Origin of the sequence: Pseudomonas brassicacearum, from assembly GCF_003732265.1 — a bacterium.
GTDB lineage: Bacteria > Pseudomonadota > Gammaproteobacteria > Pseudomonadales > Pseudomonadaceae > Aquipseudomonas > Aquipseudomonas brassicacearum_D.
In genome coordinates, this window is the sequence record NZ_MOBK01000001.1 from 1,143,662 (window position 1) to 1,198,517 (window position 54,856).

General features: G+C 59.3%; 58 protein-coding genes, 4 tRNA genes and 2 pseudogenes (2 of these 64 cut by a window edge). 23 read left to right on the forward strand and 41 right to left on the reverse strand.

Annotated elements, in window-relative coordinates; genetic code table 11:
• The 8 genes from lon to BK660_RS05400 form a co-directional block, all read right to left on the reverse strand.
• Positions 1-190: the 5' end (the start) of an endopeptidase La gene (gene lon, locus BK660_RS05365; RefSeq protein ID WP_027926069.1), read on the reverse strand. Its footprint begins 2,207 nt before the window's first position; the window shows 190 of its 2,397 coding nt (coding positions 1-190); the start codon lies at positions 188-190; its stop codon lies off the left edge, out of view.
• Between the two features lie 161 nt (positions 191-351).
• Positions 352-1,635, reverse strand: a complete 1,284-nt coding sequence (clpX, locus tag BK660_RS05370) for an ATP-dependent Clp protease ATP-binding subunit ClpX (protein WP_007946893.1) — start codon at positions 1,633-1,635, stop codon at positions 352-354.
• 112 nt (positions 1,636-1,747) lie between these two features.
• The gene (gene clpP / locus BK660_RS05375; protein ID WP_123432402.1) at positions 1,748-2,383 is read right to left on the reverse strand and encodes an ATP-dependent Clp endopeptidase proteolytic subunit ClpP; all 636 of its coding nucleotides are present in this window, start codon (positions 2,381-2,383) and stop codon (positions 1,748-1,750) included.
• A gap of 93 nt (positions 2,384-2,476) precedes the next feature.
• On the reverse strand, positions 2,477-3,787 hold the full coding sequence (tig, locus tag BK660_RS05380; RefSeq protein WP_123432403.1) for a trigger factor: 1,311 nt from the start codon (positions 3,785-3,787) through the stop codon (positions 2,477-2,479).
• 396 nt (positions 3,788-4,183) lie between these two features.
• Positions 4,184-4,259: transfer RNA gene (locus BK660_RS05385), tRNA-His, on the reverse strand.
• Between the two features lie 77 nt (positions 4,260-4,336).
• Positions 4,337-4,421 (reverse strand) — tRNA-Leu (locus tag BK660_RS05390).
• Positions 4,422-4,478: 57 nt separating this feature from the next.
• Positions 4,479-4,554, reverse strand: a tRNA-His gene (locus BK660_RS05395).
• A 33-nt stretch (positions 4,555-4,587) separates the two neighbouring features.
• Positions 4,588-4,664: transfer RNA gene (locus BK660_RS05400), tRNA-Arg, on the reverse strand.
• A gap of 274 nt (positions 4,665-4,938) precedes the next feature.
• Between BK660_RS05400 and folD the strand changes: the two genes are divergently transcribed.
• Together folD and pbpG are read left to right on the forward strand one after the other, a co-directional pair.
• On the forward strand, positions 4,939-5,793 hold the full coding sequence (folD, locus tag BK660_RS05405; protein ID WP_027925381.1) for a bifunctional methylenetetrahydrofolate dehydrogenase/methenyltetrahydrofolate cyclohydrolase FolD: 855 nt from the start codon (positions 4,939-4,941) through the stop codon (positions 5,791-5,793).
• 225 nt (positions 5,794-6,018) lie between these two features.
• Positions 6,019-6,957 carry a D-alanyl-D-alanine endopeptidase gene (gene pbpG, locus BK660_RS05410; protein WP_123432404.1) on the forward strand — a complete coding sequence of 313 codons (939 nt, stop codon included), beginning with the start codon at positions 6,019-6,021 and terminating at the stop codon, positions 6,955-6,957.
• A gap of 56 nt (positions 6,958-7,013) precedes the next feature.
• On the opposite strand, the gene BK660_RS05415 is transcribed toward pbpG, so the two are convergent.
• From BK660_RS05415 to BK660_RS05425, 3 genes are all read right to left on the reverse strand, one after another.
• The gene (locus tag BK660_RS05415; protein ID WP_123432405.1) at positions 7,014-7,229 is read right to left on the reverse strand and encodes a hypothetical protein; all 216 of its coding nucleotides are present in this window, start codon (positions 7,227-7,229) and stop codon (positions 7,014-7,016) included.
• Positions 7,230-7,246: 17 nt separating this feature from the next.
• Entirely contained in the window at positions 7,247-7,453 is a 207-nt protein-coding gene (locus tag BK660_RS05420; RefSeq protein ID WP_027925384.1) for a DUF6021 family protein, read from the reverse strand.
• A 94-nt stretch (positions 7,454-7,547) separates the two neighbouring features.
• Positions 7,548-8,219 carry a cysteine peptidase family C39 domain-containing protein gene (locus tag BK660_RS05425; RefSeq protein WP_259698480.1) on the reverse strand — a complete coding sequence of 224 codons (672 nt, stop codon included), beginning with the start codon at positions 8,217-8,219 and terminating at the stop codon, positions 7,548-7,550.
• 234 nt (positions 8,220-8,453) lie between these two features.
• On the opposite strand from BK660_RS05425, the gene BK660_RS32555 reads away from it, so the two are divergent.
• On the forward strand, positions 8,454-8,615 hold the full coding sequence (locus BK660_RS32555; RefSeq protein ID WP_185045004.1) for a hypothetical protein: 162 nt from the start codon (positions 8,454-8,456) through the stop codon (positions 8,613-8,615).
• 75 nt (positions 8,616-8,690) lie between these two features.
• On the opposite strand, the gene BK660_RS05430 is transcribed toward BK660_RS32555, so the two are convergent.
• Both BK660_RS05430 and BK660_RS05435 read right to left on the reverse strand, forming a co-directional pair.
• Positions 8,691-9,440: a TerC family protein gene (locus BK660_RS05430; protein ID WP_123432407.1), complete on the reverse strand. Its 750-nt coding sequence runs from the start codon at positions 9,438-9,440 to the stop codon at positions 8,691-8,693.
• 26 nt (positions 9,441-9,466) lie between these two features.
• A complete protein-coding gene (locus BK660_RS05435) occupies positions 9,467-9,709 on the reverse strand; it encodes a hypothetical protein (protein WP_123432408.1) in 243 nt (80 codons plus the stop codon).
• A 135-nt stretch (positions 9,710-9,844) separates the two neighbouring features.
• Here BK660_RS05435 and nhaR point away from each other — a divergent pair, with 135 nt between their 5' ends.
• Positions 9,845-10,744, forward strand: a complete 900-nt coding sequence (gene nhaR / locus BK660_RS05440) for a transcriptional activator NhaR (protein WP_027925388.1) — start codon at positions 9,845-9,847, stop codon at positions 10,742-10,744.
• Between the two features lie 4 nt (positions 10,745-10,748).
• On the opposite strand, the gene BK660_RS05445 is transcribed toward nhaR, so the two are convergent.
• Positions 10,749-11,903, reverse strand: coding sequence for an MFS transporter (locus BK660_RS05445; protein WP_123432409.1), 1,155 nt, complete (start codon positions 11,901-11,903; stop codon positions 10,749-10,751).
• Between the two features lie 297 nt (positions 11,904-12,200).
• Between BK660_RS05445 and sstT the strand changes: the two genes are divergently transcribed.
• Positions 12,201-13,433 carry a serine/threonine transporter SstT gene (gene sstT / locus BK660_RS05450; protein ID WP_123432410.1) on the forward strand — a complete coding sequence of 411 codons (1,233 nt, stop codon included), beginning with the start codon at positions 12,201-12,203 and terminating at the stop codon, positions 13,431-13,433.
• Between the two features lie 192 nt (positions 13,434-13,625).
• Here sstT and BK660_RS05455 read toward each other — a convergent pair whose 3' ends face one another.
• The 4 genes from BK660_RS05455 to BK660_RS05470 form a co-directional block, all read right to left on the reverse strand.
• Complete coding sequence (locus BK660_RS05455) at positions 13,626-14,135, reverse strand: DUF1993 domain-containing protein (RefSeq protein WP_027925391.1); 510 nt, start codon at positions 14,133-14,135, stop codon at positions 13,626-13,628.
• A gap of 93 nt (positions 14,136-14,228) precedes the next feature.
• The gene (locus BK660_RS05460; protein WP_123432411.1) at positions 14,229-15,638 is read right to left on the reverse strand and encodes an ArnT family glycosyltransferase; all 1,410 of its coding nucleotides are present in this window, start codon (positions 15,636-15,638) and stop codon (positions 14,229-14,231) included.
• 3 nt (positions 15,639-15,641) lie between these two features.
• Positions 15,642-15,920, reverse strand: a complete 279-nt coding sequence (locus BK660_RS05465; protein WP_123432412.1) for a lipid-A-disaccharide synthase N-terminal domain-containing protein — start codon at positions 15,918-15,920, stop codon at positions 15,642-15,644.
• Positions 15,917-16,657, reverse strand: a complete 741-nt coding sequence (locus BK660_RS05470) for a glycosyltransferase family 2 protein (protein WP_123432413.1) — start codon at positions 16,655-16,657, stop codon at positions 15,917-15,919. The genes BK660_RS05465 and BK660_RS05470 overlap by 4 nt, the downstream gene beginning before the upstream one ends.
• 311 nt (positions 16,658-16,968) lie before the next feature.
• On the opposite strand from BK660_RS05470, the gene BK660_RS05475 reads away from it, so the two are divergent.
• Positions 16,969-17,616, forward strand: a complete 648-nt coding sequence (locus BK660_RS05475) for a YceH family protein (protein WP_123432414.1) — start codon at positions 16,969-16,971, stop codon at positions 17,614-17,616.
• Between the two features lie 132 nt (positions 17,617-17,748).
• Here the strand turns inward: BK660_RS05475 and BK660_RS05480 are convergent, their stop codons facing one another.
• Together BK660_RS05480 and BK660_RS05485 are read right to left on the reverse strand one after the other, a co-directional pair.
• Entirely contained in the window at positions 17,749-18,267 is a 519-nt protein-coding gene (locus BK660_RS05480) for a cupin domain-containing protein (RefSeq protein ID WP_123432415.1), read from the reverse strand.
• A gap of 11 nt (positions 18,268-18,278) precedes the next feature.
• Positions 18,279-19,097 carry a shikimate 5-dehydrogenase gene (locus BK660_RS05485; protein WP_123432416.1) on the reverse strand — a complete coding sequence of 273 codons (819 nt, stop codon included), beginning with the start codon at positions 19,095-19,097 and terminating at the stop codon, positions 18,279-18,281.
• 245 nt (positions 19,098-19,342) lie between these two features.
• On the opposite strand from BK660_RS05485, the gene BK660_RS05490 reads away from it, so the two are divergent.
• The 3 genes from BK660_RS05490 (at position 19,343) to BK660_RS05500 (ending at position 20,425) form a co-directional block, all read left to right on the forward strand.
• Entirely contained in the window at positions 19,343-19,714 is a 372-nt protein-coding gene (locus BK660_RS05490) for a hypothetical protein (protein WP_123432417.1), read from the forward strand.
• 233 nt (positions 19,715-19,947) lie between these two features.
• Complete coding sequence (locus tag BK660_RS05495) at positions 19,948-20,142, forward strand: hypothetical protein (protein ID WP_123432418.1); 195 nt, start codon at positions 19,948-19,950, stop codon at positions 20,140-20,142.
• Positions 20,143-20,242: 100 nt separating this feature from the next.
• Positions 20,243-20,425 (forward strand): hypothetical protein, encoded by a 183-nt coding sequence (locus tag BK660_RS05500; protein ID WP_123432419.1) that lies wholly within the window; start codon positions 20,243-20,245, stop codon positions 20,423-20,425.
• Here BK660_RS05500 and BK660_RS05505 read toward each other — a convergent pair.
• A complete protein-coding gene (locus BK660_RS05505; RefSeq protein ID WP_123432420.1) occupies positions 20,422-21,483 on the reverse strand; it encodes an AI-2E family transporter in 1,062 nt (353 codons plus the stop codon). The two genes, BK660_RS05500 and BK660_RS05505, sit on opposite strands and share 4 nt — an antisense overlap.
• A 177-nt stretch (positions 21,484-21,660) precedes the next feature.
• Between BK660_RS05505 and trhP the strand changes: the two genes are divergently transcribed.
• On the forward strand, positions 21,661-22,986 hold the full coding sequence (trhP, locus tag BK660_RS05510; RefSeq protein WP_123432421.1) for a prephenate-dependent tRNA uridine(34) hydroxylase TrhP: 1,326 nt from the start codon (positions 21,661-21,663) through the stop codon (positions 22,984-22,986).
• Between the two features lie 232 nt (positions 22,987-23,218).
• Here trhP and BK660_RS05520 read toward each other — a convergent pair whose 3' ends face one another.
• Positions 23,219-24,082: a LysR substrate-binding domain-containing protein gene (locus tag BK660_RS05520; RefSeq protein WP_059182490.1), complete on the reverse strand. Its 864-nt coding sequence runs from the start codon at positions 24,080-24,082 to the stop codon at positions 23,219-23,221.
• A 97-nt stretch (positions 24,083-24,179) separates the two neighbouring features.
• On the opposite strand from BK660_RS05520, the gene BK660_RS05525 reads away from it, so the two are divergent.
• Together BK660_RS05525 and BK660_RS05530 are read left to right on the forward strand one after the other, a co-directional pair.
• Positions 24,180-25,097, forward strand: a complete 918-nt coding sequence (locus BK660_RS05525) for a DMT family transporter (protein ID WP_123432422.1) — start codon at positions 24,180-24,182, stop codon at positions 25,095-25,097.
• A gap of 87 nt (positions 25,098-25,184) precedes the next feature.
• Positions 25,185-26,573 carry a surface-adhesin E family protein gene (locus BK660_RS05530; RefSeq protein WP_123432423.1) on the forward strand — a complete coding sequence of 463 codons (1,389 nt, stop codon included), beginning with the start codon at positions 25,185-25,187 and terminating at the stop codon, positions 26,571-26,573.
• A 3-nt stretch (positions 26,574-26,576) separates the two neighbouring features.
• On the opposite strand, the gene BK660_RS05535 is transcribed toward BK660_RS05530, so the two are convergent.
• Positions 26,577-27,293: a FadR/GntR family transcriptional regulator gene (locus BK660_RS05535; protein WP_123432424.1), complete on the reverse strand. Its 717-nt coding sequence runs from the start codon at positions 27,291-27,293 to the stop codon at positions 26,577-26,579.
• A gap of 272 nt (positions 27,294-27,565) precedes the next feature.
• Between BK660_RS05535 and BK660_RS05540 the strand changes: the two genes are divergently transcribed.
• Together BK660_RS05540 and gudD are read left to right on the forward strand one after the other, a co-directional pair.
• On the forward strand, positions 27,566-28,912 hold the full coding sequence (locus BK660_RS05540; protein ID WP_123432425.1) for an MFS transporter: 1,347 nt from the start codon (positions 27,566-27,568) through the stop codon (positions 28,910-28,912).
• 24 nt (positions 28,913-28,936) lie between these two features.
• Positions 28,937-30,280, forward strand: coding sequence for a glucarate dehydratase (gene gudD / locus BK660_RS05545; protein WP_123432426.1), 1,344 nt, complete (start codon positions 28,937-28,939; stop codon positions 30,278-30,280).
• Between the two features lie 104 nt (positions 30,281-30,384).
• On the opposite strand, the gene BK660_RS05550 is transcribed toward gudD, so the two are convergent.
• On the reverse strand, positions 30,385-31,269 hold the full coding sequence (locus tag BK660_RS05550; RefSeq protein WP_123432427.1) for a LysR family transcriptional regulator: 885 nt from the start codon (positions 31,267-31,269) through the stop codon (positions 30,385-30,387).
• A gap of 162 nt (positions 31,270-31,431) precedes the next feature.
• Between BK660_RS05550 and ampC the strand changes: the two genes are divergently transcribed.
• Entirely contained in the window at positions 31,432-32,598 is a 1,167-nt protein-coding gene (ampC, locus tag BK660_RS05555; protein ID WP_123432428.1) for a class C beta-lactamase, read from the forward strand.
• Between the two features lie 61 nt (positions 32,599-32,659).
• On the opposite strand, the gene BK660_RS05560 is transcribed toward ampC, so the two are convergent.
• The 3 genes and pseudogenes from BK660_RS05560 to BK660_RS05570 form a co-directional block, all read right to left on the reverse strand.
• Positions 32,660-33,028: a DUF6124 family protein gene (locus BK660_RS05560; RefSeq protein WP_123432429.1), complete on the reverse strand. Its 369-nt coding sequence runs from the start codon at positions 33,026-33,028 to the stop codon at positions 32,660-32,662.
• 197 nt (positions 33,029-33,225) lie between these two features.
• Positions 33,226-33,489, reverse strand: a complete 264-nt coding sequence (locus BK660_RS05565) for a hypothetical protein (RefSeq protein WP_123432430.1) — start codon at positions 33,487-33,489, stop codon at positions 33,226-33,228.
• A 15-nt stretch (positions 33,490-33,504) separates the two neighbouring features.
• Positions 33,505-33,872 (reverse strand): annotated as a pseudogene (locus BK660_RS05570) (DUF6124 family protein).
• A 452-nt stretch (positions 33,873-34,324) separates the two neighbouring features.
• Between BK660_RS05570 and BK660_RS05575 the strand changes: the two are divergent.
• Positions 34,325-34,595, forward strand: a pseudogene (locus tag BK660_RS05575) (autotransporter outer membrane beta-barrel domain-containing protein).
• 115 nt (positions 34,596-34,710) lie between these two features.
• On the opposite strand, the gene BK660_RS05580 reads toward BK660_RS05575, so the two are convergent.
• From BK660_RS05580 to BK660_RS05590, 3 genes are all read right to left on the reverse strand, one after another.
• Complete coding sequence (locus BK660_RS05580; RefSeq protein WP_123432431.1) at positions 34,711-35,283, reverse strand: DUF4174 domain-containing protein; 573 nt, start codon at positions 35,281-35,283, stop codon at positions 34,711-34,713.
• A 171-nt stretch (positions 35,284-35,454) separates the two neighbouring features.
• Positions 35,455-36,240, reverse strand: a complete 786-nt coding sequence (locus BK660_RS05585; protein ID WP_123432432.1) for a sulfite exporter TauE/SafE family protein — start codon at positions 36,238-36,240, stop codon at positions 35,455-35,457.
• A 128-nt stretch (positions 36,241-36,368) separates the two neighbouring features.
• Positions 36,369-37,118, reverse strand: a complete 750-nt coding sequence (locus BK660_RS05590) for a hypothetical protein (RefSeq protein WP_123432433.1) — start codon at positions 37,116-37,118, stop codon at positions 36,369-36,371.
• Between the two features lie 232 nt (positions 37,119-37,350).
• On the opposite strand from BK660_RS05590, the gene BK660_RS05595 reads away from it, so the two are divergent.
• Both BK660_RS05595 and BK660_RS05600 read left to right on the forward strand, forming a co-directional pair.
• A complete protein-coding gene (locus BK660_RS05595) occupies positions 37,351-38,172 on the forward strand; it encodes an aldo/keto reductase (protein ID WP_123432434.1) in 822 nt (273 codons plus the stop codon).
• A 30-nt stretch (positions 38,173-38,202) separates the two neighbouring features.
• A complete protein-coding gene (locus BK660_RS05600) occupies positions 38,203-38,673 on the forward strand; it encodes a DUF1810 domain-containing protein (protein ID WP_123432435.1) in 471 nt (156 codons plus the stop codon).
• Here the strand turns inward: BK660_RS05600 and BK660_RS05605 are convergent.
• Complete coding sequence (locus BK660_RS05605) at positions 38,638-40,998, reverse strand: DNA polymerase II (RefSeq protein ID WP_185044995.1); 2,361 nt, start codon at positions 40,996-40,998, stop codon at positions 38,638-38,640. The two genes, BK660_RS05600 and BK660_RS05605, sit on opposite strands and share 36 nt — an antisense overlap.
• Positions 40,999-41,206: 208 nt before the next feature.
• On the opposite strand from BK660_RS05605, the gene BK660_RS05610 reads away from it, so the two are divergent.
• Positions 41,207-41,647 (forward strand): CBS domain-containing protein, encoded by a 441-nt coding sequence (locus tag BK660_RS05610; RefSeq protein WP_123432437.1) that lies wholly within the window; start codon positions 41,207-41,209, stop codon positions 41,645-41,647.
• Positions 41,648-41,774: 127 nt separating this feature from the next.
• On the opposite strand, the gene BK660_RS05615 is transcribed toward BK660_RS05610, so the two are convergent.
• Entirely contained in the window at positions 41,775-42,398 is a 624-nt protein-coding gene (locus BK660_RS05615; RefSeq protein WP_123432438.1) for a glutathione S-transferase N-terminal domain-containing protein, read from the reverse strand.
• A 261-nt stretch (positions 42,399-42,659) separates the two neighbouring features.
• Here BK660_RS05615 and BK660_RS05625 point away from each other — a divergent pair, with 261 nt between their 5' ends.
• Positions 42,660-43,022 carry a hypothetical protein gene (locus BK660_RS05625; protein ID WP_123432440.1) on the forward strand — a complete coding sequence of 121 codons (363 nt, stop codon included), beginning with the start codon at positions 42,660-42,662 and terminating at the stop codon, positions 43,020-43,022.
• Positions 43,023-43,102: 80 nt separating this feature from the next.
• On the opposite strand, the gene BK660_RS05630 is transcribed toward BK660_RS05625, so the two are convergent.
• Positions 43,103-44,197 carry a DUF1615 domain-containing protein gene (locus BK660_RS05630; protein WP_123432441.1) on the reverse strand — a complete coding sequence of 365 codons (1,095 nt, stop codon included), beginning with the start codon at positions 44,195-44,197 and terminating at the stop codon, positions 43,103-43,105.
• Positions 44,198-44,382: 185 nt separating this feature from the next.
• On the opposite strand from BK660_RS05630, the gene BK660_RS05635 reads away from it, so the two are divergent.
• Positions 44,383-45,936, forward strand: coding sequence for an FAD-dependent oxidoreductase (locus BK660_RS05635; protein ID WP_123432442.1), 1,554 nt, complete (start codon positions 44,383-44,385; stop codon positions 45,934-45,936).
• Between the two features lie 153 nt (positions 45,937-46,089).
• Here the strand turns inward: BK660_RS05635 and hemB are convergent, their stop codons facing one another.
• From hemB to BK660_RS05650, 3 genes are all read right to left on the reverse strand, one after another.
• Positions 46,090-47,064 carry a porphobilinogen synthase gene (gene hemB, locus BK660_RS05640; protein WP_123432443.1) on the reverse strand — a complete coding sequence of 325 codons (975 nt, stop codon included), beginning with the start codon at positions 47,062-47,064 and terminating at the stop codon, positions 46,090-46,092.
• Positions 47,065-47,311: 247 nt separating this feature from the next.
• Complete coding sequence (locus BK660_RS05645; protein ID WP_123432444.1) at positions 47,312-48,154, reverse strand: PhzF family phenazine biosynthesis protein; 843 nt, start codon at positions 48,152-48,154, stop codon at positions 47,312-47,314.
• A 24-nt stretch (positions 48,155-48,178) separates the two neighbouring features.
• Positions 48,179-48,883, reverse strand: coding sequence for a glutathione S-transferase family protein (locus BK660_RS05650; protein WP_123432445.1), 705 nt, complete (start codon positions 48,881-48,883; stop codon positions 48,179-48,181).
• Positions 48,884-49,256: 373 nt separating this feature from the next.
• Between BK660_RS05650 and BK660_RS05660 the strand changes: the two genes are divergently transcribed.
• Positions 49,257-49,928 carry a histidine phosphatase family protein gene (locus BK660_RS05660; RefSeq protein ID WP_404942930.1) on the forward strand — a complete coding sequence of 224 codons (672 nt, stop codon included), beginning with the start codon at positions 49,257-49,259 and terminating at the stop codon, positions 49,926-49,928.
• Between the two features lie 153 nt (positions 49,929-50,081).
• Here the strand turns inward: BK660_RS05660 and mnmH are convergent, their stop codons facing one another.
• The 5 genes from mnmH to BK660_RS05690 all read right to left on the reverse strand — a co-directional run bounded on the left by mnmH (position 50,082) and on the right by BK660_RS05690 (position 54,666).
• Positions 50,082-51,185, reverse strand: a complete 1,104-nt coding sequence (gene mnmH, locus BK660_RS05665) for a tRNA 2-selenouridine(34) synthase MnmH (protein ID WP_123432448.1) — start codon at positions 51,183-51,185, stop codon at positions 50,082-50,084.
• On the reverse strand, positions 51,185-52,219 hold the full coding sequence (gene selD, locus BK660_RS05670; protein WP_027925430.1) for a selenide, water dikinase SelD: 1,035 nt from the start codon (positions 52,217-52,219) through the stop codon (positions 51,185-51,187). Before selD ends, mnmH begins: the two co-directional genes overlap by 1 nt.
• Before the next feature lie 238 nt (positions 52,220-52,457).
• Positions 52,458-53,414 (reverse strand): quinone oxidoreductase family protein, encoded by a 957-nt coding sequence (locus BK660_RS05675; protein WP_123432449.1) that lies wholly within the window; start codon positions 53,412-53,414, stop codon positions 52,458-52,460.
• Positions 53,415-53,442: 28 nt separating this feature from the next.
• Complete coding sequence (locus BK660_RS05680; RefSeq protein WP_081744004.1) at positions 53,443-53,616, reverse strand: DUF1427 family protein; 174 nt, start codon at positions 53,614-53,616, stop codon at positions 53,443-53,445.
• Positions 53,617-53,886: 270 nt separating this feature from the next.
• A complete protein-coding gene (locus BK660_RS05690; protein WP_123432451.1) occupies positions 53,887-54,666 on the reverse strand; it encodes an AraC family transcriptional regulator in 780 nt (259 codons plus the stop codon).
• A gap of 146 nt (positions 54,667-54,812) precedes the next feature.
• Between BK660_RS05690 and BK660_RS05695 the strand changes: the two genes are divergently transcribed.
• Positions 54,813-54,856 carry the 5' portion of a DUF6555 family protein gene (locus BK660_RS05695; protein ID WP_027925433.1) on the forward strand. It continues 184 nt past the right edge of the window, so only the first 44 of its 228 coding nucleotides appear in the window; the start codon lies at positions 54,813-54,815; its stop codon lies beyond the right edge, outside the window.

Sequence of the window (54,856 nt, forward strand, 5' to 3'; positions counted from 1 at the left end):
GTGCATCTTCACCGGGATCATCGTCAGCAGGGTTTCTCTGAGCCAGCAGAAGGATCTGCTTGTCGCCCGTCATCGCAGCCTCGAGGGCTTCGATGGATTTCTCGCGCCCCACGAACAGCGGGATAACCATGTGCGGATAAACCACAACATCACGCAATGGCAGGAGAGGCAATTCGATGGTTGTCTTCATGATTTCGCCTCTACGGCGGCCATAAGGCCGGAAACAGATGGAAGTAAGCTTGAAACCAAGATGGGGGCTGCCTTCAAAAAAAACAAGCGCAAAGACAGTGATAAAACGCAGTAAAAGCAAAGGGGCCCGAAGGCCCCTTCTTTGTACCAGCTGCGTGACGCTTAAGCGTCTGGCGCGGCCTTGGCAGCAGGCTCACTGTTTTCGTAGATATACAGTGGCTTGGACTTGCCTTCTATAACGCTTTCGTCGATCACTACTTTACTCACCTCGGATTGCGAGGGGATTTCATACATAGTGTCGAGCAATACGCCTTCGAGAATCGAACGCAGTCCACGGGCACCGGTCTTGCGTTCCAGGGCACGTTTAGCGACCGATTTCAGTGCGTCGGCCCGGAATTCCAGGTCCACGCCTTCCATCTCGAACAACTTGGCGTACTGCTTGGTCAAAGCATTTTTCGGCTCGGTGAGGATCTGCATCAGCGCAGCCTCATCAAGCTCGTCGAGCGTGGCAAGTACCGGCAGACGACCGACGAATTCCGGGATCAGACCGAACTTGACCAGATCGTCAGGCTCGACTTCACGCAGGGACTCACCGACTTTCTTGCCTTCTTCCTTGCTGCGCACTTCCGCGTTGAAACCGATGCCGCCTTTCGTGGAACGGTTTTGAATAACCTTTTCCAGACCGGAGAACGCACCACCGCAGATGAACAGGATGTTACGGGTGTCGACCTGAAGGAATTCCTGCTGCGGATGCTTGCGACCACCTTGAGGCGGAACGGAAGCGACCGTGCCTTCGATCAACTTGAGCAGGGCCTGCTGCACGCCTTCACCGGAAACGTCCCGGGTGATCGACGGGTTGTCAGACTTGCGCGAAATCTTGTCGATTTCGTCGATGTAGACAATGCCCATCTGGGCTTTTTCTACGTCGTAATCGCACTTCTGCAGCAGCTTCTGAATGATGTTCTCGACATCCTCACCCACGTAACCCGCCTCGGTGAGGGTGGTTGCGTCGGCAATGGTGAACGGAACGTTCAGCAAACGAGCCAGTGTTTCGGCAAGCAGGGTTTTACCCGAGCCTGTCGGGCCGATTAGCAGGATGTTGCTCTTGCCGAGTTCGACGTCGTCATTCTTTTTGTCACGCTGGTTCAGGCGCTTGTAGTGGTTGTATACCGCTACGGCCAGAACCTTTTTCGCACGCTCCTGACCAATCACGTACTGATCAAGGATGCCGCTGATTTCTTTAGGCGAAGGCAATTTATGCGCGCTGCTTTCGGCCTGGGCTTCCTGCACCTCCTCTCGGATGATGTCATTGCACAGGTCGACGCACTCGTCGCAGATAAAGACCGAGGGGCCGGCAATCAATTTGCGTACTTCATGCTGGCTTTTGCCACAGAAGGAGCAATAGAGCAGCTTGCCGTTGTCCTCGCCGTTGCGGGTGTCAGTCATTCGTTCGATCCAAATCCGATAGGCTTGCAACACAAGATGAAGGCTATTGCGGGCTTTTTCAAGCCCGCTGGTAGTCGGACCTGCCGACCAACCTTATTTTGAGCTGCTTATTTTACGCGGGACGCTGGCTGATGACTTCGTCGATCAGGCCGTATTCCTTCGCAGCTTCTGCACTCATGAAGTTGTCGCGGTTGGTGTCGCGCTCGATTTCTTCAAGAGTGCGCCCGCTATGCTTGGCCATCAGCGTGTTCAGACGCTCACGAATGAAGAGGATTTCCTTGGCATGGATTTCGATATCCGAAGCCTGGCCCTGGAAACCGCCCAGTGGCTGGTGAATCATCACACGCGAGTTCGGCAGGCAGTAACGCTTGCCCTGCGCACCAGCGGTCAGCAGGAACGCGCCCATGCTGCACGCTTGACCGATACAGGTGGTCGACACGTTTGGCTTGATGAACTGCATGGTGTCGTAGATCGACATGCCCGCAGTCACCGAACCGCCCGGCGAGTTGATGTAGAGATGGATGTCCTTGTCCGGGTTTTCCGCTTCAAGGAACAGCAATTGCGCACAGATCAGGTTGGCCATGTAGTCCTCTACCGGACCAACCAGAAAGATCACTCGTTCCTTGAGAAGGCGCGAGTAGATGTCATAGGCGCGCTCGCCACGAGCAGACTGCTCGACAACCATCGGGACCAGGCCGCCGGCGGCCTGGATATCAGAGTTCTGCTGAATATACGAATTACGGAACATGCTCTGCAGTCACTCCCAAATAGTTATGTCTTGAATACGCATAAGCCAGCACGAAGGCTGGCTTATGGTGTGTGCTTCTTACCGCAAAAACGATCAGTCGGCTTGTGGAGCTTCTACCGGCTTGACTGCTTCTTCGTAAGAGACCGATTTGTCGGTCACGCTAGCTTTCTGCAGAACAGTATCCACAACTTGTTCTTCCAGCACAACAGAACGAACTTCGTTCAGTTGCTGGTCGTTCTTGTAGTACCAGGACACAACCTGCTCAGGCTCTTGGTAGGCCGAAGCCATTTCCTGAATCATTTCGCGAACGCGGGTTTCGTCAGGCTTGAGGTCGAATTGCTTGACCACTTCAGCCACGATCAGACCCAGTACAACGCGGCGCTTGGCTTGTTCTTCGAACAGCTCGGCCGGCAGTTGGTCAGGCTTGATGTTGCCGCCGAACTGCTGAACTGCCTGCACACGCAGACGGTCAACTTCGTTGGACAGCAGAGCCTTTGGCACTTCGATCGGGTTGGTGGCCAGCAGACCGTCCATTACCTGATTCTTGACCTTGGATTTGATCGCCTGACGCAGTTCGCGCTCCATGTTCTTGCGAACTTCGGTGCGGAAGCCTTCCAGGCCAGTTTCCTTGATGCCGAATTGAGCGAAGAATTCTTCGTTCAGCTCTGGCAGTTTTGGCTCGGAAACAGTGTTCACGGTGACGGTGAACTCGGCAGTCTTGCCGGCCAGGTCCAGGTTCTGGTAGTCAGCAGGGAAAGTCAGGTTCAGAACACGTTCTTCGCCGGCTTTAGCGCCAACCAGACCGTCTTCGAAACCAGGGATCATGCGGCCGGAACCCAGCACCAGCTGAGTACCCTTGGCGGAACCGCCAGCGAACACTTCACCGTCAACCTTGCCAACGAAATCGATGTTCAGCTGGTCTTCGTTCTGGGCAGCGCGATCGGCCACTTCGAAACGGGTGTTCTGCTTGCGCAGGATGTCCAGCATTTTGTCCAGATCGGCATCAGCCACATCAGCGCTCAGGCGCTCTACGGTGATACCGTCGAAACCGGCAACGGTGAACTCAGGGAACACTTCGAAAATAGCGACGTATTCCAGGTCCTTGCCGGCTTCGATCGACTTAGGCTCGATCGAAGGTGCGCCAGCCGGGTTCAGCTTTTGCTCAACAACAGCTTCGTAGAAAGAAGACTGGATCACATCGCCCACGGCTTCTTGACGCGCATCAGCACCGAAACGGCGCTTGATTTCGCTCATTGGCACTTTGCCTGGACGGAAGCCAGCAATCTTGGCCTTTTGGGCAGTCTGCTGCAGACGCTTGTTGACCTGAGTCTCGATGCGCTCAGCCGGCACGATGATGCTCATGCGGCGCTCAAGAGCAGAAGTATTTTCAACAGAAACTTGCATGGATATTCCTCGTTGCACAGACGTTAGCCGGCCGTTTCCGACCCCAGAATCAAGGGCATGCATTCTAGTGGGTCAAACTCAAGAAGTCACCCTACTGAAAACGGGTAAAAACGCAGCAGGCAATTTATAGGTGCGAATGCACGAATGCACCTCGCTCCGATGGCAAACACAACCGATCACGCCAGGGCCCTGCGCCAACCCTTCTATATATAGAAGAGGTTGCCAATCATCTCCCTGACAGCCGATCTTGCGAACAAGGCCGGCGGGCAGCGCGGCATCATCGAGCAACACAAATACGACGAAACGCCCTGCCCCTGCGACCCAGAACCTGCAGTCGCTGAACCCGCCAAAACAAAAAAAGGCGCCAGACTGTTAAATCTGGCGCCTTTCGAAATATGGGGTGGACGAAGGGGATCGAACCCTCGACAACGGGAGTCACAATCCCGTGCTCTACCAACTGAGCTACGCCCACCATATTGCGTGACAAAGAAGTAAAACAACTTCCCTGCTGACCCCAACCAAGCCAATCGGCATGAGTGAAGCTTTATTTGGTGCGGATGAAGAGACTCGAACTCTTACGCCTCGCGGCGCTGGAACCTAAATCCAGTGTGTCTACCAATTCCACCACATCCGCGGGTTGAAGCTGTTAAAGCAAAGGCGCCAGACTGTTAATCTGGCGCCTTTCGAAATATGGGGTGGACGAAGGGGATCGAACCCTCGACAACGGGAGTCACAATCCCGTGCTCTACCAACTGAGCTACGCCCACCATATTGCGCTACTTGTGCCAAAGCTGCCTAAATGGCGCACCCGGCAGGACTCGAACCTGCGACCATCCGCTTAGAAGGCGGATGCTCTATCCAGCTGAGCTACGGGCGCCTTGTAATTTGTACTCTTGGAGGACTACAAACTAAGTGCTTTCCAGTCTTGCGAAACCGCAGTCCCGCTTAACCTTCTTAACCAGTGCTAGGCTGTGCCCGACAAGTGCGACGAATAGTATAGAGCCCCCTGAGGGTCGTCAAATCCTTTTTAAAAAAAATTCATTTAATTAAAGGAGTTAGGGGAATTTGCAGACCAAGCGCCTTTGCCCTCACCTCATGACATGCGAGAATGCGTTCTCTTTTTTTCCCCTCTCGATGGTTAATCACGCGCAATGACTGCACAACTAATCGACGGCAAATCGATCGCCGCCAGCCTGCGCCAGCAGATCGCCAAACGAGTTGCCGAGCGTCGCGAGCAAGGCTTGCGTACACCCGGCCTCGCGGTGATCCTGGTCGGCAGCGATCCCGCCTCTCAGGTTTATGTCTCGCACAAGCGTAAAGACTGTGAAGAGGTCGGCTTTATCTCCCAAGCCTATGACCTGCCTTCCGAAACCACTCAAGAAGCGCTGACCGACCTGATCGATCGTCTGAATGACGACCCGGCAATCGACGGCGTTCTGCTTCAGCTTCCTCTGCCTGAACACCTGGATGCCTCCAAATTGCTGGAGCGCATTCGTCCGGACAAAGACGTCGACGGTTTCCATCCTTATAACGTCGGTCGCCTGGCCCAGCGTATTCCGCTGCTGCGCCCCTGCACCCCTAAAGGCATCATGACCCTGCTGGAAAGCACCGGTGCCGATCTTTACGGGATGGACGCAGTGATTGTCGGGGCTTCCAACATTGTCGGCCGCCCGATGGCGATGGAATTGTTGCTGGCCGGTTGCACCGTGACCGTCACCCACCGTTTCACCAAGGACCTGGCCGGCCATGTCGGCCGTGCCGATCTGGTGGTGGTGGCCGCTGGCAAACCGGGCCTGGTCAAGGGTGAGTGGATCAAGGAAGGCGCGATCGTGATCGACGTCGGGATCAACCGCCAGGAAGACGGCAAACTGGTCGGCGACGTGATCTACGAAACCGCCCTGCCCCGCGCCGGCTGGATCACCCCGGTTCCTGGCGGCGTTGGCCCGATGACCCGTGCCTGCCTGCTGGAAAACACGCTGTACGCGGCAGAAACCCTGCACAGCTGAGTTCCAAAGTAGATATAAAACGACCCCGCCCATGGCGGGGTTCTTTTTGCCCAAAGAAAAAGCCCTACCACCCGCCTGAAAATGACATTTTTTTCATGTTTTACAGGACTTTCACCTGTTACTTGATCAACCATCGACAGTTATTCAGCCATACTCCAGAATGTCGCGCTTTTACGAAATAGCCCGTTACAAAACGGCTTATCAACACATAATGAGTCTGCCAGCGTGAAAATCCGTCTTTCCATCCTGAGCCTATTTTTTGCAGTTACAGGGACTTTCATCACGCCAATTGCCAGCGCTGGCGATACCACCGCTGCGCCTCGAGATGCACAACATCTCAAACTGGCTTCGGGCAGCTCGTTAGTCATGGATATGCAGACCAACAAAATCATCTACGCCAGCAACCCTGACGTGGTGGTGCCGATTGCGTCTGTCAGCAAACTGATGACCGGTCTGGTCATCGTTGAAGCCCGACAGAACATGGACGAGTACATCAACATCAATATCAGCGACACCCCGGAAATGAAGGGTGTGTTTTCCCGGGTCAAGCTCAACAGCGAGATGCCACGCAAGGAAATGTTGCTGATTGCCCTGATGTCTTCGGAAAACCGCGCAGCAGCGAGCCTGGCCCACCACTATCCGGGTGGCTATGCAGCCTTCATCGCCGCGATGAACGCCAAGGCCAAGGCGCTGGGTATGGTCAACACCCACTTCGTCGAGCCGACTGGCCTGTCCCCGCGTAATGTGTCCACCGCCCGCGACCTGAGCAAACTGCTGGTGGCTGCACACAAGTACCCGCTGCTGACCGAACTGAGTACCACCAAGGAAAAAACCGTGTCGTTCCGTAAACCCAACTACAGCCTGGGTTTCCGCAACACCGACCATCTGGTGCGCAAAGCGGACTGGGACATCCAGTTGACGAAAACCGGCTTCACCAACGAAGCGGGTCACTGCTTGGTGCTGGTGACCAGCATGGGCAATCGCCAGGTTGCGCTGGTCATCCTTGACGCTTATGGCAAGTACACCCACTTTGCCGACGCCACCCGTATCCGCAATTGGGTGGAAACCGGCAAGGGCGCAGAGGTGCCATCCGTTGCCTTGCAGTACAAATCCGACAAGAACCTCAAGCACCGTCAGAGCGGTGTGGTTGAAGCCTCGAAATAAACAGGCGCTCTCAAAAAAGCCCCGGACAGTCGGGGCTTTTTTTCGCCTTGCTTTTATCAGTCGTTGGGCAGCGGCATCTGATCGTCATCCGGAATGCCATCGCCCTTGCTCGGATCACTCCAGCCGTGGGGATGCACTGTCGGCACCACCACAGGCCTGGCCAGAGGATCGCGTAGCGGGCTATCCGGATCCATCACCGGGTCGATATCTTCTTCGGGCGTGGTGGGGACGCTGTCCGGACGTTTGTCGTCGAAACTCGAATCGGTAGACATAGGCACCTCATCAGGGCTCAGGGTTTCAGGTCAGCAAGGGGGTCATAAGGCTTCGCTGGGGCCTTGGGGTTGTCGCCCGGCTTCACGTCCCTGGGCGCCTTGGCGGGACCGATGGGGTCGACCTGGGGATCGGCGAGGTCCGGCGAGTCGGGATCGAATCCCAACTCATCGCCCGAAGAATGCTCAGACGAATGCGGGCCGACGGGGGTAGTGGAATGTGCCATGGGCGCCTCCTTGGATGTGGCCCGGAAAAATCCGGGCACTGTCCATTAGAGAGCCGCCGCACGCAGCAGTGCCTGAAGGATGACGAACGGACGCTTACTGCGTGGCCAGGGCCTTCTTCGCCCGTGCCGCCGCTTGCTCCTGACCGGCCTGCCCCAGATCATTCGCGGCCTTGAGCCAACGCTGCTGATCGACGTTGACGGGAATCTGGTTCGGCTTCTGGATCAGCACGGCCCAGCCACCCGCGTCCTTGAACGACGACTCAAACGAACTGAAGCTCATCATGTCCCGATGATTCATCCCCGCGCGCAGCAGCACGGTCTGCTTCTTGCGGTTGTACCCGGCGAGAATGGCGTAGCGCGGCTCAGCCCAGAGCGCGGAGCCTTCGGTGAAGCGCACCATCACCGGATAGCCGGCAGCGACCTGGGTCAACAGCGCGGGCAACGTGCTGTCGAGGGGATAAACCACCATCCCGTATTCGCGTGCCAGATTCTGCAGGTTCTGCTGCAACTGGTCCTCGGCGCCCGGCAAATGCAGGGGTTTTTCCAACAAGCCCGGGGTGATGACTATGCCCTGTTGCGCCAACAGGCTGGCCAGCACTTGCGGTCCGCTTTGAAAGGCTTGCCCGCGATAGAACGTACCGCTGAGTTCCACCCGCTCCGGCAGACGCTGGATCTGCGGCGCAACGCTCCCGGCGCACCCCGCCAACCCGGCCACACAGCCCATAATCAGCGCTGCCATGCGAATTCGAGAAAATACCCGCTCCATCATCACTCTCTTGTTCAGACGCCGGGCAACAGGCTCCCGGCTAGGCTGTCGATCATAGGATGCCGCGCGACGGCGGTATAGCCTTAACCGGCAGTTACGTGCGATCGATAGAGCGAACTGGTTAGTGACAGACGACCTTTGGTCAATTGTCTGACACACAGCACCGACTAGACTGTCAGTTGCATAGCGTGTGTGCCCGATGCAGGGCAAAGAGGAGGCACGATGAGCCTGGCAATGACGATCGTGATGTTGATTTCCGGCTGGCTGGCCGTTGCCGCCGCCATGTTGTGGGGAGTCCTGCGCATTACCCGGCGGCACCACCACCACCACCCGACTCAATTACCGCCTGAAGCGACCACCGAAAAGTCCGCGGCCCGTCACGCCGCCGTGCACTGACCGGAATTTTCCGCCTTCAAAAAAATGGCCGCCTGAACACTTTCGTATTCAAGCGGCCTTTTCAGTTATCGCCGATCAAGCGTCAGCAGCAACGCGCTTCTGCTTGGCCCTTCGCGACATCATGTTCAAGCACTCGATCGTTGCCGAGAACGCCATGGCCGCGTAGACGTAGCCTTTCGGTACGTGGGCGCCGAAGCCTTCGGCGATCAGCGTCATGCCGATCATGATCAGGAAGCCCAGCGCCAACATCACCACCGTCGGGTTGTCGTTGATGAACCTGGCCAACGGATCAGCCGCCAGCAACATCACCAGTACCGACACCACCACCGCGATAATCATGATCGGCAAATGCTCGGTCATGCCGACCGCAGTGATGATGCTGTCGATGGAAAACACCATGTCCAGCATCAGGATCTGCCCGATCGCAGCGGCAAAACCCAGGGTCACGGTCGACGTCGCCGACTTCGGATCTTCCGGTGCCGGGTCCATGCTGTGATGGATCTCGGTGGTGGCTTTCCACAACAGGAACAAGCCGCCGGCAATCAGGATCATGTCCTTCCAGGAGAACGCGTGGCCGAGGATTTCGATCACAGGCGCCGTCAACTGCACGATAAATGCGATGGTGCTCAGCAGACCCAGACGCAGGATCAGCGCCATGCCGATACCGATGCGGCGGGCTTTCTGCCGATGCTGCTCGGGCAGCTTATTGGTCAGGATCGAGATGAAGATCAGGTTGTCGATGCCGAGCACGATCTCCATGACAATCAACGTGGCCAGGGCGACCCAGGCGGTGGGGCTTGCAGCAAGTTCTAAAAGGTATTCCATGGGTCAGTCCTGACTCGTATTAGACGTTAGATTTCCTGGGACGAAGCTTCGGTTTTGTCCTTGTCTTCGCCCGCTGATTCTTTCTTGCTGATCAGGCCGCCGGTGGCGTCGCTGAGCGCTTGTTCGGCGGCTTTGTGCGTATCGTCGATGGCCTGTTTGGCGCTTTCAGCGGCCTTGCCCATCAGTTGCTGAGCACTTTTTTCGGCCTGGTCGCAACCGGCCAATACCAGTAAAGACGCGAATAGCACTGCCGTAGTGGTGATCTTCATGATGCTTCCCTCGTTAGAACAAACGGCACCTAAACGATGGCCCGTTGATAGCGACGCATTCTAGGGAGGCAAACACTTCAGGAAAATTCGTATTTTTAGCGGTTATACTTCGGTTTTTACGAACTGTAGACCGTCATGCTCAACTATCGGCAATTGCATTACTTCTGGGTGGTGGCCAAGACCGGCAGCATCGTGCGCGCCTGCGAGCAGTTGAACCTGACACCGCAGACCATCAGCGGGCAGATTTCCCTGCTTGAGCAAACCTACGGCATCGAATTGTTTCGACGGGTGGGTCGGCAACTGGAACTCACCGAAGCCGGGCGACAGGCCCTGCCCTACGCCGAGCAGATGTTTCAGCTAGGCGGCGAACTTGAATTGATGTTGCGGGCGCAACCCAATGAGCAACAGATCCAGTTTCGGGTCGGTGTGGCGGACGTCGTGCCCAAGTCCATCGTCTACCGGCTGATCGCGCCGACCATGGAGTTGAGCGAGCCGCTGCGCATCACCTGCCGCGAAGACAAACTCGAACGGTTGCTCGCCGACCTGGCGATCCAGCGCCTGGACATGGTGATTTCCGACAGTCCGATGCCCTCGCACCTGGACATCAAGGGCTACAGCCAGAAACTCGGGGAGTGCGGGATCAGCTTCTTCGCCACGGCGGAACTGGCCGCGCAGTACGGCCAGGATTTCCCCCGCAGCCTGCACGGCGCACCGCTACTGATTCCGGGACCGGAAACCGTGGTGCGCAACCGCCTGCAGCGCTGGTTCGCCGAGCAGCAGATCCAGCCGCGCATTGTCGGCGAGTTCGATGACAGCGCATTGATGCAGGCGTTTGGTCAGTCCGGCAGCGGGATCTTCATCGGCCCGAGCGTGATTGCCGATGAAGTGAAACGCCAATACGGCGTGGAGGTGATTGGCCAGACCGACGCCGTGACCGAGTCGTTCTACGCCATTTCAGTGGAACGCAAGGTCAAGCACCCCGGCATTGTCGCCATTACCGAAGGTGCCCGACGCGAGCTGTTCACCGAACTGTAAAACCTCAGGCGCAGATTTCACGCGGTTTGAAGGTCATCAGCGCAATCGCCAGCAGGATCGAGGCGAGGATAAACGCGGCGGCCGCGAACCCAAGACCTTGCAGCCCGAAGTTGTCGATCACCCGGCCGCCGACCATCGCACCCAGGCCGATGCCGAGGTTGGCCCCGGCAATGTTCAGCGAGGCGGCGAACGCCGGCGCTTCGGGCGCCGCTTTCATCAGGCGCACATGGCTGACCAGGAACAACGCGGCCTGCGTCACGCCCCAGATACCCATCGCCGCCGCCAGACCGAGGGGCGAATGAATGTTCGGCACCAGCGCCACCAGGCCGGCAATCATGAATGCGCAGAACATCACCGAAGCGATCAGCGGATGACGGTCCACCGCGCGACCGCCCAGCGAGTTACCGATCAGCCCGACCGCGCCGAAGCCCATCAGGCACCAGCCGACCACCGTGCCGTTGAAACCGGCCAGGCGCTCAAGGATGTCCGCCAGGTAGGTGTACGCGGTAAACATGCCGCTGAAGACCACCACCGACAGCAACACATGGCCGATCATCAGTGGGCTGCGCAGGATCTTGAATTGTGAGCGGAAACTCACCTGATGCTGATGCAGGCTGGTTTTCGGCAGGTAGATAAACAGCAGCAAGGCCTTGGCAAAGGCGATGACCGCCAGAATGCCAAAGGCGCTACGCCAGCCGAACGCATCGGAAATCAGCGTGCCCACCGGAATGCCAAACACTGTGGCGCAGACTATGCCGAAGCCAATCTTGGCGATGGCCCGCCCGGCGTAGTCCGGCCCGACAATGTCTACCGCTGTCTCGCTGGCCAGGGCCCAGAACACCGGCAAGCCGAGTGCGGGAACCAACCGGGCGAAAGCCATCACCCAGATATTCGGCGCAAACGCCGCGAGGGTATTGGCCAGACCGAACATGATCAGCACCGAGATGAACAGCTTGCGGCGTTCAAAACGCGCGAAGTACGCGGTCAGGAACGGCCCGAAAGCGGCGACGGTGAAGGCGAACAACGTCACCAGCAAACCGGCTTGCGGGATGCTGACTTCAAGGTCACGGGCGATGGCCGGCAACAGGCCGACGATGACGAATTCCGTGGTCAGCACCGTGAAACCGGCGGCGGACAACAGAAGAATGGGCAACAGCATGCACAACTCCAGAAAACGACGACACCAGCGAATAGCCCGAAGGCCCACTGGCAGACTTGAAAATGAGGATGGCGAATCTTAACAGAGTGTTTCCAAAGCGGGTTGCACGAACCTGCTTATCTGGTTGATTGCGCGGGTGGCAGATCGTCACAGGTCTGAAGGATCGATCCTGCGCTGTGATAAAGTCCGCGCCCTGAAAAACGTACACCCTTTCCGGTTTCCTGCCTGCGGCCTGCCCTGTTTGTTGCTGCATACCTGCGAAACCCTGCACCTATAAAAAATCAGAGATGCTGCTTTATGACTGCTTCATCCCCTTCTCTATTGCAACGCCTGAAACGCACCACCCTGGTCACGCAAATCATCATCGGCCTGATCGCCGGCATTGCCCTGGCCCTGTTTGCGCCTGAAGTGGCGAAGTCCACGGCGTTTATCGGCAAGGTGTTCGTCTCGGCGCTGAAAGCCGTCGCGCCGATTCTGGTGTTCGTACTGGTCATGGCGTCGATCGCCAATCACAAGCACGGCCAGGAAACCCATATCCGGCCGATTCTGTTTTTGTATTTGCTCGGCACGTTCGCGGCGGCGGTGGTCGCAGTGGTGGCCAGCATGATGTTCCCGTCGAATCTGGTGTTGTCGACGCAAGACGTCGCGGTCACCGCGCCGGGCGGTATCGGCGAAGTGTTGCAAAGCCTGCTGCTGAGCGTGGTCGACAACCCGGTGAGTGCGCTGATGAACGCCAACTTCATCGGCATCCTCGCCTGGGCCATCGGCATGGGCATCGCCATTCGCCATGCCGGCGACACCACCCGTGAAGTGCTGGGCGACTTGTCCAACGGCGTGACCGTGATCGTGCGCCTGGTGATCCGTTTTGCCCCGCTGGGGATTTTCGGCCTGGTGGCCTCGACCCTCGCCACCTCCGGTTTCGGTGCGTTGATCGGCTACGCGCATTTGCTGGCCGTGCTGCTCGGTTGCATGCTGTTCGTGGCGCTGGTGATGAACCCGATCATCGTGTTCTGGAAACTGCGCCGCAACCCGTATCCACTGGTGCTGATGTGCCTGCGCGAGAGCGGCATCACTGCATTTTTCACCCGCAGTTCGGCGGCGAACATTCCGGTCAATCTGGAATTGAGCAAGCGCCTGGGCCTGCATGAAGACACCTACTCCGTATCGATCCCGCTGGGCGCAACCATCAACATGGCCGGCGCGGCGATCACCATCACCGTGCTGACCCTGGCGGCGGTGCATACCCTGGGCATCGCCGTGGACATTCCGACTGCGATCCTGCTGAGCGTCGTCGCGGCGATTTGCGCCTGTGGCGCTTCGGGTGTGGCGGGTGGTTCGTTGTTGCTGATTCCGCTGGCGTGCAGCCTGTTCGGTATTCCGAGCGAGATTGCCATGCAGGTGGTGGCGGTTGGTTTCATCATTGGCGTGTTGCAGGACTCGGCGGAGACGGCGCTGAACTCGTCCACTGATGTGCTGTTCACAGCGGCGGCCTGCCTGGGTGAAGAACAGAAAGCCCAACGCACGGCCTGATCAACACCGCAAAACCTGTGGGAGCGGGCTTGCTCGCGAAGGGGCCGTCAGCCTTAACATAACCGTTGACTGACACACCGCTTTCGCGAGCAAGCCCGCTCCCACAAGGGTTTGCGGTGAAGTGAAGAATGCAGGCACATAAAAAAGCCCCCGCAACCAATGGCTGCGGGGGCTTTTTTGTACCCGGGCGGTTTAGAACGCGCCCATGTAATCGCGCTTGCCCACTTCCACGCCGTTGTGACGCAGCAAGGCGTAAGCAGTGGTGACGTGGAAGAAGAACTGCGGCAATCCGTAGCTCAGCAGGTAAGCCTGGCCGCTGAAGCGCTTCTCTTTAGGGGTGCCCGGACGGGTCACGATCTCGATGCCTTCCTTGCCGTTGATTTGCTCCGGCTTGATCTCGGCGATGTAGGCCAGGACCTTGGTCAGCAGCGCTTGCAGTTCGGCGAAGGTGGTTTCGGTGTCTTCGTACTTCGGCACTTCAACTTCGGCCAGACGCGAAGAAACGCCTTTGGCGAAATCAACGGCGATCTGCACCTGACGCACCAGCGGGAACATGTCCGGGAACAGACGGGCTTGCAGGAATGCGTTCGGGTCGATGTTCTTGGCGGTGGCGTGGGCTTCGGCCTTGTTCAGCACATCGCTGAGCGCGGTGAGCATTTGCTTGAAAACAGGGACGGAGGCGTCGTACAGGGAAATAGTCATGGCAGTCTCGTGTGGTAACAGGAGGGGAAACGTCGGCCGATTATAGCCATGCCCGCCCCTCCTGCCATGGGTCTTTTTCAGCTGCCGTAATCCTTAATGGCAGTCCCCGCCCATGCGCACCAGCAGCGCGGCGCGGTGTGGTTTCAGATAGGGTTCGACTTCGCCGACTTTGCACGACGCGAGGTTCTGCAATTGCGGGTCGAGGGGTTCTTGCACAAACAGCAGCCCCACTGGGCGTTCATCCCCTTGCAGTTGAGCAAGGGTCAGCGGCGCCACCGGCCGCCCCATGTAATAGACCAGACGGATATCCGGTTCACCGACGCTGTAGGCCTTCTGTCCCGGCTGCCCGGCGGACAGCGTGGCGACCTGTTCCAGACCACCGACGCGATGGGACAGCACCCGGGCTTCGACGAACACGTAAAACACCACAAACCCGGCCAGCATCACGTACGGAACCCTGGCCAGGCAGGTACGCCAGCGTCCTTGCATGCCTTCGAGCACGGCGGCCCAGTGCATGGCCAGCAGCAAGGCCATGGACGGGTAAACCGGCAACAGGTACTTGCCGTGCTTTTCGGTGAACAGGGAGAAAATCAGCAGCGGCAGCAGCGTGCAGCACAGCAGCATGGCCGCCTCACGGCGCGAACGGATCATCGCCCAGAACTTGCGCGGCTGCACAAACACAATCAGCCAGAACGGAAAGAAGTCACCGGCCAGGTACAACAGGTACGCGTACCAGGCTTCGGCGCCCTCCCCATCGATCTTGTTCATGATGTCTTCGCTGATGATCGACGACCAGATGCCCCAGCCCTGACTCAACGACACCGCCACGTACCACGAACTGCCCAGCACCACCGCGATCAGCCAGCCCCATCCGTCACACAGGTAGGCTTTGGCCCGCGCGTCGCGGCAGATCAAGGCGTACGTCAGGATCGGCGCCGTCACCCACAACAGGCACACCGGCCCTTTGGTCAGCAGCGCGCAACCTAACAGCAGGTAGCTGAGCCGACTCCACAGCACCCGGCCCTGCTGAAAGATGAACTGCCACGCCGCCAGCAATGCGCCGAAGCACAGCAGGGTCAACAGCATCTCGATTTCCGAGCGGCGGGCAAACAGGCTGAACGCGCCGTTCGCCGCCAGGAACACCACCGCGAACAGCCCGACCTGCCGCCCGGCTTGCCGAACGCCGTACCAGTACGTGCCGAGGCAGCACAAGGTCGCGGCCAGTGCCGAAGGCAACCGCACGCTCCACTCGGACACACTGCCCAGCACAGCGGTCGACACCAGGCCCGCCCAATAGAAAAACGGCGGTTTGGACAAGTACAAGTCGCCGTTCATGTACGGCAGCAACCAGCTCCCGGCTTCGTGCATTTCCCGCACGGTGACGGCGCGACGCGCCTCGTTGACGCTGAGAAACGGCACACTGCCCAATCCCCAGAAAAACAGCAGCGCCATGGCGACCGCCGCGAGCAACGTGATATTTCGGGTCGATAACGATCCGCGCATGACCTACTCCTTCAGGTTTTTGCTTTTAGCGATCAACTGCAAATTGCGGAAATAAACGAGGGTGCCGAAGGCCTGGCCGGCGATGAACACCGGGTCTTGCCGGTAAATGGCGTACGCGAGCAAGAGCGTGCTGCCGACGATGCTCAGGTACCAGAAGCTCGTCGGAATCACGCTGCGTTTTTTGTATTCGCTGTACAGCCATTGCAGGATAAAGCGCCCGGTGAAGGCGATCTGGCCGACAAAACCGACCACCAGCCACAGGGCTTCGCGGGACATGTTCATCCTTCAATCTCCTGCGCATGGGTGTTCAGGCGTGTGCGCTTGATCAGCCACCAGACCCCGACCAGGTCGAGGATGCCCACCAAGGCGCGGTCGAGGTTGCCGTACTTGGACACCCCGGCGGTGCGCGGGCGATGGTTGACCGGGTGGACGATCATTCGGCCGTTATGGCGCTGGATCAGCGCCGGAATAAAACGGTGCATGTGATCGAAGTACGGCAGGCGCAAAAACGCCGCGCGTTCGATCAGCTTCAAGCCGCACCCGGTGTCCGGGGTGGCGTCCTTGAGCAAGCGGCTACGCAGGCCGTTGGCGAACCGCGAGGCCCAGAGTTTGCTCGCGGTATCACGGCGGTTGACCCGATGCCCGGCCACCAGTTGCACGTCGACTCGCCCCGGCTCGCCGCGCACCAGCGCCAGCATGCCGGGAATGTCCGCCGGGTCGTTTTGCCCGTCGCCATCAAGGGTGGCCAGCCATTGGCCGCGCGCCTCGAACGCGGCGTGGTAGAGCGAAGTGCTCTGCCCCAACGAACGTTCATGGTGCAGGATGCGCAACGCGCTCAGGCCGTTGTGCCGGATTTGCCGCAGTTCGTGCAGGGTGGCGTCGGTGCTGCCATCGTCGACGACGATGATTTCGTAGGCCTCGTCGGCCAGGGCCACGCGGATCTCCTCAAGCAGCGGCTTGAGGTTGTTGGCTTCGTTTTTGGCGGGAATCAGTACGGATACAAAAATGTCTTGGCTCATGGAGTCTCTCTCGCCCTTTTTGTTTTCGGTTATCAGGGGCGAATAAAGGTGGCGCACACCGATTGACTCGATGCATGGTTCAGTGGTTCGGAACGCTGCAGCCCGCGGCTACAGCGCCTTTCAGGGCTCGCGCAGGTGGTCGCGCGAGCACGCCTACGGTGCCCGCCAGATTGTTAAAATGTCGTTAATATTTCATCCATGTTTCGTCATCGTTGCCCGGTGGCCACGACGAATTCAGTTGCCATTGGCGCTCGCCAATCTAAAGTGCATCCACGCACGTGAAAAACATGAATCGGGTAAGGACGCAGACCATGAGCACTGAGCAAGAGACGACCCTCGACGAGCCGCGGCTTAACAGCACGGAAATCCGCATTTTGGGCTCGCTGATCGAGAAACAGGCGACCAGCCCGGAAACCTATCCGCTGACCCTCAATGCTCTGGTGATCGCCTGCAACCAGAAAACCAGCCGCGAACCGGTGATGAACCTGACCCAGGGCCAGGTCGGCCAGAGCCTGCGGGCGCTGGAAGGACGTGGCTTCACCAAACTGGTGATGGGCAGCCGCGCGGATCGCTGGGAGCACAAGGTCGACAAGGCGCTGGAACTGGTGCCGGCCCAGGTGATTCTGACGGGGTTGTTATTCTTGCGCGGTCCACAGACGGTCAATGAACTGCTGACCCGCAGCGGGCGCATGCATGAATTTGAAGACACCGAACAGGTGGTGCATCAGCTGGAACGCTTGATTGCCCGGGGGTTGGCGTTGCTGATCCCGAAGCAGGCCGGTCAGCGGGAAGACCGGTACATGCATGCGCTGGGTGATCCGGCGGACATAGAAGTTATCCTGGCGGCACGGCAGAATCCGGTGGAGCGTGGGGCTTCTGGTGGTGTGTCGGTTGAACGGATCGAAGAGCTCGAAGCGCGAATCGCGGCACTGGAAGAGCGCCTGGCTCGCCTCGAATAACCAGTCTACACACCTCTAAAATGTGGGAGCGGGCTTGCTCGCGAAGGCGGTGTATCAGTCACCAGATAGGGTGAATGACAGGACCTCTTCGCGAGCAAGCCCGCTCCCACATTGATTTGATGACACCTGTAGTTACTCACCGTCCCAGTAATCCACACCGTCGCCCGGCCGGGCGATGGCGACGAAGCCTGAGGCATTGCCCTCGGCATCGACCTTGAAGTCGTCCATCACCGCGTATTTGCCGGAATCGGGGTACTCGCAAATCTCCGGCGATTGCTGGGTGCTGACCGCCAGATAGCGCAGTTCCCCGTTGCTTGTGTTAATGATCTGGTGCGCCGCTTCCGGACCTCCCGGAGGGCAGGCGATCACGTCACCCGCGCGGATCGGGAAACGCTCGGCACCGAGGCGCACCTCCCCTTCCCCGGCCACGACGTAAAACATCTCCTCATTGACCCGATGGCTGTGAAACGGACTGCCGCGCATACCCGGTTCCAGTACATACAGCCGATACCCCAGCTTCTGCGCGCCCAATTGCTGACCGACGCGGGCCATTCGCTGCTGGTAACGGCCCGCCGTATCGCCCGTGGGCGCCATGGCTTCGGGCAACGGTTCAAGGTCGACCTGGTTCAGGTTGAGAATGCGCGGATGCATGGGGATTCCTTTTAGCTGCGGGCAAATTCCACGGCTTTGTGAAATTGCTCATCGGTCGGCCGGACACCGGTGTACAGCACGAATTGCTCCAGCGCCTGGATGGCGATCACTTCCAGCCCGGTAATCACCCGTTTGCCTTCAGCGCGTCCCCGAACGATCAGCGGTGTTTCCGAGGGGATCGCCACCACATCGAAGACCGTCTGCGCAGCGGCAATGGTTTCAGCATCGAACGCCAGCTGATCGGCCTCCGGGCCACCCGTCATGCCGATCGGCGTGACATTGATCAGCATTTGCGGGCGCTGAGCACCCAATTCCGCTTGCCATTGATAACCCAGTGACTCCGCCAGGGCACGACCGACACGCTCATTGCGGGCGACGATCAAGCCGTTCTGGTAACCGCCGTCGCGCAACGCGCTGGCCACGGCCTTGGCCATGCCGCCGCTACCGCGCAGGGCAAAGGTGAAATCCTTGGGCACTTCGTGGCTTTTGAGCAGTTGCTCGATGGCGATGTAATCGGTGTTGTAGGCCTTCAAGTGGCCGTCGGTGTTGACGATGGTGTTGATCGACTGAATGGCCGCCGCCGAGGCGTCCAGTTCATCCACCAGCGCAATGCACGCTTCCTTGAACGGCATCGACACGCCGCAGCCACGAATGCCCAGGGCGCGAATACCGCCCACGGCGCCGGGAAGATCCTGGCTGCTGAAGGCCTTGTAGTAGAAATTCAGGCCCAATTGTTCATACAGATGATTGTGAAAACGCAGGCCGAAATTGCCGGGGCGCCCGGACAGCGACATGCACAGCTGAGTGTCTCGATTGGGGTTCATCTGCATGAAACTTTCTCCTTCTAAAGCACTTTCAGATAGACGGGATTAGCCATTCCATCGGGTCTGTTCGATCATAACGATATGGCGGCGGGCGCTGGCGCGAACCGTCAGGAAACCGGTACAGACCTTACACAAAATTTACCTATTTGCTGTGCTGATTTTCAAAAAAACGCTGTCTTAGAAGTATCCCCGCGACAATGCTTGGGTCTATTGCAGACCCAAGCGCCGGGTCGAAGAACCGAGGAATTATCATGATCCGTAAAATCCCCACAGTTGCCTTGCTGATCGGCGCACTCGCTGTCGCAGGACAGGCACAAGCCCATGGCGGTGGTTGTGGTAATTGCTGGCAAGGACCAGCGGTCTTTGGCGCACTGGTGGGTACGGCCATCGTCGGTTCGGCCCTGATTAATGCCAATCGGCCGGTCTATGTACAACCTCAACCGGTTTATCAGCCAGCGCCGGTTTATGTACAGCAACCACCACCGGTTTATTACCAGCCAGCACCGGTCTACGTGCAGCAGCCGGTCTATTACGGGCCGCCACCGGTTTACTACGGCCCGCCACGTGGTTATTACGCCCCGCGCGGTTACTACGGCCCAGGCCGTGGTTATGGCCACTGGTAACACAATCACCAAGCCCCGCCCTCGACAGCGGGGCTTTTTTGTGACCGTTCGTCGGCGAACGTCTGGATAAATCGCGTCAAGGTCGCTGTGGGGACAGCATCGGCAGCTCAAATTGGCAAAGATTGACTCGACCCGCCCTCGCCTTGCGCCAAACGGTCATATTTATGTCATGTCAGGTCCGCAAGCTTGGATCTGTCCGCAAATAACAGGTTGATAACAACAAGGACGACCTCATGCCCACGCAACACCCGCACCGCAATGTCGCTTTGTGCACGTCCAGCAAGGTGTACGACGCCTTGACCGAACTCAAGCACCTGGAAGGCCATCGCAGCGCCAAGTTTCTTTCGCTGCTGGCGGAAAACCTGGTGCGCAAAGGCCTCCTCAACGAGCAGGAAGTGGTTCACATGCTGGATCTGGTCGTCGACTGAGACACATACTCATCGGCGTCAATGACGACTATCGAAAGCGTTAATTGTCCGTTTCAGCGCCGGGTCCGTAAGGTAGCTCCATAGATTGATGGAGGTACTTATGTCCCAGGTTCAGATCATGTCCGTTATCGGCAGCGCCGTTCCCGCATCGCTTAGAGAGCTGGGATTGCTCGCCTGTTGGTATCTGGTGCAGGACGGCGAAGCGATCAGCGGTCCGCTTACTTCGCTGCCGGCCGCCCAAGCCTTGTCGCAACGCATCGGCAAAGGCCAGCTCAGCGCCTAAGGCAACTGCACCTTCGGTTTGGTTTCAATGAAGATGGCCCAGCTCGACATAAACAGGGCCGCGATCAGCGGCCCGATGACGAAGCCGTTGAGGCCAAAGATCGCCAGACCGCCGAGGGTCGAGATGAGGATCAGGTAGTCCGGCATCTTGGTGTCCTTGCCCACCAGGATCGGTCGCAGCACGTTATCCACCAGGCCGATTACAAAAACCCCGTACAACCCCAGCACCACGCCCTGCCACATCGCCCCGCTGAGCAGGAAAAACGCCGCCACCGGCGCCCAGATGATCCCTGCCCCCACGGCTGGCAACAGCGACAGAAACGCCATCAGCACCGCCCAGAGCAACACACTCGGGATGTCCAGAAACCAGAAAATCAAACCACCCAAGGCGCCCTGCGTGATCGCCACCAGCAGATTGCCCTTCACCGTCGCCCGCACCACGCGATTGAACTTGAGTTGCAGCCGACGCTTCTGGTGTTCCTCCAACGGCACGGCCGCGCGAACTTTGCGTGCCAGTTCGGCCCCGTCGCGCAGAAAGAAATACAGCAGGTAGAGCATGATGAAAAAGCCCACCACAAAATCAAACGTGACCTGACCGAAACTGAACACTTGAGTGGCGAAATACTCATTGCCCGTCACCGCACTCTTGATGATTTTCTCGCGCAGCCCATTCAGCTCACCCACCCCGAACCGGTCAAGCAGGTGCTGAAAGTATGGCGGCAGGCTGTGCTTGAAGTGCGACACATACCCCGCAATGTCCAGTTCACCGCTTTCGATGTTTTTGTACAGCGTCGCCCCCTCCTGAACCAGGAAGAAACTGAGAATGATCACCGGCAGGATCGCAATCACCAGACAGATGCTCAGCGTGAGCATCGACGTCAGGTTGCGCTCCCAGCCCAGCTTTAATTGCAGTCGACGTTGCATCGGCGCAAAGAGGATGCCAAGGATCACTGCCCAGAACACCGCTCCGTAGAACGGCAACAAAATCCAGATGAATGCGGCGGTCACCAGCCCCAGCAAGACCACCAATGACTTGTTCTTTACGGTTTCTTCGTTCATGTCCGACCCGTGTCAATGCGCAGGGACTCAGACTCCTGAAATGAAGAGCCGTCCTTACTGCTTAGTCCGCCACGGTTCGCGCGAGTGCCATCCGTTTGTTCATCAAGCATAGATCCAGATCAATGAACGCCGCCGGCAACGCGCTTACCCTCCACGGTTTTTGCGACTACCCCTGCCATGACTCTCCTTGCCCCCGAACTGCTCGCCCCCGCCGGCACCCTGAAAAACATGCGTTATGCCTTTGCTTACGGTGCCGATGCGGTGTACGCCGGCCAGCCGCGCTACAGCTTGCGGGTGCGCAATAACGAATTCGATCACGCCAACCTCGCCCTCGGCATCCAGGAAGCCCAGGCCCAGGGCAAGCGTTTTTACGTGGTGGTGAACATTGCGCCGCACAACGCCAAGCTCAAGACCTTCCTCAAGGACCTGGCACCGGTGATCGCCATGGTGCCGGACGCGTTGATCATGTCGGATCCGGGCTTGATCATGCTGGTGCGCCGGCATTTCCCGCAGATGCCGATTCACCTGTCGGTACAGGCCAATACGGTGAACTGGGCGAGTGTCGAGTTCTGGCAGCAACAGGGCTTGAGCCGGATCATCCTGTCGCGGGAACTGTCCCTGGAAGAAATCGGCGAAATCCGCCAGCAAGTGCCGGCCATGGAGCTGGAGGTGTTTGTCCACGGCGCGCTGTGCATGGCCTATTCCGGACGCTGTTTGCTCTCGGGCTACATGAACAAACGCGATGCCAATCAAGGCAGCTGCACCAACGCCTGCCGCTGGAAATATTCGGCGCAAGCGGCCACGGAAAACCAGCTGGGCGAGATCGTCCAGCCGTATCAGCCTGAACCGACCCTGGGCATTGGCGCGCCCACCGACCAGGTGTTCCTGTTGCAGGAGGCCAATCGGCCGGATGAGCTGATGCCCGCCTTCGAGGACGAGCACGGTACTTACATCATGAATGCCAAGGACCTGCGCGCCGTGCAGCACGTCGAGCGCCTGACGCACATGGGCGTGCATTCGCTGAAGATCGAAGGCCGGACCAAATCCCACTTCTATTGCGCACGCACCACGCAGGTGTATCGCCGGGCCATCGACGATGCCGTCGCCGGGCGTGAATTCGACCGCAGCCTGATGACCGATCTGGAGTCACTGGCGCAGCGTGGCTACACCGAAGGCTTTTTGCGTCGGCATGTGCATGACGAATACCAGAATTATCAGCACGGCAGCTCAGTGTCGGAGCGACAGCAGTTTGTTGGCGAACTGACCGGTGAGCGGCGTGAGCGGATGGCAGAGATCAAGGTGAAGAACCGGTTTGCGCTGGGGGATCATCTGGAATTGATGACGCCCAAGGGCAACTTTCATTTCGATTTGCATCAATTGCACAACGTCAGGGGTGAATCCATTGAAGTAGCGCCGGGGGACGGGCATACGGTGTATGTGCCGATTCCGGATGCGGTGGATCTGAAGTTCGGGTTATTGATGCGGGATATCAGCGATGGTTGAAATCAATCAACCTGCCACACACCCCTGTGGCGAGGGAGCTGTTGTGGCGAGGGGGCTTGCCCCCGTTCGGCGGCGCAGCCGTCGTAATCCCTCAAAATGCGTTCTTATTGGGTCACCGCGTTGCCCGGTTTAGGGGCCGCTTCGCAGCCCAACGGGGGCAAGCCCCCTCGCCACAACAACCCACTCGCCACAACAGCTCCCTCGCCACAAAAGCAGCGATGCCTCCCGATAATCACGCGAACTCCTCGCGCAGCATTGCCACAAACGCTTCTCGCGCCGGGTGAACCCCGGCGTTTTCATGCCAGTAAAACAGATTGTCGATGGCCGTCAGCTCGGGAAACTCAAACCCTGCGCACCCCGCCCCCTTGGCGTACTGATCAAACACCCCTTTAGGCACCAGCGCGACGCCGGCCCCCGCGCTGACACACCCGACAATCGCGCCGTAACTGGCCAGGCTGACAATCGGCAGTGCCTGCCCCTGGCGCAGCAACCAATGTTCCAGCGCCGCCCGGTACGGACAGCCCTGGGGCCACATGAACACGGTCTTGTCCTGCAAATCCGCAATGCCACGCACCGGCCCCAGCGATGTCGAGGCAATCAGCAGCAGCTCTTCGCGGTACATCGGTGTGCGCTTGAGTTGGGAACGTTCGACATCCACCGCGACAATCGCACCGTCGAGCCGATGGTTAAGCGTGTCATCCAGCAATTGGCCCCAGGTGCCCGTGGTCAGTTCCAGCGCAACCGCGGGATAGCGCTTGTGGAATTTCGCCAACAGGCGCGGCAGCCGGCCGGTGGCCGAGGACTCGATGGCGCCGATGCGCAGCGGCCCGGAAGGGTCGGCGGACGGGTCCAGTGCGCGTTTGGCTTCAACGGTCAGCGCCAGGATCTTCGAGGCGTAAGACAAAAACGTCTGGCCCGCCGGACTGATACGAAGCCCCCGGCCCTCACGCAGAAACAGCGCCACGCCCAACTCCGTCTCCAGCGCCTTGATCCGCGCCGTGATGTTGGACGGCACGCAATGCAGCAACTCGGCGGCCCGGGCGATGCTGCCGACGTCGGCCACGGTCTTGAACATGCGAATCTGCGCCAGCTCCATAATCATCACCAAAAGTGAACAGTCGACGCAGTATAAGTCAGTTGTGGTGACCTGTTCAGCTTCAGATACTCGGCACATACACCCAAGGTGCCCGACCATGAAGCCACACACTCGCCCCGCCCACTCGCCGATCAAAATCATTCTGGCGATGGCCTTTGTCATCGCCTGCTGGGCTTATTCGCCAACGGGCATTCATATCGGCTTGCAGGCCTACGACCCCGGCCACCTGGCCTTGCTGAGGTTTCTGATTGCCTCGGCATTCATGGCAGTCGTCGCCGCGTTCAAAGGCATCAGCCTGCCCAGGCTTCGCGACCTGCCGCTGCTGATGGTGCTCGGATTTTTCGCGGTGAGCCTGCATCACGTTGTACTGAATATCGGCCAACAGCATGTCAGCGCCGGGGCCTCCAGCGTGTTGGCGCAATCGACGCCGTTGTTCAGCACGCTGCTGGCGCGGTTTGTGTTCAAGGACAGCGTCAGCTTCTGGCGCTGGGGCTGCATCGTGGCGGGACTGGTCGGCGTGGTGATTGTGGTGGCCGGTGATCGCGGACTGGGGAGCGTCGACGTTCACGGATGGCTGATCCTGCTGGCGGCGCTGTCGTGGAGTTTTTACTTTGCCCTGCAGAAGCATCAAACCGGACGCTACGACGGCCTGACGCTGGTGTGTTACACGGTGTGGTCGGGCACGGCGCTGTTACTGATCTACCTGCCGGGACTGGCCGGCCAGGTCGTCAGCGCACCAGCGCATGTGCAGTGGGCGGTGATGGCGTTGGGCGTGTTTCCCAGTGCGCTGGCGTATCTGGCCTGGGCGTTTGTGCTGGCGCACGTGGACTTGAGCCGCGCCAGCGTGACGCTGTACCTGATCCCGCCGACGGCGATGGCCATGGCGGCCTATGCCTTGGGGGAACAGCCAACGCTGATGGTCGGCGTCGGTGCCCTTGTGGTGTTGATCAGTGTGCTGGCGCTGAACCTGGAACGCCGGGCTGCGGTGACCTCGGTGCGACCCGCCCAGCCATGAACTCAAGCGAGAGCCGATTCAAGAATCGCCGTGCGATGCCGACCTCCTCTGTTCACATGAACGTGAAGCCATCGCCAGGAAGTGTTTATGAACCGTTTTGCTGTGGCCTGCGCGCTAGGGATAGTGTCGGGCTGCGCCAGCCACCCCCAGCCAACGTATCAACCGCCGGCATTGACCGTGCAACTGGTGTTCAAACAGGCACCGCTGGAAAACTCGGTGATGCGCGATGGCGACATCGTCAGCTATCAGGTGCATACCCCGCCGGTGTTGGCCAACGGCTTGCCGAGCGTTGTTCAATTGCAAACCAATTGCAGCGCCCCTGACGTGAAAATGCTGTTTCTCGACCGCTACTTTTCCACCAGACCGGATTCAAGTCACGTTCATCAGCAACTGACGCAGGACGTGCCCAACGTACTGGCGGCCGAGCTGACGCAAAACCCCTCGTTCGGTGAGGCCTGCGTTCGCGTGGCACCGTCTGACTGGCGCATCGTCCAGCGAAGCGAAGACCAGCGCTGGTTGATGATCGACGTCAACAGCGTCAGGACCGAAGGTGGCATCAGTCATTTCTGGGGCGCCATCGATGAGCCCGTACTGCTTTCAGACAAAAGCAACATGGAGCTTTACGGGCAGTCCCGCGAACGCTACGAAGTGGATTGCACTCGCCAGACCTACCGCGTCTTGAGCACGTTCAAACTCGGCAAGACCCATCAGGTGGCGTTGGGTGAAGTGCTGAACAATCCGGCGCAACACGCCTTCGCACAGGCTGGCGCAGCAGTCCGGCTGTTGTTGAATGCAGCCTGTGGCTCAACCGAGCAGCGCTCGACATTGCCCGCCTACACGTCACGCCTCAAGTCGCCGCAAAGCTTCGCGCCGGCCCCTGTCCCTGCGTCGGTGCTGAAGGCGATCAACGACCTCAAGCTTGCACCACCCGCCCGCACACTCAAGCGCGTGGTGACCCGATCCAGCACGTATTCGGGATCGGGAATCACATTGCTCCTGGACACCGACCCGCAGAGCGGCCAGGTGCGCCAGCGATGGAAGGATGCGCCGGTCGATCGCTGGACGATCTCGTTCCGCGGCTTGCTCACCCTGGCTCAGCAGTCCCCGCTGGCCGACAACAGACGTTCGCTCCCCACCTCCGGGGCCACGGATACCGTGCAACTCGGCTTCACCGGGGACTGGCAAAAAATGCCGGTGGGTGCTGCTCTGGAAATACGCGCGGAAAAACGCGAGCGCCATACGCTCGACGGCGAACGAATGTTCTCCGAACGGCTTCTGTGCACCGTGGAACGGGTATTCGAGGCGAGTCAGGTCAACCAGCAACTGCGCGGCGGCGCCAAAGAAGTCAGTTGCCGATTTGACAACGATCCGGCCACCAGCCGCGGCAGCAAGTATTACTACCTCGAAGAGTACGGTTACTTTTTCCGGGCCGCTTACCCAAGCGGCGCGACAACGTTGCTCGAAGTCGAAGAATAAAGCTCAGGCGTCACCCGCCGAAAAACGGTCGCGACTGTTGGTCAGGTGCAGCCACATCGCCGCCCGCGCCGCGTCCGGGTCCTGACGCTTGATGGCGTTGAGAATCGCCTCGTGTTCGAGGTTGGCGAGTTGCCCCAACTTGCTCAGATCCGCCGCACCGCGTTCGGCGGCATTGACGCGGGTGCGCGGGATCATCGCACTGCCCAAGTGCTGCATGATGTCGGTGAAGCACACATTGCCGGTGGCTTCGGCAATCAACAGGTGGAAGCGCTTGTCGGCCTCGACGCAACTGTCGTTGTTGGCCAGCAAGCTCTGATAATCGTCCAGCGCTTCACGCATCTGCGCCAGTTGCAGCTCCGTACGACGCGTCGCCGCCAGCGCAGCGGCCTGGGTTTCCAGGCCCATGCGCAACTCCAGAATGCTGCGCACCCCCAGCGCGGTGTCGACGTTCAGCCGCAAGCCCTGCTCCGGCGCGCGTTCGATGACAAACGTGCCGATGCCGTGACGGGTTTCCACCAACCCTGACGCCTGCAATTTCGAGATCGCCTCGCGCACCACGGTGCGGCTGACGCCGTGTGCCTGAACGATCGAGTTTTCCGACGGTAACTTGTCTCCCGGCAACATCTGGCCGAGCAGGATGCTCTGGGTCAGCTTGGCGACCAGGTCGTGCGCGAGGTTGTGGCTGCGCCTTGGGGCTGGCGTGTCGAGGACAGTTTGCATGGCGATGATCCGGAAACGGGGCTGACGGAATCGTAGCACCGCGAGAGGATTGGGATCTCCAGAAAATAGCGCTCAACTTGTATGACAACACTCAACAAATACGACGATTTCACGTCTGCAACCCACATAGCGAAACCAGAAAAAGCATAAAAAAGCGCCGTTACCTCACCATTTTGTTGGACATAACCGCTTGCACAATAAAAAAATGCAGTTGTATGATGTCTAGCAACAACGCGACACCCCGCATAAAAATAATCAGTGGGAGAAACCAAGTGAATACATCCGTATCAGGGATGCACGACGGTGCCGATTCGGTCCTGAAGTCCGCCATCTCGAAAGTGAAACGCCACGTCCTGCCGCTGTTCGTCATCATGTTCATCGTCAACTACATCGACCGTGTGAACATCGGCTTCGTCCGCGCCCACATGGAACACGACCTGGGAATCGGCGCTGCCGCCTACGGCCTCGGTGCCGGGCTGTTCTTCATCGGTTACGCGCTGTTCGAAGTCCCCTCCAACATCCTCCTGCAAAAAGTCGGCGCACGCATCTGGCTGACCCGCATCATGCTGACCTGGGGCCTGGTGGCCGCCGGCATGGCGTTCATCCAGAACGAAACCCACTTCTACATCCTGCGATTCCTGCTGGGTGTGGCCGAAGCCGGGTTCTTTCCGGGGGTGATTTATTACTTCACTCGCTGGTTGCCCGGCGTGGAGCGCGGCAAGGCGATTGCGATCTTTCTCAGTGGCTCGGCGGTGGCCTCACTGATCTCCGGCCCGCTGTCCGGGTTGCTCCTGCAACTCAACGGTTTCGGATTGCACGGCTGGCAGTGGATGTACTTCATTGAAGGGATGTTTTCGGTCGGGCTGTGCGTGTTCGTCTGGTTCTGGCTGGACTCCAAACCCCACGACGCCAAATGGCTGAGCCGCGAAGAACAGGACGCGCTGGTCAACGCCATCGAGGACGAACAACTGGCCCGCGAAGCCGCAACGCCGATCAAACCGTCGTTGGGCAAACTGCTCAAGGATCGTCAGATCATTCTGTTCTGCCTGATCTACTTCTTCATCCAGCTGACCATCTATGCCGCGACCTTCTGGCTGCCGAGCATCATCAAGAAGATGGGCGACCTCAGTGATATTCAGGTCGGGTTGTTCAACTCGATCCCGTGGCTGCTGTCGATTATCGGCATGTACGCCTTTGCTTCTCTGTCAGCCAAATGGAAACACCAGCAAGCCTGGGTGGCTGCTGCGCTGTTGATTGCCGCCGCCGGGATGTTCATGTCGACCACGGGCGGGCCGATCTTTGCCTTTGTTGCGATCTGCTTTGCGGCGCTGGGTTTCAAATCCGCTTCGTCGCTGTTCTGGCCGATCCCCCAGGCGTATCTGGATGCGCGGATCGCCGCTGGCGTGATTGCGCTGATCAACTCGGTGGGCAACCTCGGCGGTTTCGTTGCGCCGACCACTTTCGGCCTGCTGGAAGAACACACCGGTTCGATTCAGGGCGGCCTGTACGGGCTGGCCGCGACCTCGATCATCGCCGCGATCATTGTCTTTGCCGCACGCAACACACCGAAAACCGCACCGGCCGCTGCGCTGGGCAAACCAACGCCCAACCACGCCTGATCCGTTGTTTATAAGGACAAGAAAATGCACCCACAAGACTGCGCAAAAGCCCCGATCATCACCAGCATGCAGGTGGTTCCGGTGGCCGGCCACGACGGCATGCTGCTCAACCTGAGCGGCGCCCATGGTCCGTTTTTCACCCGCAATATCGTGATCCTCAAGGACAACGCCGGTCACACCGGTGTCGGTGAAGTACCGGGTGGCGAGCGTATTCGCCAGACACTGGAGGACGCCCGCGCGCTGGTGGTTGGCAGCCCGATCGGCACGTATCAGAAGATCCTCAACCAGGTGCGCCAGACCTTTGCCGATCGCGATGCGGGCGGTCGCGGTTTGCAGACGTTCGATCTGCGCATCACCATTCACGCGGTCACTGGTCTGGAAGCCGCCCTGCTCGACTTGCTCGGCCAGCACCTGGACGTGCCGGTCGCCGCCCTGCTTGGCGAAGGCCAGCAGCGTGACGAAGTGAAGATGCTCGGTTACCTGTTTTACGTCGGGGATCGCCAGCAGACAGACTTGGCCTACCGCAGCGAACCGGACGCCGATAACGACTGGTTCCGTGTGCGTCATGAGCAAGCCATGACCGCTGACGCGGTGGTCCGTCTGGCTGAAGCCGCCCACGCCCGCTACGGCTTCAAGGACTTCAAGCTCAAGGGCGGAGTGCTCAGTGGCGATGAAGAAATCGAAGCCGTCACCGCACTGGCCGAACGCTTTCCGGAGGCGCGCATTACCCTCGATCCGAATGGCGCGTGGTCACTCAAGGAAGCCATTCGCTTGTGCCGGGACCAGCACCGCGTTCTGGCCTACGCCGAAGACCCGTGCGGCGCGGAAAACGGTTACTCGGGGCGTGAGGTCATGGCCGAGTTCCGCCGTGCCACCGGGCTGAAAACCGCGACCAACATGATCGCCACCGACTGGCGGGAAATGGGCCACGCCATCCAGTTGCAATCGGTGGACATTCCGCTGGCCGACCCGCATTTCTGGACCATGCAGGGTTCGGTTCGCGTGGCGCAGATGTGCCATGAATGGGGCCTGACCTGGGGTTCGCACTCCAACAACCACTTCGATATTTCCCTGGCGATGTTCACCCACGTCGCGGCGGCTGCGCCGGGTGAAATCACCGCCATCGACACCCATTGGATCTGGCAGGACGGCCAGCGCCTGACCAAAGCCCCACTGCAAATCGTCGGTGGTTGTGTGCAGGTGCCGAAGAAACCGGGGCTAGGGGTTGAATTGGACATGGACCAATTGGCCAAGGCCCATGAACTGTACAAAGGCATGGGGCTGGGGGCGCGGGATGACAGCGTGGCGATGCAATTCCTGATCCCGGGCTGGAAATTCGATAACAAACGGCCGTGCCTGGTGCGCTGACTTCTGCCGCTGTACTCCTTGTAGGAGCGAGCCTGCTCGCGAAGGGGCCGGCACATTCAACATGGATGGCGCCTGACACTCCGACTTCGCGAGCAGGCTCGCTACTACAAGGGTGGCGTTTCGGATGCTTGCAGTAACCACTCCTTGAATGCCGTCATTGCCGCCGTTTCGGGGCGAGACTGCAAGCGGGTCAACCAGTAGCTGCCGGTGGTGATGCCGATGGCGAACGGTTGCTCGATGGCACCGGCCGCCAGTTGACGGGAAAACATCAGCGGCGGCGCCAATGCAATGCCAGCACCTTGAAGCGCGGCCTCCATCATCGCCAGCGAAGAGTCGAAAACAATATTCCTGGTGGGTGCCGTGTTGGGCGGTAGCCCGCAGGCCAGAAACCACTCGGGCCATTCGTCGATACGGTAAGAACGTAACAACGTTTGTTTCAACAGATCCTCAGGCGAATTCAACTGCCGGGCCAGTTCGGGAACGCACAGCACCGACAGCGGCGCCTCGATCAACCGCAACGCTTCAATCCCGTGCCAGGCGCCCGCGCCAAAACGAATGGCGTAATCCAGCCCCTCAGCGGCCACGTCCACCCGATTGTTATTGGTCGACAGCCGTAAATCTATGAACGGATGTTTCTCCTGGAAGTCCGCCAGCCGCGGCAACAACCACCCGACCGCAAACGTCCCCACCGCCCCCACTGTCAACACATCCCGATAGTGCCCGCCTTCGAACCGCTCAAGCGTTTCGGCGATTCGGTCAAAGGATTCACGCAGTACCGGCAGCAAGGTTTCACCCTCACTGGTCAGCATCAGCCCGCGTGGCAAGCGTTTGAACAGTGTTACGTTGAGTTGGGCTTCGAGGCTTTTGACCTGATGACTCACTGCCGCAGGCGTAACAAACAACTCCACCGCCGCCCGAGTGAAACTCAAATGGCGCGCGGAGGCCTCGAAAGCACGCAACGCATTCAGCGGCAAGTGAGGACGAATCATGCCAACTCCATAGTTTTTCTAATGGCTCACCCGAAATATCGTCGTTTGTCGACGCTCGGCGGACTGCCTAGATTTGGCTCGCCTATCAGGTAACCCGATTTGCAAGAGCGCATGGAGTGTAGCGGGTTAACTTCATTACAACTCATGAAGAGTGGATCAGAAATGCTCAAACACAAACTGCCGAGGCTTGCGTCCTACAGCGCTTTCGTACTTTTCCTCGGGACAGCCTCCTGTATGGCGGCGACACCGTCCGATCAGCAGCTCGAAACCCTGGTCAACGCCACCGTCAGCCCGGTCATGCAGCAACATAACATTGCCGGGCTCGCCGTCGCGATCACCCACAATGGTCAGCAGCATTACTTTAATTACGGCGTGGCCTCCAAAGAGGATCGCAAACCGGTCAGCCAGGACACCTTGTTCGAAATCGGCTCGGTCAGTAAAACCTTCGCCGCCACACTGGCCGGGTATGCCCAGGCCAACGGCAAACTGTCTCTGTCCGATACTGCCAGCACCGTTTTGCCAGCATTGCGCGGCAGTGCGTTCGATCGCATCAGTGTGTTGCAGCTGGGCACTTACTCCGCTGGCGGGTTGCCGCTGCAGTTCCCCGACGACGCTGACCATGCAGACACGATGCTCAGTTACTTCAAACAATGGACACCGGTTTACCCTGCTGGCACCCATCGCCTGTATTCGAACCCAAGCATTGGGCTGTTCGGCTATCTCGCCGCCCACAGCATGGGCCAGCCGTTCGATGAACTGATGGAAAAAACCTTGCTGCCGAAACTGGGCCTCAAGCACACCTACCTCAAGGTCCCGCAAGCGCAGATGGGGCTTTACGCTCAGGGTTACAACAAAGACGACAAGCCGGTGCGTGTCGGACCGGGCGCGCTGGATTCCGAAGCCTACGGCGTGAAAACCAGTGCCTCGGACCTGATTCGGTATGTTGAAGCGAACATGAAACCGGCAGGACTGGAAAAGCCATTGCAGCAAGCCATCGCGACCACTCACACCGGTTACTACACGGTCGGTGAAATGACACAGGGGCTGGGCTGGGAGCTCTACCCTTACCCGGTCACGCTGGATCGGCTGCTCGCCGGCAACTCGACCGAGATGGCAATGGACGCTCACAAGGTCAAGTGGTTGAACCCGCCGCAGCCGCAACCGGAAAACGTGTTGCTCAACAAAACCGGCTCCACGGGCGGCTTCGGTGCCTACGTTGCGTTTGTGCCCTCGAAGGACATCGGCATCGTGATCCTGGCCAACAAAAACTACCCGAACCCGGAGCGGATCAAAATCGCTCACGCGATATTGAGTGCCTTGAGCGAATAACCACAAGCAACAGCAAAATGGGTGACCCTTCGAGGTCACCCATTTTCTTTTTTACGCCTGCTTAATGCCGGGTTTCTGGCTTACCGCCAGATGCTTCCCTATCCGCAACAAGGTTGTCCCGCGCCTGAGCCACCAACAACTCGGCGACCATCGCCAACTGCTGAATCGAGAATATTTCACCGCGGTTCGGCGCTTCCAGTTTGGCGGCAAAATTCTCGAGCAGGGCCGTCAGCGACGCGAGGGTGTCGCAAGCTTGTTTCAGTAGCGTCCGCGTGTCGACTCCGGGGGCAATGGCGAATATAGGCTGGGGCGAGAGCATACGCCTGGGGCGTGGAATGACCGCCACGTCGATGGTCCCACACAGCTTCACAGGCGTGGGATGCTCGGAATCGTCAGGGATTTCTGCTTGAGGCTTGCTGAACTTTTTCACAGGCGAGGCTCCTTTTTTCACGGGTGTTTTCATCCTTGGGTCCCTCGATGGCGCGGACTTCCACGAAGGCTAGCGGTGCGGGCTGACAGACACCAGTTCATCAAGTGCGACACAACTTGAAGGAAATTTCCGACGCCCGTGAAGGCGGATACTTCACCCGCAAAAAAATGGGCGATCGCCTGGATCGCCCATTGTCGTTACAGCGGCTGCAATCGTCGTCCGATCACGTCCATCAAATCACAACCGTCACGCAGCGGAATCGCCAACACCCGCGCAAAATCCTGAAGCAACAGAGCATCACGGCCCATCCCCTCGCCCACGGACAAGGTTTCCAGCAGTTGGGTCACGCTACGAATGCGATAGGCCGCAGTGCCATGCAACACATCCACCGGCGCATCCGTATCAATCAGCAACGACGCAATTTGGCAATCGATGCCCGTAATCGGCATATATCTGGCCATCAGTGATCTCCTCTCTCAATGCCGTACCGGTGGCTGAACGACAGGCGCACCTTCGGGTGGATCAACGTTATCCAGCGCCTGGTTCACCAACAACTCGGCGATGACCGCCAACTGCTGAATCGAGAGCGCGACGTTACGCTTTGAGCCTTCCAGCTTGCAGGCCAGATCCGTAATCAGGACATTCAGAGACGCCAGGGTTTCGCAGGCATGACTTAGCAGGGTTATGGAATCGACGCCCGGAGTGATCGTGAAGACGTGGCTGATCGGGTCGGTATGACTGGGGTTTCGCAAGCGAGCGCTGACGGCGCGTTCTGTGGTTTCGGAAGATCGAGCGGATCGGTATCTGTCGAAGTTTCGGGAGGATTTGGAGTGATCTTTTTCAATAGTGAAGCTCCTTTAAAGTAATGGAGCTACCCATCTCACTTCCACATGAGGGTGGCAGCTGAACGCAGGTGTGGAAGACCAGGCTAAAGGAGAACCTGGCGCACTGGAGAGTGCCCCGCGAACAGCCGCCATAACATGACAATGTTGGCATAAAATACCGCCATCATGTGTTTTGGCCGTTCAGGCTCCTTTATACAACGACAGACTTCCACATCCGACCACTGATTTTGCAGCGGCCCGACAAAGGTATCGGCAGGTGGGTTGGCGCACCAGTTCATGGAGTACGACACGTCTCGCAGGAAATGTCCGACGCCTGTGCAGGCCAGCACACTGCGTCCTAGGACGTCCCTTCGCGATTACATCCCCACCTCCAACCCGGGTAGGATTGCCCGCTTTTTAGCCTGTCCACCACGCACTCAGTGATGACGTTCAAGTCGGCAAGACGCTCGATCTGGGTCAGGGCTGGTTTGTCGAACCGCAGGCGGGATTGCAAGTTGCGCGCATCAGCGGTGGGCGTTTCACCGCCAGCAATGGCCTGGATGTCGAACAGGACACGATGATGTCTGTACAGCCGTTTGCCGGGCTCATGCGCCGAGATCGGCGCTGGCGTTGCGGTGAAGGCAGCGGACAAACACAGCTTCTTCGCAGAAGCGGGCTACACCCATGGCAGCGAGATCAAGCAGCCGTGGGCGGTGACGGTCGGGTATCGCTATAACTGGTAACCCCCGACCTGTGGGAGCGAGCCTGCTCGCGAAAGCGGTGTATCGATCAACATTGATGTCGACTGACACTCCGTCTTCGCGAGCAGGCTCGCTCCCACAGGGGTTAGGTGGGGTGTCAGTCATCCGGCATCTCGGGCGGCTTGGTCGGTTTGGCGGGTTTGCCATTCTTGGTGGCCTTGGCGCCTTTAGCGCCCTTGACCGGTTCGGCCTCCGCAGGCGGGGTCACTACCGGCGGCGCGGTGGCTTCTTTTTCGGCGGCTGGCAGGGCATCGATGGTCTCGAACACTTTCTTCAAATCGACCGATTTTGACTCATCTCCCGAACTCTCAAGCTTCTTCTCGCCATCCTTGCCGATCAGGATCACTTTGGGCAACGCCCCCGCACCGAGTTTGAGGGAGCGGATCAGCGCCATGGTGTCCTGCTGACCGAGGTCCTTGCCGTCGAGCTGGCCGAACATGTTCAGCACGGTGTACACCCGGATATTGCGTTGGGCGATACCCTCCTTGTTGGCCGGATCGTCCAGTGACTTTTTCAGCCCGACCCAGACCGGATCGACAGTGCTGGGTGCAATGACAATCAAGGGCCGGGACCGGCCTTTCTCGATATCCAGCGGTGAGTCACTTTCGGTTGCGAACAAGGGACCGGCGAAAGCCAGCAAGGTTGTCAGGGTCAAAAACCTGATGAGCATGCGCATCTCCTTTTGATAACCACGCTCTAATGATTGCGCATCGCGGCGTTCGTTCCGGGTGACGCACCGCAATTGTGTTTCGCCTTGACCCAAGCTTAGGTCAGGGCGGTCATTGCGCAACAGACGGGGTTAATCTCATCGCAGATAAGCAGCGGGGTGATTCAGTCGGAATCAGAACGCGAGTTTGTAACCGATCAGCACCAGCATCGTCGCCAGGCAAGGGCGCAGCACTTCATCGGAAATCTTGCCGGTCAAATGACTGCCCAACCAGATCCCCGGCAGCGAGCCGATCAACAAGAAGCCCAGCACGTGCCAGTCCATGTTGCCCATGCTCGCATGGCCAAGCCCGGCGACCAGGGTCAGCGGCACGGCGTGGGCGATTTCGGTGCCGACGAGGCGACGGGTCGGCAGCAGCGGATACAGGATAAACAGGGCCACGGTGCCCAAGGCGCCTGCACCGATGGACGTCAGCGCCACCATCGTGCCCAGCACCAGGCCGGTGATGACGGTCATCACGTTGAGGCGAGAACCGCTGGGGTTGTAGTTGCCACCGGCGCGTTTGTGAGCGAAATCGAGCAGGCGTTTCTTGAACAGAATCGCCAAGGCCGTGGCGAACAGAACGAACCCCAGCGCCTGCTTGATAATGGCGTTCATGGTTTCAGGCGCGGTGTGCAAGCTGCTGAGGAACCACAGCGTCAACGCTACCGCCGGCACGCTGCCAAGGGTCAGCCAGCCGGTAATCGCCCAATCGATGTTGTTGTTTTTCCGGTGGACCAGCACGCCACTGGATTTGGTGATCGCCGCGTAGAGCAAATCGGTACCGACCGCCGTCGCGGGGTTGATGCCGAACCACAGCAGAATCGGGGTCATCAACGACCCACCACCGACGCCAGTCATGCCGACAATAAAGCCAACCACCAACCCGGCAACGACTAACCCGATGTTCACTAAATCCATTGAGACGTCCACAAAGACCGCAGGAGAAATCTGGCCCGCAGCATAGCGATTTTTCTTATAACTACTTATATCGATGCGAACTATCGTTATATCCAAGACATAACAACACCCATTCCCCTGTGTAGGGTTTATTGCACTGGCAGGAAATTCAGGAACAGCAGGCTCTGCGCATAATTCAAGCCGATGCGCCGGTAGCGTTCATCGAGCATCTGCGTCAGCAAATCCAGTCGCGCGACGATCTTGCCGAACTCAACGGCAAAACTCAGGTTGCTGCCCTCCTCCGAGATCTCGTTGGAGAACAGCAACGGTTCGCCTTGTTTGTTTTGCCGCTGGCTGAGGATCCACGTGGCGATCTCGATGTTGCGCGCGGCGTTGCTGACGAACGTCGGGTTGATCGCATCCGTCATGTAGAACTCCAGGCGATTGCCGTGCGCGGTCACCAGCATGCTGCCGATGGCATAGATGAAAGCACCGACCCGGTCACCGAGAAACTCCGGGCTCATGGCAAACCTGAGCGCCGCCAGGTCTTTTTTGTTGCCAAGGGTGGGCAGTGGCTGTTGCTGCTCGATGGCCATGCGCACTTGCTTTCCAGCGGTTCGGGCATCAAGGAAGCCGGATTTTTTCAGCTCCTCGGGGTTGCGCCGGTAAAGCTTGCTCATCAGCACATAGAGGCTGTCTAGGTTGTCACGCATCGTCAGCGTGGCCATGCGGTCGACGCTGGTCTGCAGAAATTCCTGGGGGCGGCCTTCGCGGAACTGGCTGACGATGTCGTTGCCCTGTTGCTGGCTGCAACCGCTGACAAAAAGCATGGCCAAGCCAGCCAGGAGCACGCAACGGCGGCGGATCGATGGGGTGATGCGGGGTAACACTCGAGCCATGGGTTCTTGAACTTGGGCATGGGCCAACGGTGGGGATCGCCGCCGGCTGCCCAAAGATAGAGCCGCCAATGCCAAAAAAGTGCAGTGCCGGTGGTCCGTGAACCAACCCTTGGCCGGCCAAAAAGTGATATTTCGTCGTGTTCGCTTTTACCTGGATTGTGGCGCTCCATGGAACCAGCGGGTTATTTTGCTGCCAACTGAGTATCCACCGAGATGCATACAGGAGGTTTTCATGCGGTTCCTTGAACTGGCCGGCGTCAACGTACCGGTCATTGGCCAGGGCACCTGGCACATGGGTGAGGACAGCTCGGCTCGCACGCGTGAAGTCTCGGCCCTGCGCCAGGGCATCGAGCTGGGCATGACGCTGATCGATACCGCGGAAATGTACGCTGAAGGCGGCGCCGAGGAAGTGGTTGCGCAAGCCATCAGCGGTCTGCGTGACCAGGTCTTTGTGGTCAGCAAGGTTTATCCGCACAACGCGAGCTGCCAAGGCATTCCCCAGGCCTGTGAGCGCAGCCTGCGGCGCCTGAAAACCGATTACATCGATTTGTACCTGCTGCACTGGCGCGGCCAGTATCCGCTGGAAGAAACCGTCGAAGCCTTCGAACGGCTGCGTGAAGACGGCAAGATTGGCCGATGGGGCGTATCCAATTTCGATATGGACGACCTGCACGAACTGCACTCATCAACCTGCGCCACCAATCAGGTGCTCTATAACCTGGAGGAGCGCGGCATCGAATTTGATTTGCTGCCCTGGAGCCAACAGCATCAGCTGCCCTTGATGGCGTACTGCCCTATCGGTCAGGGCGGTGAAATGCTGACGCATCCGGCGCTGGTAAAGATTGCCGCCGGTCACGGGGTGACGCCTGCTCAGGTAGCGCTGGCATGGATCCTGCGGCAACCCGGCGTGATCGCCATCCCCAAGGCGGTCAAACCTGAACACGTGCAATTGAATGCGCAAGCCGCACAAGTGCGGCTCGAACCCGGGGATCTGGAGGTGCTGGACCACGCGTTTCACGCGCCACAACACAAACAGCGATTGGCCATGGTCTGAGCCATCGTCGTATTGTCTGAGGGTTTCTGCATGCGAAGCACCGATCCGCTCGATGCTTTTAACTTGCCACGTTTCGTCCAGGCTCAAGACCCGGTCTTTGAGTGGGTTCAGGAAGAACTGAGTGCCGGACAAAAACGCCGTCACTGGATGTGGTTCATTTTTCCGCAGCTGGCCGGGTTGGGCGGCAGCGAAATGTCCCGATACTTTGCCATTCGCTCCGAAAAGGAAGCCGTGGCGTATCTGGAGCATCCACTGCTGGGTCCACGATTGCGTACGTGTACGCAATTGGTCCTGAACGTCAAACAGCGCTCGATCACCGAGATTTTCGGCCATCCCGACGACCTGAAATTCCATTCTTCGATGACGCTGTTTGCCCAGATCGCACCGGATGACAGCCTTTTTCATCGGGCGCTGGAGCAGTATTTCCACGGCATACCGGATGACTGGACATTGTCGTTGCTGGACTTAAAACAGGCCCATTTGCCCACCAATCAGGGTTGAGAAGTCGTCGTCGACAAACGGCAGGATTGCGTCCGCCACCGGTTGCAGTTGCCGGGTGACGTAATGGTCGTAGTCGATGGGGACGCTGCGGATCTCCAGCGGTTCGGGCCCGGCGACGGTGATCACGTAGCTGATCCAGCCGCCGTTCTGGTACTGGCGCGGACGGCCCTGGCGGTCGTTGAAGTCATCGGCTATGCGCGCGGCACGTACGTGGGGCGGCACATTGCGCTCGTAGTCGTCGAGGGTACGACGCAGGCGCTTGCGGTAGATCAGGCGGTCGTCGAACTCGCCGGCCAGGGTCTTTTGCACATAATCGCGCACGTAATCCTGATACGGCTGGCGGTGGAAGATCCGCGAGTACAGCTCCTGCTGGAATTGCCGGGCCAGTGGCGACCAGTCGGTGCGCACGGTTTCCAGGCCTTTGTAGACCATTTCATCCGTGCCATCGGCGCGAGTAACCAGACCGGCGTAACGCTTCTTGCTGCCCTCCTCCGCGCCTCGAATGGTCGGCATCAGAAAGCGTTTGTAGTGGGTTTCGAACTGCAATTCCAAGGCACTTTCCAACCCGTATTCGGCTTGCACATGTTCGCGCCACCACTGGTTGACGTGGTCGACCAGTGCGTGGCCGATCTGCGCGGCCTCCTCCTGACCGTGAGCGCGGCGCAGCCAGACGAAGGTCGAGTCGGTGTCGCCATAAATGACCGTGTGGCCCTGGGCTTCGATCAGTTGCCGGGTGCGCAGCATGATCTCGTGGCCGCGCAAGGTAATCGACGAGGCCAGGCGTGTGTCGAAGAAACGGCAGCCGCTGGAGCCGAGCACACCGTAGAAGGCATTCATGATGATCTTCAGCGCCTGGGACAGCGGTGCGTTGTGTTCGCGCTTGGCGGTTTCCCGGCCTTCGGCGACCCGGGCGACGATGGCGGGCAGGCAATGGCGGGTTCTGGAAAAACGCGCCCCGCGAAAACCCGGGACGGAGTCGCTGTCGTCAGGATGCTGCAAGCCTTCGATCAGCCCGACCGGGTCGATCAGGAACGTACGGATGATCGACGGATAGAGGCTTTTGTAGTCGAGCACCAGCACCGATTCGTACAGGCCCGGTTGCGAGTCCATGACAAAACCGCCGGGGCTGGCTTGCGGTGACTTGCCGCCCAGGTTCGGCGCCACAAAACCCTGGCGGTGCATCAGCGGCATGTACAGGTGAGTGAACGCCGCCACCGAACCACCGCTGCGGTCCGCTGGCAAACCGGTGACGCTGGCGCGCTCCAGCAGGAAGGTCAGCAGTTCGGTCTTGGCGAAAATCCGTGTGACCAGTTCGCAATCCTTGAGGTTGTAGGTGGCGAGGGCCGGTTTGTCCTCCGCGAACATGCGGTTGATTTCGTCCATGCGCTGGTACGGCGTGCTGATCGCCTTGCCCTCACCGAGCAAGGTTTGCGCGACGTTTTCCAGGCTGAACGAGGGAAAGTTCCAGGTCGCCGAGCGCAGGGATTCGATGCCGTCGATGATCAGGCGCCCCGCGGCTGCCGCGAAGTAATGGTTGCGGCTGCCGTGTTCGCGCCACTGCATCTCTTCGCCGCCGCGCCCAAGCTTGAGCGGTACGCCCAGGCGCCGGGCGTGCTCGTGGAGGACGCGCAAATCGAACTGCACGACGTTCCAGCCGATGATCGCGTCCGGGTCATGGCGGGCAAACCATTCGTTGAGCTTTTTCAGGAGCACGGTTCGCGAGTCGCAGTATTCGAGCTGGAAGTCCACCGCGCTGGCGTCGCCATTGGGCGGCCCGAGCATGTACACCTGGCGCTCGCCGCAGCCTTCCAGGGCAATGGAATACAACTCGCCCTGTTCGGTGGTTTCGATGTCCAGCGAGACCAGCCGCAGGTTGGGCCGGTAGGTCGGGTCGGGTTTCATCTGCGCGTTAAGCAGCATACCGTCCGCATCCGGTGTGCCGCCAAAGATTACCGGCGCCGTGATGAACCGTTCCATCATGTAGCGTTCCGGCGGGCGAACATCGCCCTCAAACATCTCGACGCCGGCCTTGCGCAACGCCGTTTCCAGACGCATCAACTGACCGTGCTGCTGGCAATACAGGCCGAGCACCGGGCGATGCTCGAAATCCAGCAGGGCCAAAGGCTTGAGCTCGACGTTTTTCTCGCCGCGCAGCACCTCTTGCGCCTGCTCGCGCTGGGCGGCTGGAATGAACGCCACCGACGGCTGATGAGGCAGGCGGATGCGCCGGGGACCGCTGTCGGTCGCCAGCCAGAACTCGACTTCCGTGCCGGCCGCGGTGTCGCGCCAATGCCGGGTCAGGACGAAGGCCTGCTGTAAATCCACCACTGCAACCTCTCGTTTTGATTCAGGTCGCAATTCTACGCGTCATCGAAACATAAAACCTGTGGGACTTACTGAGCCCTTGGATCATGTTTATCGAAGAAAAACTGCTGAATGGCGTTTTTTGAGTGTTATCTGCCGCTTTCTCCCTTGCCCTCAGCGCTTGGGTCTACGATTCTTCAAGGACAACGACAACACCCGAGAAGCCACCATGAAAACCGTCGCCCAACTGCTCAAGCTCAAAGATCAGAAGAATCAGGAAGTGCACCAGATCAAACCTGATCACATGGTGCTGGAAGCGCTGATGAAGATGGCCGAGAAAAACGTCGGCGCCTTGCTGGTGGTGGAAAATGACAAGGTGGTGGGCATCATCAGTGAACGTGATTACGCACGCAAACTGGTGCTGCATGGCCGTTCTTCGGTGGGCACGCCGGTGCGCGACATTATGGTTTCCAATGTGATCACCGTGGACACCCATCAAACCGTCGATACCTGCCTGGGCATCATGTCCGACAGACGCCTGCGCCACCTGCCGGTGGTGGAGGACGGCAAGTTGATTGGCTTGCTGTCGATCGGCGACCTGGTCAAGGAAGCGATTGCCGAACAGGCGGAACTGATTCGCCAGCTGGAGCAGTACATCCGCGGCGAGTAATCCGGAGACACCCTGGATCAAATGTAGGAGCGGGCTTGCTCGCGAAGAGGCAGTGTCAGTCGACATCAATGTTGAATGACCGTCCGCATTCGCGAGCAAGCCCGCTCCCACATTCAAACTTCAGTGTTCACACGGGCCAATGCCGGGCGAAGACCGGCGCCAGTGTCGGGTGCCGGTCGATGCGCTCCAGCCACGCGAAAAAACCGGGACGGGCGTTGCGTAAATGCTCCCGGCTGCCGGCCCACCTCGACACCACCGCCGCCAGCACATCCAGCGCGCCCGGCGTCTCATCCCCCAGATACAGCTCGCCGGAAAACTGATCGGCAAACAACTCCCAGCTCCAGTGCAATCGCGAGCGAGCGCCGGCCATGAGGTTTTGCCTGGACGCCTCATCCGTCTCGGCCAACCAGCGTTCGGGGTAATCGATGATGCCAATGGCCGCGTAGCAATTACTGACGATGTACGTGAGGCCGCGGATCGCCTGATCGCGGTCAGCGGCCAATGTTGGCAACAGGTTCGACTTGGGAAAGGTCAGCCCGAGATGGATCAGGATCGCCGCACTTTCGGTCAGGATGCTGCCATCGGGCAGTTGCAGCGTCGGGATCTGCTTGAGCCGGTTGAGCTTCTCCAGTGCCTGGGCCGCCTCCGAGGACAACTCGACGTCGATGAAGCGGTAAGGAATTTCGCACAGCTCCAGCGCCGCTTCTATCGCTGCCGCGCCGGAGTTCTGGTGTCCATAGAGTTGATACATGGTGCGGCCTCCTGGCGAGACGAGAATGGGGTCATTAGAGGCGTCACCTGCCGGTCGTGGTGATCCAGCTAATCAGTGTAGAAGCGTCGATCCCGCCTACCCGCACCATCCGACGACTGAACCATCACGCCCGCGTGGGGCAACTCACAAGGTCTATCAATACTGTCGATGTTCACCATCACATCAATGAAGTTCTCATAAAAAATCCTCGGCGTAACATCCGCTCCATACCAACTCATAAACACCCCGGAGCACACCATCATGAAACGCCAAACTATCCTCGCTATCGCTTTCTCGGTCTTTGCAGTTAACGCTTTTGCCGCAACCTCTGCTCAACCTGTGGTCGCTGAAGGCGGCTCGGATCGTCTGATTGAAAGCCGTGTGGCTGAAGGTGGTTCGGATCGTTTGATCGAAAATCGTGTTGCCGCTGATGGTTCCGACCGTCTGATCGAAAACCGCGTTGCCGCTGATGGTTCCGACCGTTTGATCGAAAACCGCGTAGCTGCTGATGGTTCGGATCACCTGATCGAAAACCGCGTAGCCGCTGATGGTTCCGACCGTTTGATGCAGAACCGCGTTGCCGAAGGTGGTTCCGACCGTTTGATCGAAAGCCGCGCCGCATAAATGCAGGGCTTTACCGCAGTACTCAATGAAAAACCCGGCCTGACCCGCCGGGTTTTTTTACGCCTTTCGTTTGATCAGGGTTACTGGCCAGCCCGTTTCATGCAGCGCTGATAACGCTCATCGACCCGTTTGGCAAACCATGCAGTGGTGAGCTTGCGGGTGATTTTCGGGCTTTGCAGTTCGATTCCCGGCAACACGGCACGAGGCAATGCCCTGCCCTCGGCCTGATCGGCCAACGCGAACACTCGCCGGTAGAGTTCCGTCTCCTCGAATTGAAGACTTTTTCCCTCCTCCAATTGATTGCGAATGGTCGTATTGCGCATCCCCAACTGCTTGCCGAGGCTACGCACCGCCACTTCCGTGGTGCCGGGCATGATCGAGTCATAGCGGACCAGGTCGCCATCCAGCGCCAACGGGATGCCTGACACGCGGTTCAACGCGTTCTGAAACGCCGCATTGCGGCTGGCGTACCAACCGGCATTGAAATCAGCGAAGCGATACAGCGGTTGTGTGTAGCTCACCGGGTAACCCAGCAAGTGGGCGATGCCGAAGTACATGCCGCCGCGCCGAGTGAATACCTCATGGCGAATCGAGCCTTGCACCGGATACGGATAGTCCTTCGCCTGCTGTTCGGCGAACTCGATACTGACTTGCATCGGTCCGGCGGTGTGTACCGGATTGAAGCCACCGAACAGGGTTTTGCCCAAGGGCACCATGCCAATGAAGTCATCGAAAATCGCGCTGAGCTCCTTTTCACTGCGCGCGGCGTTGAGGCGGTCGCTGTAGCTTTTGCCGTTGGGTGATTTCACCTGCAACGCGCCGCTGATCAACAGGCTGGGGATGTGGACTTTAGCGGCGCGACGGTCGATTTCGTCCCGAGCGATCTTGCCCAGGCCTGGCACAGGCGGGTCGACCTGGAAGGTGGATTCCTGCTCGGTCACGGCGAGCACCGAACACAGGTTTTGCGTGGACGGATAGATTTTCTGGGCGGCGAAGGCGGCGTAGATGTCCGTGGCCCACCCTTGGCGATCCGTGGTTTTGGCCGGCAGCAGGCGCACGATGTCGGCCTTGACCTCGGCGGGCGCGCGCGCGGGCAATTCCTGCGGGCGCTGAGTGCCGCAACCGGCCAGCAGCAACAGCGCCGCGACACCCATGATCAATCGATTGGCTTGCATGGTGCTCCATCAAATCCGTTGAGCCGGGTTAACCATACGACCAATGGCATGGCGCAGGCTATGACTCCTGCGGCCGCGCGCTGTTCCATCGTCATGGCTGCGGGGCCTTTTTCCGTTGGGCGGTCAGCCTTCCGGCCGGCGACGACTGAACCATACTTGAGCCAGTCACCGAGGAGGACAGGCTCATGCACCGTAGCGACGTATTGATCGTCGGCGCCGGCCCGACCGGGCTGGTCCTGGCGCTGTGGTTGAGCAAACTGGGGATCCGCGTGCGGATTGTCGACAAGACGTCGGCGCCCGGTACCACGTCGCGTGCGCTGGCGGTGCAGGCGCGGACGCTGGAGCTTTATCGCCAGCTCGACCTCAGCGAAGCTGTGGTGCAAAACGGTCATCGGGTGGCGGGCGCCAATTTCTGGGTCAGCGGTGAATCGGTTGCACGATTGCCACTGAGCAACATCGGCGCTGGCCTGACACCTTATTCGTTCATGGAAATCTTTCCACAAGATCAGCACGAACGACTACTGATCGAGCGTCTTGAAACCTTCGGCATCAAGGTGGAACGCGGCACCGAACTGGAGGCCTTCGAGGAAACCGGCGATGGCATCACCGCCCACTTGCGCCTGCCCGATGGCCAACAGGAAACCTGCCAGGCGTGTTATCTGGCCGGTTGCGACGGCGCCCGTTCTATCGTGCGTAAAACGCTGGACACCGGGTTTCCCGGTGGCACCTACCAACAGATTTTCTACGTGGCGGATGTGCAGGCCAGCGGGCCGGCAATCAACGGTGAACTGCATGTGGACCTTGATGAAGCGGATTTCCTCGCTGTGTTCCCATTGGCCGGCGAAGGTCGAGCCCGGCTGATCGGCACGGTGCGTGACGAGCGTGACGAGCGTGCCGAACGGGCCGAACGGGCCGAAACCTTGCGTTTTGAGGACGTCAGCAGCCGGGCCATCGAGCACATGAAGGTGCAGATCGAACACGTCAACTGGTTCTCGACCTACCGCGTGCATCACCGGGTGGCCGATCACTTTCGCACCGGCCGCGCGTTTTTATTGGGCGACGCGGCCCACGTTCACAGCCCGGCCGGTGGCCAGGGCATGAACACCGGGATTGGCGACGCGATCAACTTGGCGTGGAAATTCGCGGCGGTATTGGGTGGCGCAGCCGAGGCAAAACTGCTCGATACCTATGAAACCGAGCGCATCGCCTTTGCGCGCAAACTCGTCGCCACCACCGACCGCGTATTCAGTTTCGCCACCGCAGAGGGACGCTTGGCCGATGTGCTGCGAACACGGCTGGCGCCCTTCGTGATTCCCAAAATGGCCGCGTTCGAAACGTCTCGCGAGTTCCTGTTTCGCACGGTCTCGCAGATCACCCTGAACTATCGCGGCATGCCGTTGAGCACCGGCGTTGCCGGGCACGTTCACGGCGGCGATCGCCTGCCCTGGGCGCATGATGGCGAGGGCGACAACTTTGAATCGCTGAGAAATCCGACCTGGCAGGTACACGTGTATGGCGACACCAGCGACGAAATGATCGCCTGGTGCATCGAGCATCATCTGCCCTTGCATGTGTTTGACTGGCGACCGGCGTTTGAAGCGGCGGGGTTGGGGCGTAACGGGTTTTACCTGTTGCGCCCGGATACGTATGTGGCGATTGCCGAGACGTGTTCCGATCCGAAGGTGATTGAGCGGTACTTCAAGCACCACGGGATCCGGCCCTATTTCGGCACTCCCTGATTCAACACGGTAAAAATGTGGGAGCGGCGGTGCGACGATTCGACTTGCTCGCGAAGGCGGTGTGTCATTCAGTACATGTATTGACTGAAACACCGCCTTCGCGAGCAAGTCGAATCGTCGCACCGCCGCTCCCACAGGGGTTAGGTGTTGGGTTTAGATCCCGGCCAGGGCCAGTTCCATCGCGAAGTAGGTAAAGATCAAATCCGCGCCGGCGCGCTTGATCGCCCCCAGGCTTTCGCGCACCACACGGTCCTCATCAATCGCCCCCGCTTGCGCGGCGAATTTGATCATCGCGTACTCGCCACTGACCTGATACGCCGACAGCGGCAAACGCGAGACCTCGCGGATGTCGCGGATGATATCGAGGTAGGCGCCGGCCGGCTTGACCATCAGTGCATCCGCGCCTTCCTGTTCGTCCATCAGCGATTCGCGCACCGCTTCGCGGCGGTTCATCGGGTTCATCTGATAGCTTTTGCGGTCTCCTTTGAGCGCGCTGCCACCGGCTTCACGGAACGGGCCGTAGAGCGCCGACGCGAACTTGGTCGAATAGGCCATGATCGCGGTCTGGCTGAAACCGGCGGCATCCAGCGCCCGGCGAATCGCCTGGACCTGCCCGTCCATCGCCGCCGACGGGGCAATCACATCGGCACCGGCCCGAGCAGCGGCCACGGCTTGCTTGCCGAGGTTGATCAGGGTCTGGTCGTTGTCGACTTCGTGGTTGTGCATCACGCCGCAATGGCCGTGGTCGGTGTATTCGCAGAAGCACGTGTCGGACATCACGATCATTTCCGGCACCGCATCCTTGGCGATCCGCGACATGCGCGACACCAGTCCATTGTCATTCCAGGTGTCGCTGCCGCTGCTGTCCAGATGATGCGAGACGCCGAAGGTCATGACCGACTTGATGCCGGCGCGGGCGTAGCGCTCGATCTCGCCGGCCAGTTTCGACTCCGGAATGCGCATCACGCCGGGCATGCTTTTGATTGGCACGAAGTCGTCGATTTCTTCCTCGACGAAAATCGGCAGTACCAGGTCGTTCAGGCTGAACTCGGTTTCCTGGAACAGGCTGCGCAGGCTCGCATTGCGGCGCAGACGGCGTGGACGTGCTTCGGGGAACTGGCTGGACATGGGCATTCCTGAAAAACGGAGGATGAGACTAACGTCTAGGGGAGAAGCTTATGCCTTGCGCGGTGCAAGGCACAAACCTCAGGCACGGAACAAACCCTTACCGGTTCGGCAATAATCCCCCGAGACCAACACAAAACCCTGTGGGAGCGAGCCTGCTCGCGAAAGCGGTGTTTCAGTCAAATAAATGTTGGCTGTCACGACGCCTTCGCGAGCAGGCTCGCTCCCACAGGTTTGGATTCACACAGGGTTAAAGCTTCAGGGTCCCGGAAATACAGGTCACCACCGTTCCACCAATCCAGATTTCATCGCCCACCTGATCCACCTGAATGCGCCCGGCCCGTCCCATCGTCAGGCCCTGGCTGACCACATAGGAGGCCGGCGCCAACCCCTCGGCAAGCAACCACTGCGCAATCCCGGCATTCAAACTGCCGGTCGCCGGATCTTCCGGCATGCCGTCCCCGGAGATGAAGGCCCGTACTTCGAATTGCGCGTCATCGCCATCACCCTCGGGATTCCACGGTGCGATCACGCCGACCGCCAGGCCCAGCATTTGCGAGTGATCCGGTTGCAAGTCCAGCACTTGCTGGCGGTCCGCGACCATCACCGCCAACCAGCCGGCACCGTTATCCACCCACTGCGCCCGGACAATCGCCCCGACCGCCAGACCGAGCCCGCGTCGTACGCGCTCCACCAGTTCGGCGTCCACCGGCCCGGCGTTGATCAGCGGTGGCGCAAGGAAGGCCAGTTCCGCGCCTTGTCGACGGACCCGCACCAGCCCGACGCCGCACTCCTGAATGATCTCCTCGCCCTTGGGCACGCCACCCGCCTCAAGCCAGGCATGGCAAGTGCCCAGGGTCGGATGACCGGCGAAGGGCAACTCGTTCAGAGTGGTAAAGATCCGCACGCGATAGTCGGCGCGCGGATCGCGCGGTTCCAGCACGAACGTGGTTTCACTGAGGTTGGTCCAGGTCGCGAACGCCGCCATTTGTTCATCACTGAGCGCGTCGGCCCCGAACACCACCGCCAGCGGATTGCCCTTGAGGGCGACACGGCTGAAGACATCTACCTGCTTGAAATCGAATGAACGCATGGTCTTCCTTGTTCGTGAAACATTCTATTTAGGGTTAGGGATTTCCAGCCCGCGGATCACTGCCGGCCGCGCCAGAAAGCGTTCCAGCACGCGCGTGACGTTCTTGAAATCCTTGATGCCCACCAGGTCGCCGGCCTCGTAAAAGCCGATCAGGTTGCGCACCCACGGGAACGTCGCGATGTCGGCGATGGTGTAGCGTTCGCCCATGATCCAGTCGCGACCTTCAAGGCGTCCATCCAAAACCTTTAACAAACGTTTACTTTCCTCGACGTAACGGTCGCGGGGCCGTTTGTCTTCGTAGTCCTTGCCGGCGAATTTGTTGAAGAAGCCGACCTGGCCAAACATCGGCCCGATGCCGCCCATCTGAAACATCAACCATTGAATCGTCTCGTATCGCGCAGCCGATTCCTGCGCCAGCAGTTGCCCGCTCTTGTCGGCGAGGTAAATCAGAATCGCCCCGGACTCGAACAATGGCAGGGGTTTGTCCTCGGGACCATGAGGGTCGAGGATCGCCGGGATTTTGTTGTTGGGGCTCAACGACAAAAACTCGGGGGACATTTGATCCTGGGTGTCGAAGCCCACCCGATGCGGCTCGTAGGGCAGCCCGATCTCTTCGAGCATAATCGAGACCTTGACACCGTTCGGGGTCGGCAAGGAGTAGAGCTGGATCCAGTCGGGGTATTGGGCCGGCCATTTTTGGGTAATCGGGAACGCAGACAGATCAGTCATCGGTAGCCTCCATCGCCAAAGAAAGGGTTGAGCATAATCCAGGATTGGCGCCCGCAGGTTGCGATCTTTTCGCGTTATCGAAACCGCTGATGATGACGATCAAAAGATGTCAGCCTTCGCCAACGCCTCTACGTGTAGGGTGTCCATAATTTCGCAACATCTTGTCGATAACCTTGACTGCACCCCGTTCAAGGTTATCGATAAAGTGCCGCGCACCCGCCGGTATCGAACCAAACAGGCTCAGAGGACTCTGAGAAATGCCCTTTCGGACACGGACCGGCCCAACGACATGGAAAACACCCGAAGCTGGGAGCTGGTGGTGTAAAGGTTTGTCAGCCTTAACTGAATGCGCTGAAGATCCCTTATTCACATGATGAACCTGTCCAGATTCGCCAAACGCTTCAAACACCGTGCGTATATTTTTCTGCCTGCGCTGCTGGCGGCGAGCGCATTGTTTTTGTCGCTGGAGTCCAGCGAAAGCCGCGCCCAACCGGCGGACGGTACCCAGACCCTGGTGTTCCTGCGTCACGCAGAAAAACCCGAAGGAGGTCTGGGCCAGCTCAATTGCCAGGGCCTCAACCGCGCCATCGACCTGGCGACCTTGTTGCCGGAAAAATTCGGCAAGGCCAACTACGTGTTTGCCGCCAACCCGACGCGCAATGTCGAGGAAGGTGAACTGGACAATTCCTACAGTTACATTCGCCCCCTGATGACCATCAGCCCCAGCGCGATCAAGCTCGGCTTGCCGGTGAACATCAAGTTCTCGGCCAACGACACCAGCGACCTGGCGGACGAATTGCTCCACGACAAGTACCACAACTCCATCATCTACACCGCCTGGTCCCACGGCTACCTGCCCGAGTTGATCAACAAGGTCGCTGGCGATGCGGTCGGCAAGAAACAGAACATCACCGAGGACTGGGAGTCCAGCGACTACGATTCGGTGTACGTCCTGACCCTGACCTGGCACAACGGCAAGGCCAGCCTCGTCAGCCACAGTTACAAGCAAGGGCTGGATAACGGCTCGCAGACTTGTCCGAGCTAAGCGGTCGGCGCTCTAAGATCTTTAGTGGCTGCAAGGGCCTCATCGCGAGCAGGCTCACTCCTACAGTGGTTCTCGGTCGTACACAAAATCTGTGTTCAGTGAAGATCTAATGTAGGAGTGAGCCTGCTCGCGATGAGGCCGGCCAAAACAACCTTAATGTTGCTGGCTCACCCGCTCCCGCAGGTACTCAAGAACCGCCCCCTTCTCCCCCGCAAACTCAATCCGCGCGCCTTTCTTCTCCCGCTGAAACGCATACATCGGGTCGTAATATTCACGCAGCAACCCTTCGATCCAGCCCCGGTGCAGGTCCACCACACCGCTTCGGCCCTGCTCCGCCAAGGCCTCTTCCATCAGAATCAACATCCGCCGATGGCGTTCGCCACCCAGGCGTTTCTGCACGTTGTTGAGGCTTTCCAGCAAGCGCTCGGAAAACCGCGCAAATCCCTCATCGCCATGCACACCAATGAACTCGGCACACAAGTCCACCACGTAGTCGCGCAAAATCCGCTCGACGCGCCCTTCAAGGCTGTCTTCCAGCCAGACCATCGGAAACTGCTGCATGCCCTGATACAGCGGCAACGGCAAGGCGCAACTGCCGACTGCCCGGCTCTCGTCTTCCAGCACAAACTGCTCAATGCCATGGGCGCGCTTTTTCAGCACATCCACCGCCAGACGGTTCTCGAAATCAATGTTGGACGGCTGCCCGGTCGCGCGCTTGCCGAAGCTGGAGCCGCGATGATTGGCGTGGCCTTCAAGGTCCAGCCCATTGCTCAACTGCGTCAGCACCTCCGTCTTGCCGGTGCCGGTCATGCCGCCGAGCAACACGAAATCGCATTGGGTGACCGCCTGATCGAGGGTGTCGAGCAAGAAGGTGCGCATGGCCTTGTAGCCGCCACCGACCCGGGGATAGTCAATGCCGGCCTCGTCCTTGAGCCACTGCTGGACGATCTGCGAGCGCAAACCGCCGCGAAAACAATACAGATACCCCTCGGGGTGCGCCCGGGCAAAGTCGGTCCAGGCCTGGATGCGCTCGGCCTTGATCTCGCCGGACACCAGTTGATGCCCCAGCGTAATGGCGGCCTGCTGCCCGTGTTGCTTGTAGCAAGTGCCGATGCGCTGGCGCTCGTTGTCATTCATCAGCGGCAGGTTGACCACACCGGGGAATGAACCCTTGATGAACTCCACCGGCGCGCGCGCATCCATCATCGGCCGGTCGTTGAGAAAGATTTCGCGGTAATCGGTGAAGTCGATCGACATCAAAACACCTCAACCGCGTGTGTCTGTCGCTCAACCAGTTCACCGATCGGTTCCAGGTTCAGGCCTAGTTCGGCCGCCACCGCGAGGAACCGTTCATTGCCCTCGGGGGTGACCGCAATCAGCAGGCCACCGCTGGTCTGCGGATCGCACAGCACGCGTTTGTGCAGTTCCTGGAGCCGTCCCAGTTTGCTGGCATAGCTGTCGAAATTGCGCAGTGTCCCGCCCGGCACACAGCCTTGCTCGAGGTAATACTCGACGCCCGGCAGGCGCGGCACGCGGTTGTATTCGATGCGGGCGGTCAGTTGGCTGCCGTCGGCCATTTCCACCAGGTGCCCCAGCAGACCAAACCCGGTGACGTCGGTCATCGCGGTGACGCCGTCGAGCTTGCCGAAACGGCTACCCGGTTTGTTCAGCGTGCACATCCAGTCGCGGGCCAGGCCGATGTCGGCGGTGCGCAACTTGCCCTTCTTCTCGGCGGTGGTGAGGATGCCGATGCCCAGTGGCTTGGTCAGGTAAAGCAGGCAGCCGGCCGTGGCCGTGTCATTGCGCTTCATGTGGCGCTTTTCCACCAGCCCGGTGACGGCCAGGCCGAAGATCGGTTCCGGTGCATCGATGGAGTGCCCACCGGCCAGCGGGATTCCGGCCTCGTCGCAGACCGAGCGGCCGCCGCGAATCACTTCCCGGGCAATCTCCGGCGCCAGCACATTTACCGGCCAGCCGAGGATCGCAATGGCCATCAGCGGGTCGCCGCCCATGGCGTAGATGTCGCTGATGGCATTGGTGGCGGCGATACGACCGAAATCGAACGGGTCGTCGACGATGGGCATGAAGAAGTCAGTGGTCGAGACGACGCCGCGCTCTTCATCAATGGCGTACACCGCCGCGTCATCGCGCGAGGCGTTGCCGACCCAGAGTTTGGGGTCGAGGTTCTGCGCCCCGCTGCCGGCCAGAATCACTTCCAGAACCTGGGGCGAGATTTTGCAACCGCATCCTGCGCCGTGGCTGTATTGGGTCAGACGAATCGGCTCGCTCATGGGTGCACCTTGTGGGATCAATGCGGCCGATTCTAGCAGACGAGGTTGATGGCGACTGTGCCGCCCTCTTCGCGAGCAGGCTCGCTCCCACAGTTGATCTCAAGTGAACTGAGATCTTGTGCCCGACACAGATCCACTGTGGGAGCGGGCTTGCTCGCGAAGAGGCCGGCATATTCAGCATTAATGTTGAATGACACACTGCATTCGCGAGCAAGCCCGCTCCCACATTTTGATTGGGTTATGGCAGTAAAATCACTTTTTCACCGCTACCCTGATTCACTTCGGTATACCGCTCCAGCCCTTGCGCCAACGGCGACTCAAACAAGCCTTCCGGCAACGGCAACAAATCCTGATCAAAGAACTGGCCAAACTGATCAAGCATCGCCGCGCACGCCTGAACTCCATACAGCAACGAGTTGATCCCCACCACCGAACCGCCCTTGCGATACAGCGCCAGGGCCGGCAGTTGCACCATGCCGTCCACCGGCGCGGCGATGATGGCGATGCGGCCGAAGGTTGCCAGGGCCGCGACCGAGGCCGGGAGCCAGAACCCGGTGGTGTCGAAAATCACGTCGGCGCCGCCGCGATACACGGTGTTCACCTGAGCGCCCAAGTCCTCAGGCTTATCCAGTTGCAATGTCTGATAGCCCTGAGCCTGCAATTCCTTGACCTGCTCCGGTCGCCGCGCCGCCGCCAGCACCTGGGCGCCGCGTACTTTGGCCAGCGCCAACGCCGCGCTGCCCACCGCCCCGCCACCGATCACCAACAGTCGCGTTTGCGCCGTCACCACGCTGCGCTCCAACGCATCCCACGCCGTGGTGTAGGGCACGCCGAGGCTGGCGGCCTGGGCGAAACTCAGGTGGGTCGGTTTGAGCGCCACGCCGTTGGCCGGCAGCTTGACGAATTGCGCATGGGAGCCGTCGGCAAAGAACCCCAGTTCACGCCCGGTGCCCCAGACTTCCTGGCCGATCAACGCCTGCGGACCTTCAACCACGACACCGGCAAAATCCCGACCGGGGATCCGTGGCAACGTGGTGTAGGGAAAACGTCCGAGTACGTTCTTCACATCGCTGGGGTTGAGGCCGGCGGCCTTGATCTGTACCAGCACTTCATCGGCGCCGGGAACCGGAGTCGGCACGTCAACGTAGCGCAAGGCCGAGAGGTCGCCGGTTTTGTCGAACTGCAATGCTTTCATGAGCGATTCCATGGAATAAATGAACGGTTCAGGAGATCCAGCCAGCGACCAGTTGCCGGCCCATCGGCCACAACTTTTCGCCGGCCAGCATGCCAAGCAGCCCGACCAACGCGATGGCCGGTGGTGCGGGGGAACGAAAATCCAGTGCGCCGTAGAGCAAACCGACGCCCAGACCGATGACCAGTGAGATGAGGTAGCTCATGGCGGACTCCGGGGGCAATGAAGACAGGCCCAAAGTCTAGTGCGAGGTGAAAGCGGGCACCGGCCAAGTGCTTCTGAATTTCGGCCAAAGCGCTAAAGGCAAATTTGTAAAAGTTGGCGTATCACTGTGGCGAGGGGGCTTGCCCCCGTTTGAGTGCGCAGCGCTCACAAGTTTTTTGCTTCATCCGAGATTTATAAGGAGGACTGCTTCGCAATCCAACGGGGGCAAGCCCCCTCGCCACAGTTCGCTCCCACAGGATTGGGCCAGCGGCTACAGGGTTTGGTGATGACTGGAGAATTGCGAAGGCGCGACACCCAGTTCCCGGCGGAACATGTCGCTGAAGCTGCTCGGCGAATAACCCAGCTCGCGGGCGATTGCGTTGACCGGCACGCCCTGAATCAACTCAGCCACCGCCGTCGCCAGTTGCACCTGTCGTCGCCACTCGGCGAAGCCCATGCCCAGACTGTCCTTGAACAACCGCGCCAGGGTGCGCACGCTGGCACCAGCATTTTCAGCGTGTTGTTCGAACGGTATGTCCAGCGATGGTGCAGCCATGACCGCCTGACAAAGGTTCATCAGGCGCCGGTCGGAATCATCCGGCAACGGGATTTTCAACAGAGAGCGCCTGGCTCGTCTAAGCTCCAACAGCGCCAGGCCGACCAGCGCTTCGTAATACTCCGCAGCCCCATTGTCGCCCTGCTCCACCAGCCCGACGATCAGCTCCCGCAGCAGACCGCCGACCTCAATCACCTGAACACTCTTTTCCAGCGTGGCCGCCAATGATGGCCGCAGGTAGATGTTGCGCATCTGCAAGTCCGAGACCACACGAATCCCGTGAGGCACGCCCGGCGGTAGCCATACCGCCCGTTGCGGCGGCACCACCAGCGCCTCGTGAGGCGTTTCAACCCACATCACCCCGCTCATTGCATACAGCAATTGGCCCCAGACATGCTCGTGCGGCTCGATAAACAGGCCACGAGGGTAGGTGCGCGCCAGCGGTTGCACGGGCACATCGGTGTCACTCAGGTCAGGGGGCGCGGCAAGGGCCATGGGGCAGCAATCGTTGAGGTTTTCAGGTCTTGCATGGTAACCAGCCCACGGCCTTGTCGCCACTGGCTGCCGCCGTCTGACAATAAGACTGAATTTTCCGTATCCCAAACGATCCTTCTATTACCACAGGGAGGAATACGGGCTTTATGAACAACGCAAAACTATTCGTCATTGAATACACCCTTCATGG

Coding starts and splice junctions, on each gene's coding strand:
- clpX (WP_007946893.1), bottom strand. CDS start 1,635: ATGACTGACACCCGCAACGGCGAGGACAACGGCAAGCTGCTCTATTGC.
- clpP (WP_123432402.1), bottom strand. CDS start 2,383: ATGTTCCGTAATTCGTATATTCAGCAGAACTCTGATATCCAGGCCGCC.
- tig (WP_123432403.1), bottom strand. CDS start 3,787: ATGCAAGTTTCTGTTGAAAATACTTCTGCTCTTGAGCGCCGCATGAGC.
- folD (WP_027925381.1), top strand. CDS start 4,939: ATGACTGCACAACTAATCGACGGCAAATCGATCGCCGCCAGCCTGCGC.
- BK660_RS05415 (WP_123432405.1), bottom strand. CDS start 7,229: ATGTCTACCGATTCGAGTTTCGACGACAAACGTCCGGACAGCGTCCCC.
- BK660_RS05420 (WP_027925384.1), bottom strand. CDS start 7,453: ATGGCACATTCCACTACCCCCGTCGGCCCGCATTCGTCTGAGCATTCT.
- BK660_RS05425 (WP_259698480.1), bottom strand. CDS start 8,219: ATGGAGCGGGTATTTTCTCGAATTCGCATGGCAGCGCTGATTATGGGC.
- BK660_RS32555 (WP_185045004.1), top strand. CDS start 8,454: ATGACGATCGTGATGTTGATTTCCGGCTGGCTGGCCGTTGCCGCCGCC.
- BK660_RS05430 (WP_123432407.1), bottom strand. CDS start 9,440: ATGGAATACCTTTTAGAACTTGCTGCAAGCCCCACCGCCTGGGTCGCC.
- BK660_RS05435 (WP_123432408.1), bottom strand. CDS start 9,709: ATGAAGATCACCACTACGGCAGTGCTATTCGCGTCTTTACTGGTATTG.
- nhaR (WP_027925388.1), top strand. CDS start 9,845: ATGCTCAACTATCGGCAATTGCATTACTTCTGGGTGGTGGCCAAGACC.
- BK660_RS05445 (WP_123432409.1), bottom strand. CDS start 11,903: ATGCTGTTGCCCATTCTTCTGTTGTCCGCCGCCGGTTTCACGGTGCTG.
- sstT (WP_123432410.1), top strand. CDS start 12,201: ATGACTGCTTCATCCCCTTCTCTATTGCAACGCCTGAAACGCACCACC.
- BK660_RS05455 (WP_027925391.1), bottom strand. CDS start 14,135: ATGACTATTTCCCTGTACGACGCCTCCGTCCCTGTTTTCAAGCAAATG.
- BK660_RS05460 (WP_123432411.1), bottom strand. CDS start 15,638: ATGCGCGGATCGTTATCGACCCGAAATATCACGTTGCTCGCGGCGGTC.
- BK660_RS05465 (WP_123432412.1), bottom strand. CDS start 15,920: ATGAACATGTCCCGCGAAGCCCTGTGGCTGGTGGTCGGTTTTGTCGGC.
- BK660_RS05470 (WP_123432413.1), bottom strand. CDS start 16,657: ATGAGCCAAGACATTTTTGTATCCGTACTGATTCCCGCCAAAAACGAA.
- BK660_RS05475 (WP_123432414.1), top strand. CDS start 16,969: ATGAGCACTGAGCAAGAGACGACCCTCGACGAGCCGCGGCTTAACAGC.
- BK660_RS05480 (WP_123432415.1), bottom strand. CDS start 18,267: ATGCATCCGCGCATTCTCAACCTGAACCAGGTCGACCTTGAACCGTTG.
- BK660_RS05485 (WP_123432416.1), bottom strand. CDS start 19,097: ATGCAGATGAACCCCAATCGAGACACTCAGCTGTGCATGTCGCTGTCC.
- BK660_RS05490 (WP_123432417.1), top strand. CDS start 19,343: ATGATCCGTAAAATCCCCACAGTTGCCTTGCTGATCGGCGCACTCGCT.
- BK660_RS05495 (WP_123432418.1), top strand. CDS start 19,948: ATGCCCACGCAACACCCGCACCGCAATGTCGCTTTGTGCACGTCCAGC.
- BK660_RS05500 (WP_123432419.1), top strand. CDS start 20,243: ATGTCCCAGGTTCAGATCATGTCCGTTATCGGCAGCGCCGTTCCCGCA.
- BK660_RS05505 (WP_123432420.1), bottom strand. CDS start 21,483: ATGAACGAAGAAACCGTAAAGAACAAGTCATTGGTGGTCTTGCTGGGG.
- trhP (WP_123432421.1), top strand. CDS start 21,661: ATGACTCTCCTTGCCCCCGAACTGCTCGCCCCCGCCGGCACCCTGAAA.
- BK660_RS05520 (WP_059182490.1), bottom strand. CDS start 24,082: ATGGAGCTGGCGCAGATTCGCATGTTCAAGACCGTGGCCGACGTCGGC.
- BK660_RS05525 (WP_123432422.1), top strand. CDS start 24,180: ATGAAGCCACACACTCGCCCCGCCCACTCGCCGATCAAAATCATTCTG.
- BK660_RS05530 (WP_123432423.1), top strand. CDS start 25,185: ATGAACCGTTTTGCTGTGGCCTGCGCGCTAGGGATAGTGTCGGGCTGC.
- BK660_RS05535 (WP_123432424.1), bottom strand. CDS start 27,293: ATGCAAACTGTCCTCGACACGCCAGCCCCAAGGCGCAGCCACAACCTC.
- gudD (WP_123432426.1), top strand. CDS start 28,937: ATGCACCCACAAGACTGCGCAAAAGCCCCGATCATCACCAGCATGCAG.
- BK660_RS05550 (WP_123432427.1), bottom strand. CDS start 31,269: ATGATTCGTCCTCACTTGCCGCTGAATGCGTTGCGTGCTTTCGAGGCC.
- ampC (WP_123432428.1), top strand. CDS start 31,432: ATGCTCAAACACAAACTGCCGAGGCTTGCGTCCTACAGCGCTTTCGTA.
- BK660_RS05565 (WP_123432430.1), bottom strand. CDS start 33,489: ATGGCCAGATATATGCCGATTACGGGCATCGATTGCCAAATTGCGTCG.
- BK660_RS05580 (WP_123432431.1), bottom strand. CDS start 35,283: ATGCTCATCAGGTTTTTGACCCTGACAACCTTGCTGGCTTTCGCCGGT.
- BK660_RS05585 (WP_123432432.1), bottom strand. CDS start 36,240: ATGGATTTAGTGAACATCGGGTTAGTCGTTGCCGGGTTGGTGGTTGGC.
- BK660_RS05590 (WP_123432433.1), bottom strand. CDS start 37,118: ATGGCTCGAGTGTTACCCCGCATCACCCCATCGATCCGCCGCCGTTGC.
- BK660_RS05595 (WP_123432434.1), top strand. CDS start 37,351: ATGCGGTTCCTTGAACTGGCCGGCGTCAACGTACCGGTCATTGGCCAG.
- BK660_RS05600 (WP_123432435.1), top strand. CDS start 38,203: ATGCGAAGCACCGATCCGCTCGATGCTTTTAACTTGCCACGTTTCGTC.
- BK660_RS05610 (WP_123432437.1), top strand. CDS start 41,207: ATGAAAACCGTCGCCCAACTGCTCAAGCTCAAAGATCAGAAGAATCAG.
- BK660_RS05615 (WP_123432438.1), bottom strand. CDS start 42,398: ATGTATCAACTCTATGGACACCAGAACTCCGGCGCGGCAGCGATAGAA.
- BK660_RS05625 (WP_123432440.1), top strand. CDS start 42,660: ATGAAACGCCAAACTATCCTCGCTATCGCTTTCTCGGTCTTTGCAGTT.
- BK660_RS05630 (WP_123432441.1), bottom strand. CDS start 44,197: ATGCAAGCCAATCGATTGATCATGGGTGTCGCGGCGCTGTTGCTGCTG.
- BK660_RS05635 (WP_123432442.1), top strand. CDS start 44,383: ATGCACCGTAGCGACGTATTGATCGTCGGCGCCGGCCCGACCGGGCTG.
- hemB (WP_123432443.1), bottom strand. CDS start 47,064: ATGTCCAGCCAGTTCCCCGAAGCACGTCCACGCCGTCTGCGCCGCAAT.
- BK660_RS05645 (WP_123432444.1), bottom strand. CDS start 48,154: ATGCGTTCATTCGATTTCAAGCAGGTAGATGTCTTCAGCCGTGTCGCC.
- BK660_RS05650 (WP_123432445.1), bottom strand. CDS start 48,883: ATGACTGATCTGTCTGCGTTCCCGATTACCCAAAAATGGCCGGCCCAA.
- BK660_RS05660 (WP_404942930.1), top strand. CDS start 49,257: ATGAACCTGTCCAGATTCGCCAAACGCTTCAAACACCGTGCGTATATT.
- mnmH (WP_123432448.1), bottom strand. CDS start 51,185: ATGTCGATCGACTTCACCGATTACCGCGAAATCTTTCTCAACGACCGG.
- selD (WP_027925430.1), bottom strand. CDS start 52,219: ATGAGCGAGCCGATTCGTCTGACCCAATACAGCCACGGCGCAGGATGC.
- BK660_RS05675 (WP_123432449.1), bottom strand. CDS start 53,414: ATGAAAGCATTGCAGTTCGACAAAACCGGCGACCTCTCGGCCTTGCGC.
- BK660_RS05680 (WP_081744004.1), bottom strand. CDS start 53,616: ATGAGCTACCTCATCTCACTGGTCATCGGTCTGGGCGTCGGTTTGCTC.
- BK660_RS05690 (WP_123432451.1), bottom strand. CDS start 54,666: ATGGCCCTTGCCGCGCCCCCTGACCTGAGTGACACCGATGTGCCCGTG.